This window comes from Sulfurovum lithotrophicum (assembly GCF_000987835.1).
GTDB classification, from domain to species: Bacteria; Campylobacterota; Campylobacteria; order Campylobacterales; family Sulfurovaceae; genus Sulfurovum; species Sulfurovum lithotrophicum.
This window is the reverse complement of the sequence record NZ_CP011308.1, coordinates 2,017,522-2,075,192: the sequence shown is the minus strand read 5'-3', so window position 1 is coordinate 2,075,192 and position 57,671 is coordinate 2,017,522. Positions and strand designations below refer to the sequence as shown.

55 protein-coding genes (2 of these 55 only partly in view) are annotated in these 57,671 nt (G+C 43.6%); 44 read left to right on the top strand and 11 right to left on the bottom strand.

The genetic code is table 11. The annotated features are described in order from the left end of the window. Positions 1-1,868: the 3' portion of a PIG-L family deacetylase gene (locus tag YH65_RS10225; RefSeq protein WP_046551781.1), read on the top strand. It extends 79 nt beyond the left edge of the window; 1,868 of the gene's 1,947 nt are visible here — the last part of the coding sequence; the start codon falls outside the window, past its left edge; the stop codon is at positions 1,866-1,868. Positions 1,869-1,893: 25 nt separating this feature from the next. Here the strand turns inward: YH65_RS10225 and YH65_RS10220 are convergent, their stop codons facing one another. Genes YH65_RS10220 through YH65_RS10210 form a run of 3 tightly spaced genes read right to left on the bottom strand, consistent with a single transcriptional unit; the run spans position 1,894 to position 5,787 of the window. Further along, complete coding sequence (locus YH65_RS10220) at positions 1,894-3,402, bottom strand: hypothetical protein (RefSeq protein ID WP_046551780.1); 1,509 nt, start codon at positions 3,400-3,402, stop codon at positions 1,894-1,896. A gap of 8 nt (positions 3,403-3,410) precedes the next feature. Continuing rightward, positions 3,411-4,523, bottom strand: coding sequence for a hypothetical protein (locus YH65_RS10215; RefSeq protein WP_046551779.1), 1,113 nt, complete (start codon positions 4,521-4,523; stop codon positions 3,411-3,413). 13 nt (positions 4,524-4,536) lie between these two features. Continuing rightward, positions 4,537-5,787: a hypothetical protein gene (locus tag YH65_RS10210; protein WP_046551778.1), complete on the bottom strand. Its 1,251-nt coding sequence runs from the start codon at positions 5,785-5,787 to the stop codon at positions 4,537-4,539. A gap of 330 nt (positions 5,788-6,117) precedes the next feature. On the opposite strand from YH65_RS10210, the gene YH65_RS10205 reads away from it, so the two are divergent. Then, positions 6,118-8,421, top strand: coding sequence for a sulfotransferase domain-containing protein (locus YH65_RS10205; RefSeq protein ID WP_046551777.1), 2,304 nt, complete (start codon positions 6,118-6,120; stop codon positions 8,419-8,421). Positions 8,422-8,515: 94 nt separating this feature from the next. Here the strand turns inward: YH65_RS10205 and YH65_RS10200 are convergent, their stop codons facing one another. Continuing rightward, positions 8,516-8,740: a hypothetical protein gene (locus tag YH65_RS10200; protein WP_046551776.1), complete on the bottom strand. Its 225-nt coding sequence runs from the start codon at positions 8,738-8,740 to the stop codon at positions 8,516-8,518. A 308-nt stretch (positions 8,741-9,048) separates the two neighbouring features. Between YH65_RS10200 and YH65_RS10195 the strand changes: the two genes are divergently transcribed. The 18 genes from YH65_RS10195 (at position 9,049) to YH65_RS10110 (ending at position 26,798) form a co-directional block, all read left to right on the top strand. Further along, positions 9,049-10,176, top strand: coding sequence for a pyridoxal-phosphate-dependent aminotransferase family protein (locus YH65_RS10195; RefSeq protein ID WP_046551775.1), 1,128 nt, complete (start codon positions 9,049-9,051; stop codon positions 10,174-10,176). Beyond that, on the top strand, positions 10,176-11,021 hold the full coding sequence (locus YH65_RS10190) for an ATP phosphoribosyltransferase regulatory subunit (protein ID WP_046551774.1): 846 nt from the start codon (positions 10,176-10,178) through the stop codon (positions 11,019-11,021). The genes YH65_RS10195 and YH65_RS10190 overlap by 1 nt, the downstream gene beginning before the upstream one ends. 7 nt (positions 11,022-11,028) lie before the next feature. Then, positions 11,029-12,279: an adenylosuccinate synthase gene (locus YH65_RS10185; protein WP_046551773.1), complete on the top strand. Its 1,251-nt coding sequence runs from the start codon at positions 11,029-11,031 to the stop codon at positions 12,277-12,279. A 12-nt stretch (positions 12,280-12,291) separates the two neighbouring features. Continuing rightward, positions 12,292-12,843 carry a DUF507 family protein gene (locus YH65_RS10180; protein WP_046551772.1) on the top strand — a complete coding sequence of 184 codons (552 nt, stop codon included), beginning with the start codon at positions 12,292-12,294 and terminating at the stop codon, positions 12,841-12,843. A 78-nt stretch (positions 12,844-12,921) separates the two neighbouring features. Next, positions 12,922-14,040 (top strand): glutamine-hydrolyzing carbamoyl-phosphate synthase small subunit, encoded by a 1,119-nt coding sequence (gene carA, locus YH65_RS10175; RefSeq protein WP_046551771.1) that lies wholly within the window; start codon positions 12,922-12,924, stop codon positions 14,038-14,040. A gap of 124 nt (positions 14,041-14,164) precedes the next feature. Continuing rightward, positions 14,165-15,205 carry a D-alanine--D-alanine ligase gene (locus YH65_RS10170; protein ID WP_046551770.1) on the top strand — a complete coding sequence of 347 codons (1,041 nt, stop codon included), beginning with the start codon at positions 14,165-14,167 and terminating at the stop codon, positions 15,203-15,205. A 224-nt stretch (positions 15,206-15,429) separates the two neighbouring features. Then, positions 15,430-16,893, top strand: coding sequence for a cytochrome-c oxidase, cbb3-type subunit I (gene ccoN, locus YH65_RS10165; RefSeq protein WP_046551769.1), 1,464 nt, complete (start codon positions 15,430-15,432; stop codon positions 16,891-16,893). An 11-nt stretch (positions 16,894-16,904) separates the two neighbouring features. Next, positions 16,905-17,594 carry a cytochrome-c oxidase, cbb3-type subunit II gene (ccoO, locus tag YH65_RS10160; RefSeq protein WP_046551768.1) on the top strand — a complete coding sequence of 230 codons (690 nt, stop codon included), beginning with the start codon at positions 16,905-16,907 and terminating at the stop codon, positions 17,592-17,594. Between the two features lie 5 nt (positions 17,595-17,599). Further along, on the top strand, positions 17,600-17,815 hold the full coding sequence (locus YH65_RS10155; RefSeq protein WP_046551767.1) for a cytochrome c oxidase, cbb3-type, CcoQ subunit: 216 nt from the start codon (positions 17,600-17,602) through the stop codon (positions 17,813-17,815). Then, positions 17,816-18,706, top strand: a complete 891-nt coding sequence (locus YH65_RS10150) for a c-type cytochrome (protein ID WP_052746181.1) — start codon at positions 17,816-17,818, stop codon at positions 18,704-18,706. 1 nt (position 18,707) lies between these two features. Continuing rightward, on the top strand, positions 18,708-18,938 hold the full coding sequence (locus tag YH65_RS10145) for a DUF4006 family protein (protein ID WP_046551766.1): 231 nt from the start codon (positions 18,708-18,710) through the stop codon (positions 18,936-18,938). Positions 18,939-19,061: 123 nt separating this feature from the next. Beyond that, positions 19,062-19,694, top strand: coding sequence for a hypothetical protein (locus YH65_RS10140; RefSeq protein ID WP_046551765.1), 633 nt, complete (start codon positions 19,062-19,064; stop codon positions 19,692-19,694). Further along, positions 19,678-20,226 carry a FixH family protein gene (locus tag YH65_RS10135; protein WP_046551764.1) on the top strand — a complete coding sequence of 183 codons (549 nt, stop codon included), beginning with the start codon at positions 19,678-19,680 and terminating at the stop codon, positions 20,224-20,226. The genes YH65_RS10140 and YH65_RS10135 overlap by 17 nt, the downstream gene beginning before the upstream one ends. 106 nt (positions 20,227-20,332) lie before the next feature. After that, positions 20,333-22,663, top strand: a complete 2,331-nt coding sequence (locus YH65_RS10130; RefSeq protein WP_046551763.1) for a PD-(D/E)XK nuclease family protein — start codon at positions 20,333-20,335, stop codon at positions 22,661-22,663. Next, a complete protein-coding gene (locus YH65_RS10125; protein WP_046551762.1) occupies positions 22,660-25,395 on the top strand; it encodes a RecB-like helicase in 2,736 nt (911 codons plus the stop codon). Before YH65_RS10130 ends, YH65_RS10125 begins: the two co-directional genes overlap by 4 nt. A 100-nt stretch (positions 25,396-25,495) precedes the next feature. Further along, a complete protein-coding gene (gene rplM / locus YH65_RS10120) occupies positions 25,496-25,915 on the top strand; it encodes a 50S ribosomal protein L13 (RefSeq protein ID WP_154806510.1) in 420 nt (139 codons plus the stop codon). A gap of 2 nt (positions 25,916-25,917) precedes the next feature. Next, the gene (rpsI, locus tag YH65_RS10115) at positions 25,918-26,307 is read left to right on the top strand and encodes a 30S ribosomal protein S9 (protein ID WP_046551760.1); all 390 of its coding nucleotides are present in this window, start codon (positions 25,918-25,920) and stop codon (positions 26,305-26,307) included. Between the two features lie 275 nt (positions 26,308-26,582). Next, positions 26,583-26,798, top strand: a complete 216-nt coding sequence (locus YH65_RS10110; protein ID WP_046551759.1) for a hypothetical protein — start codon at positions 26,583-26,585, stop codon at positions 26,796-26,798. Here the strand turns inward: YH65_RS10110 and YH65_RS10105 are convergent. The 3 genes from YH65_RS10105 to YH65_RS10100 form a co-directional block, all read right to left on the bottom strand. Then, positions 26,795-27,616 (bottom strand): peptide deformylase, encoded by an 822-nt coding sequence (locus YH65_RS10105; protein ID WP_046551758.1) that lies wholly within the window; start codon positions 27,614-27,616, stop codon positions 26,795-26,797. The genes YH65_RS10110 and YH65_RS10105 overlap by 4 nt on opposite strands. A 111-nt stretch (positions 27,617-27,727) precedes the next feature. Further along, on the bottom strand, positions 27,728-27,892 hold the full coding sequence (locus YH65_RS11560; protein WP_169745674.1) for a hypothetical protein: 165 nt from the start codon (positions 27,890-27,892) through the stop codon (positions 27,728-27,730). A gap of 83 nt (positions 27,893-27,975) precedes the next feature. Next, positions 27,976-29,427, bottom strand: a complete 1,452-nt coding sequence (locus YH65_RS10100; protein ID WP_046551757.1) for an NAD(P)/FAD-dependent oxidoreductase — start codon at positions 29,425-29,427, stop codon at positions 27,976-27,978. A gap of 378 nt (positions 29,428-29,805) precedes the next feature. On the opposite strand from YH65_RS10100, the gene YH65_RS10095 reads away from it, so the two are divergent. From YH65_RS10095 to YH65_RS10040, 12 genes are all read left to right on the top strand, one after another. Then, positions 29,806-31,893: an ABC transporter substrate-binding protein gene (locus YH65_RS10095; RefSeq protein ID WP_245609197.1), complete on the top strand. Its 2,088-nt coding sequence runs from the start codon at positions 29,806-29,808 to the stop codon at positions 31,891-31,893. Further along, positions 31,894-32,871, top strand: a complete 978-nt coding sequence (locus YH65_RS10090; protein ID WP_046551755.1) for an ABC transporter permease — start codon at positions 31,894-31,896, stop codon at positions 32,869-32,871. It abuts the gene before it with no gap. After that, positions 32,868-34,265 carry an ABC transporter permease gene (locus YH65_RS10085; protein ID WP_046551754.1) on the top strand — a complete coding sequence of 466 codons (1,398 nt, stop codon included), beginning with the start codon at positions 32,868-32,870 and terminating at the stop codon, positions 34,263-34,265. The genes YH65_RS10090 and YH65_RS10085 overlap by 4 nt, the downstream gene beginning before the upstream one ends. Then, entirely contained in the window at positions 34,262-35,875 is a 1,614-nt protein-coding gene (locus YH65_RS10080; protein WP_046551753.1) for an ABC transporter ATP-binding protein, read from the top strand. Before YH65_RS10085 ends, YH65_RS10080 begins: the two co-directional genes overlap by 4 nt. Further along, a complete protein-coding gene (locus tag YH65_RS10075) occupies positions 35,872-36,519 on the top strand; it encodes an HAD family hydrolase (RefSeq protein ID WP_046551752.1) in 648 nt (215 codons plus the stop codon). Before YH65_RS10080 ends, YH65_RS10075 begins: the two co-directional genes overlap by 4 nt. Before the next feature lie 92 nt (positions 36,520-36,611). Next, positions 36,612-37,175, top strand: coding sequence for a pyruvate flavodoxin oxidoreductase subunit gamma (locus YH65_RS10070; RefSeq protein WP_046551751.1), 564 nt, complete (start codon positions 36,612-36,614; stop codon positions 37,173-37,175). Positions 37,176-37,186: 11 nt separating this feature from the next. After that, positions 37,187-37,639 (top strand): 4Fe-4S dicluster domain-containing protein, encoded by a 453-nt coding sequence (locus YH65_RS10065; protein WP_084722069.1) that lies wholly within the window; start codon positions 37,187-37,189, stop codon positions 37,637-37,639. Between the two features lie 9 nt (positions 37,640-37,648). Next, a complete protein-coding gene (locus YH65_RS10060) occupies positions 37,649-38,881 on the top strand; it encodes a 2-oxoacid:ferredoxin oxidoreductase subunit alpha (protein WP_046551750.1) in 1,233 nt (410 codons plus the stop codon). 2 nt (positions 38,882-38,883) lie between these two features. Then, positions 38,884-39,837, top strand: coding sequence for a thiamine pyrophosphate-dependent enzyme (locus tag YH65_RS10055; protein ID WP_046551749.1), 954 nt, complete (start codon positions 38,884-38,886; stop codon positions 39,835-39,837). A 246-nt stretch (positions 39,838-40,083) separates the two neighbouring features. Next, a complete protein-coding gene (gene luxS, locus YH65_RS10050) occupies positions 40,084-40,593 on the top strand; it encodes an S-ribosylhomocysteine lyase (protein WP_046551748.1) in 510 nt (169 codons plus the stop codon). Position 40,594: 1 nt separating this feature from the next. Then, a complete protein-coding gene (locus tag YH65_RS10045; protein WP_046551747.1) occupies positions 40,595-40,900 on the top strand; it encodes a hypothetical protein in 306 nt (101 codons plus the stop codon). Continuing rightward, a complete protein-coding gene (locus YH65_RS10040; RefSeq protein WP_046551746.1) occupies positions 40,884-41,669 on the top strand; it encodes a tRNA (5-methylaminomethyl-2-thiouridine)(34)-methyltransferase MnmD in 786 nt (261 codons plus the stop codon). The genes YH65_RS10045 and YH65_RS10040 overlap by 17 nt, the downstream gene beginning before the upstream one ends. On the opposite strand, the gene YH65_RS10035 is transcribed toward YH65_RS10040, so the two are convergent. Both YH65_RS10035 and ribE read right to left on the bottom strand, forming a co-directional pair. Beyond that, complete coding sequence (locus YH65_RS10035; RefSeq protein WP_046551745.1) at positions 41,663-41,956, bottom strand: cupin domain-containing protein; 294 nt, start codon at positions 41,954-41,956, stop codon at positions 41,663-41,665. The genes YH65_RS10040 and YH65_RS10035 overlap by 7 nt on opposite strands. A gap of 15 nt (positions 41,957-41,971) precedes the next feature. After that, the gene (gene ribE / locus YH65_RS10030; protein ID WP_046551744.1) at positions 41,972-42,589 is read right to left on the bottom strand and encodes a riboflavin synthase; all 618 of its coding nucleotides are present in this window, start codon (positions 42,587-42,589) and stop codon (positions 41,972-41,974) included. A 113-nt stretch (positions 42,590-42,702) separates the two neighbouring features. Between ribE and mnmG the strand changes: the two genes are divergently transcribed. From mnmG to YH65_RS09995, 7 genes are all read left to right on the top strand, one after another. After that, positions 42,703-44,574, top strand: coding sequence for a tRNA uridine-5-carboxymethylaminomethyl(34) synthesis enzyme MnmG (mnmG, locus tag YH65_RS10025; RefSeq protein WP_046551743.1), 1,872 nt, complete (start codon positions 42,703-42,705; stop codon positions 44,572-44,574). Continuing rightward, a complete protein-coding gene (locus tag YH65_RS10020) occupies positions 44,574-45,431 on the top strand; it encodes a hypothetical protein (RefSeq protein ID WP_046551742.1) in 858 nt (285 codons plus the stop codon). Before mnmG ends, YH65_RS10020 begins: the two co-directional genes overlap by 1 nt. A 150-nt stretch (positions 45,432-45,581) precedes the next feature. Then, entirely contained in the window at positions 45,582-46,127 is a 546-nt protein-coding gene (gene petA / locus YH65_RS10015; protein ID WP_046551741.1) for a ubiquinol-cytochrome c reductase iron-sulfur subunit, read from the top strand. A gap of 10 nt (positions 46,128-46,137) precedes the next feature. Further along, complete coding sequence (locus tag YH65_RS10010) at positions 46,138-47,358, top strand: cytochrome b (RefSeq protein WP_046551740.1); 1,221 nt, start codon at positions 46,138-46,140, stop codon at positions 47,356-47,358. A gap of 10 nt (positions 47,359-47,368) precedes the next feature. After that, on the top strand, positions 47,369-48,274 hold the full coding sequence (locus tag YH65_RS10005; RefSeq protein WP_046551739.1) for a c-type cytochrome: 906 nt from the start codon (positions 47,369-47,371) through the stop codon (positions 48,272-48,274). A gap of 207 nt (positions 48,275-48,481) precedes the next feature. Beyond that, positions 48,482-49,462, top strand: a complete 981-nt coding sequence (moaA, locus tag YH65_RS10000) for a GTP 3',8-cyclase MoaA (protein WP_011979904.1) — start codon at positions 48,482-48,484, stop codon at positions 49,460-49,462. Further along, positions 49,462-50,220, top strand: coding sequence for a 7-carboxy-7-deazaguanine synthase QueE (locus YH65_RS09995; protein WP_046551738.1), 759 nt, complete (start codon positions 49,462-49,464; stop codon positions 50,218-50,220). Before moaA ends, YH65_RS09995 begins: the two co-directional genes overlap by 1 nt. Here YH65_RS09995 and YH65_RS09990 read toward each other — a convergent pair. Then, a complete protein-coding gene (locus YH65_RS09990) occupies positions 50,217-50,954 on the bottom strand; it encodes a sulfite exporter TauE/SafE family protein (RefSeq protein ID WP_046551737.1) in 738 nt (245 codons plus the stop codon). The genes YH65_RS09995 and YH65_RS09990 overlap by 4 nt on opposite strands. A 117-nt stretch (positions 50,955-51,071) precedes the next feature. Between YH65_RS09990 and YH65_RS09985 the strand changes: the two genes are divergently transcribed. From YH65_RS09985 to YH65_RS09965, 5 genes are all read left to right on the top strand, one after another. After that, complete coding sequence (locus YH65_RS09985; RefSeq protein WP_342666054.1) at positions 51,072-52,415, top strand: MFS transporter; 1,344 nt, start codon at positions 51,072-51,074, stop codon at positions 52,413-52,415. Between the two features lie 18 nt (positions 52,416-52,433). Further along, positions 52,434-53,768, top strand: coding sequence for an FAD-dependent oxidoreductase (locus tag YH65_RS09980; RefSeq protein ID WP_046551736.1), 1,335 nt, complete (start codon positions 52,434-52,436; stop codon positions 53,766-53,768). A gap of 94 nt (positions 53,769-53,862) precedes the next feature. Beyond that, positions 53,863-55,071, top strand: coding sequence for an MFS transporter (locus YH65_RS09975; protein WP_052746180.1), 1,209 nt, complete (start codon positions 53,863-53,865; stop codon positions 55,069-55,071). 172 nt (positions 55,072-55,243) lie between these two features. Beyond that, positions 55,244-55,951 (top strand): peroxiredoxin, encoded by a 708-nt coding sequence (locus YH65_RS09970; protein WP_046551735.1) that lies wholly within the window; start codon positions 55,244-55,246, stop codon positions 55,949-55,951. A gap of 162 nt (positions 55,952-56,113) precedes the next feature. Continuing rightward, the gene (locus YH65_RS09965; protein ID WP_046551734.1) at positions 56,114-56,695 is read left to right on the top strand and encodes a 6-pyruvoyl trahydropterin synthase family protein; all 582 of its coding nucleotides are present in this window, start codon (positions 56,114-56,116) and stop codon (positions 56,693-56,695) included. Positions 56,696-56,970: 275 nt separating this feature from the next. Here the strand turns inward: YH65_RS09965 and YH65_RS09960 are convergent, their stop codons facing one another. After that, a protein-coding gene (locus YH65_RS09960; protein WP_046551733.1) for a molybdopterin molybdotransferase MoeA crosses the window boundary here: on the bottom strand, positions 56,971-57,671 show its 3' portion. It continues 517 nt past the right edge of the window; only the last 701 of its 1,218 coding nucleotides appear in the window; the start codon falls outside the window, past its right edge; its stop codon occupies positions 56,971-56,973.

Sequence of the window (57,671 nt, the reverse complement as noted above, 5' to 3'; positions counted from 1 at the left end):
CTAATGTAGAAACTTATTTAGAACAGTTTGGACTGGAGAGAATAAAAAGTGGACGCAGCCTTTTCCACTATGCGTATAAAGCATTTGATGAAGGGGAATATTTAGAGAAATTCCCCGAAGTACAGGAAGCTGTGCTAAAAGGAATATTCACTTCCGGTTTCGATCACTTTTGTCAGTTTGGATATGCGGAAATCCTGAATGGCAACCGCTATTGGAACAGTGCAACGGAAAAAACAGAGGCAGCGAAGAAGGAACCGGGGAGGTATGTCAGGGAAGGTACCGAGATTGTGCTCTGGGAGAAAGAGATAAAGTCACCCGAGGATATTGAAGATATCGATGATCACAATATCATGAGGCAAGGGAGTGAAAAGGGTGCAATAGCAGCAGGGAAGCCATATGTTGCACAGGATGATACATATGCATTTATACCATTTGAAATCTCACCCCTTCCTAGTGGTGCTACCTTGATATTCGCGCCGCATCCGGATGATGAGACCTTCAGTATGGGGGGATCCATTTTAAAGATTAAAGAAAGCGGTACCGTGGTCAATCTTGTGATGATGACAGATGGTGCGATAGGAGGAGATGAAAAGATACGCAAGGAAGAACTGCGGCAAGCTGCAGAGATGCTTGGGATAGATGATATCCACTTCTTCGGTGCACCCGATCAGGGGTTGGTCCTGAACAGTGTCAATATCTACAGAATCATTCAGCTGATTCAGCAATACAAACCTATCAATGTTTTTTTTCCATCTCCTTTGGAGTATCACCCCGATCACAGGACAACTGCATGGTTGGTATGGAGTGCTCTGCAGGCTATGGCCTATCGGGGAAATGTCTTTTCTTATGAGATCGCAAACCAGTCTCCAGCCAATACATTGATAGATATAACTGCATATATGGACCTGAAAACAGAAGTAATGAGACAATATACATCTCAACAGGGACAGCTTGATTATATAGGTACGATCACCTCTATGAATAAGCTGCGTGCCTTTACGTTGCCTGGACATATTCAGTATGCCGAAGCATTTTATCATTTTGAAGATATTGATTCTCATCTCATGAGTTATTACTATGCGCATTTTCACAAATACCACAATAGGTTATATGCACAAAAGCTCCCACTTGTCTCTGTATTGATTCGTACCAAAAACAGACCTGAGCTTCTTGAAAAAGCTTTGGTATCGGTTCAGATGCAAGATTATCAGAATATTGAAGTTAATATTGTCAATGATGGTGGAGAAAAGATCGATTACATTGTCGAGAGATTCGATTTTGAACGGTGTTTTATAAAGAACAATACTGAATCGAAGGGAAGGGCTGGTGCGGCAAATGAGCTTCTGAAAATGGTCAATGGACAATATGCAATCTTTCTTGATGATGATGATACGTTCGATCATAGTCATATTGATAATCTTTTAAAAGTGATACTTAGGAATGAAGGACTTCTTGCTGTTTACAGTGCTGTACGTATTGGTGACGGATTGGATGTCAACCGATACTACAACCACCCCTATAGTGCGGCTCTTCTGAGACGGGGGAACTACATACCGTTCCATGCCGTACTGTTTTCCACGAAGTTGATCAAAATGGGGTGCCGTTTTGATGAATCTTTGGAAATCTATGAGGATTGGGATTTTTGGTTACAGGTCTCTCAGCATACTGACTTCTATTATCTGAACAAGATCAGTGCAACCTATCATATTTTCGGTACATCAGGTACAGGAGGCGCGGGTGCGAATGCCTTAAGCAATGTGGTACTGAATCAATTCAAATGGAAGATCTATGAAAAATGGTCGAAGGTGTGGACCCCCCAAGAGCTTGAAGAGACCTTCAATGCTCTTGCGCGCCTGGGATCTTCATAGGGTATTATTTGATGATCCTATTCTACTATGGGTATATCTGCGGACTGTTAATAAGATCTTTTCCCGTGAATTTCGATTTTACCTGTATGCTGTTATGCTGTTTTTTCAGAAGTGATTTCGGTAGTTTGACGGTGAAGCCATATTCACCATTGCCAACTGCATGTTCTTTCAGGATATCCTGAAAGGTTTCAGCAACTACTGTCTGATAGAGTGTCCCATTAACAAAAATATCTACAGTCGCTTTTTCCTCAGACCCTGTAATTGCCCACCCTTCAATACAGGTCTCTCCGTTAAGGTCGTAAATAGAACTGACATACCCCATTTCATTCTCTTTTCTCTCTCTTAAGGCATCCAGTCTTTCTTCTGTTAGATACGCATCGATCTCATCGAGTGTAGAGGCCCTTTCATAGAGAGAGATATCGACAAGAGGGTTCGGCAGACGTTTCTCTTTCCATCCGTGAAGCAGGTAATGCAGAAAAGGATCGATTCCGGCTTTTTTCAATCCTGGATTGTTGTTAAGGTAAAAGGCAGGAGCAAACCATCTGTTGGGTATGCGGTGCTCCTCTTTGCCGCCACTATTCAAATAGTGATGAAGGGGATCCATACCTTTTTCCTTCACATCCTTGTTGACCTCAAGATAATATTCAGGATCAAAATATTTCTGTATGATACCGGCCTCTTTCTCTTTCTGTTTAAGACGTTTAGCCTCTTTTTCCGTTTTGCGTTTTTCGTGCTCAGCTCTTTTTTGTTGTTCTTTTTTGAGTGAAGCCATTTTTTCTTCGGTAAAATATGCTTTTATGCCGTCGAGGTCTGTCACTTCATCATAGAGTGAAGGGGTGGCAAAGGGATTCGGCAGACGTTTCTCTTTCCATCCGTGAAGCAGGTAATGCAGAAAAGGATCGACTCCGGCTTTTTTCAATCCTGGATTGTTGTTAAGGTAAAAGGCAGGAGCAAACCATCTGTTGGGTATGCGGTACTCCTCTTTGCCGCCACTATTCAAATAGTGATGAAGGGGATCCATACCTTTTTCCTTCACATCCTTGTTGACCTCAAGATAATATTCAGGATCAAAATATTTCTGTATGATACCGGCCTCTTTCTCTTTCTGTTTAAGACGTTTAGCCTCTTTTTCCGTTTTGCGTTTTTCGTGCTCAGCTCTTTTTTGTTGTTCTTTTTTGAGTGAAGCCATTTTTTCTTCGGTAAAATATGCTTTTATGCCGTCGAGGTCTGTCACTTCATCATAGAGTGAAGGGGTGGCAAAGGGATTCGGCAGACGTTTCTCTTTCCATCCGTGAAGCAGGTAATGCAGAAAAAGGTCATCTTCCTTCTCCAGGTCGGGGTTTGAACTTCTGTAAAACTCTGGAAAGAACCATCTGTTCGGTGCCCGGTCCTCTTTTTGGCCTGCAACGAAATAATGTTCAAGCGGATTGGCGCCATGCTCCCTTACATCTTTGTTCGACTGTAGGTAATATTCCGGGTCAAAGTATTCCGAGATCTTTTTACGGTTAAGTCTTTTTGTACTTTTAAAAAACATTTCACATCCTACTTATTGTTTGATTTCAGTGTATTCTTCTGTAATCTCAATTTTCTATTTTCCTCTTCAGTTTCCTGGATTGATGTAGAGATTTGATCCCAGACTTCGGTAAAGACTTGGACGGCTTCATCTGTAGTCAGACCGGGATGATATTTTTCTCCGGATGACTCTTTATATTCAAAAATAGGTTCCCCTTTGAAATACTTTTCCTGAATATAGGCATTGTCCTCTTTAAAATATTCTCTGATCTTAAGAACCTGTTCCTCTGTAAATTTCATTTTTGATTTTGTAGGAACTGCATCAAAAAAATGTACCATATTCTTTCGAAGAGGATTGATTCTGCCATCTATTACTGAAGGTACACGGCGGTTGAGAAGTATGAGAAATTCCATTGCTTTGGCATCCAAAGAGGTGTTTTTTTCTGTGGTCTTGTTCAACTCTTCTGTCTTGATGGAAGGATCTATCAAGGAGAAAAAATCCTTTACGACATCGCCGCCAAGCATCTTGTTACGGGCGAACTCTCTGCATATCAGTCCAGGGAAGGCATTTGACCACATATCCAGTATGCCCTTATAATCATAAAAATGCTTGAGTTTTCCCTGTCGTGGTGCCAGGAACTCCGCAAATTGTTCTACAAGTGTTTCATGCCAGTTGGAGCCGGTCTTTACCATTGTGGAAAAACTGCTTACCATCAGATCTTCCTGTTTTCTCAGATAACAAATAACCGTTACTTCATCAAATCGCTCGTCTGCCCACTTTTTGATATCGAGGATAACGTCTGCATTGGAAATACGGCTGTGTAACAGCTCTGAAGAGATGATCATGGTGTTGCAGCCGGATTCCTTGAATTTTTCATCAAGGATATCCAGTATGAAATGAGAGTTTTTCTTTGCTTTGCCTAAGAGATGATCGTACCCCGCACGGCGTAAAAGCATAGACATGGCCTGTTGTCCCAAAAAAGAGAAGGTGAAACCTGTATGATTACTGGTCAATAATGGCATACGGGGATAAAAAATATCATACTCTTTTAATTTCTGGGTATTTTGTCTGAGTGCTGCCTGTATACTGGTAGTCCCCGTTTTCTCTGTTCCTATATGAAGAAAAAGATGTTTTTTTGACATGTATCGCTCCCTCTCAATTAGCTACAGGCTTTTTATTCATATGCGCCTGTTTTTGTTTGTTGATAGCAAAGATCTCTTTGCGTTTTGCAATTGCTTCGGGAAGCCTGATACCGTTTGCCATGGACTGATTGAGCAGTGTCAGGGCCTTTTTGTAATCCTGCTGGGAAAAAGCGATCTCAGCTTTGAGGAACTTGTTCTCTGCATTGAGCCGATTAAGATGTATTTTTACTTTTTGCCATAATGCAACAAATATATCTGCAATCTCTTCAGGGGTCAAACCGCTTTTATATCCTTCACCGAACTTCATTGGCCCCTTAAATATGGCCTGGTTGTTAAAATATTTTTCCGAAAGGTACTGATTGTCTTCTTTGAAAAAGTTTTGAAAGCTTGTTGCCATTTCAAGACTGGGAAGCATTTTTGTTTCAGCCGGTATTTGCTCAAAGAAATCTACCAGCAGGCTCTGCTTGGCATTGACAGTATTATTGATGAATTTTGGAATATATTGATTTGTCTTTGCCAATAGTTCAAGGACCTTTCCATCCAGTGTCTGATTCTTTTCCTGAGGTATTTCAATCTGCTCCATCTGCAATTGAGGTGCTACCAACGAGAGAAAATCTTTGACGACATCTCCATCCAGCATTGTATCACGCGAAAATTCACGGCATACCATATCAGGAAAATAGCGTGACCATTGATCAAGCATTTTCCTGTAGTCAATATAGTGTGGAAGTTCTTCTTCCTTTGTCAAATGATCGATGAAATTTTCAAAGAGTTCGGGGATCATGGCATTTACATCCCCGCCTTCTTTTAGCCGTGTTGAAAAAGCACTGATCATCATATCTACCTGTCTTCGCAGGTAACAGACAACCGTGATCTCGTCAAATTCCTTTTCTGCCCATGCTTTAATTTTTTTAATTTCTTCATCGGTGGTAATGCGACTATGAAGCAGTTCAGAAGAAATAATAACAGTCTGGCATTCTGATGATCTGATCTGTTTGCTTAAAGTGTCTAAAATGAAATGGGGGTTGTCCCTGAAAACCCCTTCATATTCTCCGGCACCTGCCTGTTTCAGCACTGTGATCATCTCTTCCGGTTCTAAAAAAGAGTATACAAAGCCGCTATAGTTGCCACCTAACAGAGGTGAACTTGGGAAAAGAATACTGTGGGCTTTCAGTATAATTTCATTATGACGCAATGTTGATTGGATACTGGTAGTACCTGTTTTTTCTGTTCCTATATGTAAAAAAAGATGTTTTTTGGACAAAACCGTTCTCCTGAATCTCTCTATAAATGAATTAGTGTTATGTTGTTTTAGAAAAGATATTCTAAAGTAATTATATTTATAAGAGTATATCCTAAAAAAACTAAAGGTACTGCAACAGGCTCTGTGAGTCATATTAGGTTGAATATTACCCGAATTTAAAGTGTGCTTTCTCCCTGCGCAATGATCCCATACATGTAAGTAAAAAAAAATGATATCTATGATAGCATGCATTTCAAAGAGATTTATATATTTTTACTGCCTAAAGACTGGGTAGTGAATCTGCTAAAGAGGTGAAGATTGAAAAGGGTATTTTTACATATAGGTATTCCTATGACGGGGACAGGGGATATACAGCATTTTTTGCTTGCCAACAGAACAGTATTGAAAGCACGGGGATATAAATATCCTGCACATGGGACAGATGCAACACAAATCCTGGCATCGGGCAATGAAAATGGACTGATGGCACTCTATGTTCAGAAGGGAAAAAAGGCGGCAGTAGAGGCTGTTGAAGAACTTTATAGTGGAAACAGTGAAGATACTTTGCTTCTTTCCAGTGATGACTTTTTTCGTTTTCCGGACGAAACACATCAGCTTTTTCCAGAAGCTACAATCATTGTTTGCTTGGGACCCCAATTCGAACGTCTGATGTTGAATTATATCCACAAGATCAGATTCTCAGATTATAAAGAGACTTTTTCCATAGAAGTGGAGAAGTTCTATAAAAATAAAAGTACACATTTTTATTTATACAGATTATTGGAAAAATGGTTTTCACTTTATTCTGGAGACAAAATGATTCTTCAGCCGGTATGGCAAGATCTATTTTTGGAAAATAAAGTCTATTCTGACTTTCTTTCTCAGATAGGCATCGTAAATTCCTCAGAGTTTGATATGCCGGAGACTTTCTCTTATATCCCTTATTGCAGAGATGCGGTAGAATATAAACTCTTGGTAAATCAACTTTGTGACGGAGATGTGGAGCCCGAAACAAACCTGGCAATCGATCAGGGATTGATCCAGTATTCAAAAGAATATTATGCCCAGGGTGGACCGGTCTATCCACTTGCTTCTAAAGAGTTGATACACAAAATAAATGCACTTTACTGGGAAAAGAATCATGCTATTGCACAAGAGATATTGCATCGTCCGGATGGTTTTATGTTTCCCCGTGAAACATCTGAAGACAAGCAAGCTGTTTATGAACCTCTGACACCGGAAAGAATTTTGAAATTGACAGAATATGTATTGAGAAACTCTCCGGAAAAGGGGTTGGAGTCATTTTATATAGAAAAACTTGACAAAGCAAAAAAGAGCAGCAATCCTGTCGTAAAGCAGGCACTTCGGGCATTTAATGTTCTGCTTCTGGTAATCGAGCAGCGTATGGGAGGTGATACTTCAGAAACAATTGATGAAGTGGATGCTGAAACGGCAGAGATGATCGGGAAAGTTGAGACTTTATATCTTAATGAACGATATTTGGAATGCATTGATCTTATTCAGAATAAACTGGATATCTACGGAAGTAATTTTCTTATCAGGCACTACTATCTTCAGTCTCTGTTCGCAACTGTCCCCAAAGGGGAAGAGCTTGCCCTGCTAAACCAAATAGAACGGAACAGTAAACAATTGGGAGATATTTCAAGATTTTTTATTTACGCAGAACTGTTGGAAAACATATCGTTATTTAAACGGGTGATGGATGCACTGGTCGTAAAAATGTATGCGAGTTCATTCCTTGACCTGGAACGTCTGATGGTCTATACATCCTGGATAGATTATGACAGAAAAGAGATTGAAAAATTGATGCGTTCAAAATATGTACAGTTGAAGGAATCAAATCCTGATAAATTAAACAGTATAGATGTTGCAGGCGTATATTTCCTGGGCGATCAAAAGGAAATATCACAGAAAACCCTGATCGTAAGCGGAAATCCCCGCTCCGGAACTACGGCACTGGGAGATCTTCTTAACCTTTCAGATGATATAGGATTATTCCTGGAACGATACAATTATGCTTTGGGATATCATCCCAATATGTTTCAGGAGGAGTATCTCTTTTCACCGGTATTTACGAGTAAGGAATTGAATCAGCAAAATAAAGCACTCAGAAAGAAAGTAGGCCGTTCAAAGTATATTGGAGATAAACGACCCCGTTTTTTTGTAAGTTGGCCGATCACTGTACAGAATTATGAGCCGGATGATATCAGGGTTGTACATATATCACGTAATATCTACGATGTGGCATATTCCTATGAGCAGAGAGCAAAATGGGCACGGGACGGGCTGGATAAAGGCTGGCTTGGGAATCGTGGGACATTGGCTGCATGCCAGGAGGCAAATGTAGCAAATATGCGTACACTGGAGGCACTGAAAGACCCAAGATTCAAAGACTCCATCTATGTCGTGGAATATGAGACAATATATAAGTCCATAGATAACTTTAAAAAACTGTTCGCATACTTGGATGTCGACTGGACTGCAGCGCTGGAGAGTAAAGTCGAGACTTTTTTGGAAAAGAGCAAAAGCCTGGAAAAGAAACAAAGAATTCTGTCTGATGAGAACCGGAAGATTATAGAAGAGCATTATGACTTTGACATGCATAATGAAATAGTCAAAAGCGCAAAAATATAAAAACTTTTTATAGGTGATTGAAAATTGATGAAATAAAGGAGGAGAAAGTCGTCTGATTAAAGAAAATCTTTAATCAGATTTACATTAATGAAAATTATGCACGGCTTTCTTGCAGTTTGGTACGGATCTCACGTCTCATTTCTTTTCTCTCTTCTATAAGTGCTTCGACCGTATCTGCATCAAGGTTGCTAAGACCGCTCTCCGCATCATTGATTTTTTTTGTCAATTCTCGCTCTTTTTTTACTGTCTGGGCAAATGCTCTATCCGCTTGCGCAAGCGCTCTAATATCTTGAATATCTTGTTGGGAAATGTTAGCCATTTTCTATATCCTTTTGTTTTGATTTTGAATAAATTCAAAATTATTATAATAATTATTTCCTTAGACAAGGATAATAGTTGAATAGAATCCTTGTTTTTCTTGATAAAACAGGGCTTTCAATTTCAGAGATTTTTGTTATTAATATTCCCAGAAAGAATTACATTTTAGTATGCATACTTACTCAAAATATGTAGACAAAAAACTATCATGAGAAAGAAAAAATTCCAACCTTCACGAAAACCTAACAAACTTTTCGATATAATCCTACCAATTACGCCGTCGTCATGATGGCGATTGCGAGGATACTTATGCTACTTTTTACCCCAGGACCTACACCCGTACCGGAATCCGTACGTTTGGCAATGGCCGAACCGACACTACACCACAGAACACCGGAATTCGAAGCGATTTTCAAAGAGACACGCGAACTGCTTTTCGACCTTTTTGCTACCGATGAGGTCGTCATGCTTGCCAGTACCGGGACCGGTGCAATGGAGGCTGCCGTGACCAATCTCTGTCACGATACGCTGCTCAATATCAACTCAGGTAAATTCGGTGAGCGTTTTGGAAAGATCGCACAGGCGCACGGACTGAAGAATGTCGAGATCAAGCATGAGTGGGATACTCCTGCTTCAGTCGATGAGGTACTTGAAGCGGTCACGGCCAATGCCTCTATCGATACCATCGCTATCCAGGTCTCCGAATCGGCAGGCGGGCTTCGTCATCCGGTCGAAGAGATCGCAGCAGCGGTCAAAGAGGTCAATCCGAATATTATGGTGATCGCAGACGGTATTACGGCGGTGGGCGTCGAGCGTATCGACGTAAGCAACATCGACTGTCTGATCGCAGGAAGCCAGAAAGCATTGATGCTGCCTCCTGGACTTGCCATTCTCGGTTTGAGCAAAGCAGCCATTGAGAAGATCGGAGCGGGGAAAGGGTATTACTTCAACCTGGCTTCGGAGATCAAAAAACAGCAGCAGAATACCACGGCCTATACGGCAGCGACGACTTTGATCATCGGTCTTGGTGCAATACTGAAGCAGATTGAAGCCGATGGCGGTATCGGGAAACTTTACTGCGATACGGCACGACGTGCCAAAGCGACACGTTTCGCGCTCGAAGCGCTGGGGCTGCACTCCTACCCCAAAACACCGGCACGTTCGATGACGACCATCTACGATGAGAACGCTTCTGAGATCAGAAATCTGTTGAAAACGGATTTTGGCGTGAACGTGGCGGGCGGACAGGACCATCTCAAGGGGAAGATCTTCCGCATCAACCAGATGGGACTCATCGAGCCGTATGAGATGGTATGGGTGGTCAATGCCGTTGAACTGGCGCTGGCAAAACTCGGACGCAGGGACTTTGACGGCACGGCAAGCCGTGTTTTCAACGAAGAGTTTTTCAAATCCACGCTGAAAAAAGAAGAGAAATAATGATATTTGAACACGAGATTCCAAGCGGAAGCCGCCTTTATTTCGGTGAGAGTGCCAGAGTGAAGCGCGAGATCGAATTCGTCTCGGCAGAGATGCTGGACAACCTTGGCTTTGAAGAAATCGTCACACCGATCTTCTCCTACCATCAGCATGAGTGTTTCAATGACAAAAAGCCGTTGGTTAGACTCAATGACGAGTCCAACCATGAAGTGACGTTACGTGCGGACTCTACCGCGGATGTGGTGCGTATCGTGACCAAAAGGCTGGGAAGAAGTACAGAGTCCAAAAAGTGGTTCTACATCCAGCCTACGGTCACTTTCCCGACCAGAGAACAGTACCAGATCGGCGCGGAGATCATTGACGGAAGTTTTGAAGAAGTGGTAAGGTCCGCCACGATACTTCTCAAAGAGATCGATATCGAGCCTGTCATGCAGATCGCCAATATCCGTATACCGCACCTGCTCAATGAAAAGTACGGTGTCTCCCTTGACGTGCTCAAGTCAATGCATGTCGAGCAGATCATGAAAACAGAATTGCCGTGGATAGAGCATCTTGTGCGCATCAATACCGTTTCGGACCTCGAAGAGCTTGAAATGTTCCCTGCCGATATCAGGGAAGAACTTGAAAAGATCAAGGAGGCTACACAGCATGTGGCGTATGAAAAGATGGTGATCTCACCACTCTTTTATGCGAAGATGCGCTATTACGACTCTTTGACATTCAGAATGTTCGAAGGCAACAGTCTTCTGGCAATGGGCGGTATCTACAGCATAGACGGCGTGGAAGCGGCAGGATTTGCACTCTATACAGATGAGTGTATTGTAAATAAAATGAATAGAGGGTAGGCAGTTTATGAGTAAAGCAGATTTGATCGTAGGACTCCAGTGGGGAGATGAAGGCAAAGGAAAGATCGTTGACCATATGGCACAGACACATGACTATGTCTGCCGTTTTGCCGGAGGGCACAATGCGGGGCATACCATTGTCATTGGTGACAAAACATATGCGCTGCACCTGATCCCTTCGGGTGTATTGAACCCCAAAGCAAAGAATGTCGTAGGGAACGGTGTGGTCCTCTCTCCCAGGGACTTCATCAAGGAGATGGAGCAGTTTGACAACCTCGAAGGCAGACTGTTCCTCTCGGACAAAGCACATATTTTGCTTCCCTACCATGCCGAGATCGATCAGGCAAGAGAGCGTATGAAGGGTGACAAAGCCATCGGTACTACCGGGAAAGGTATCGGGCCGGCCTATGGTGACAAAGTAGCGCGTGTAGGCCACAGATTGGGGGAGTTGCTTCACCCTGAAAAACTCGCTTCCAAGATCGTAGCATTTTTTGAGATGAATAAGCCTGTCTTTGACGCTATGGGAGTTCAAATACCGGAAAGAGTGGCACTTCTTGAAGAGCTTGAGGGCTACAGAAAAGTCTTGGCACCGTATATCTGCGATACGACACAGCTGATGTGGAAGATCATCGACGAGGACAAAAAAATCCTGCTTGAAGGTGCGCAGGGAACGATGCTTGATATCGATCATGGTACTTACCCTTATGTGACTTCCTCAACTACGGTCTCTGCGGGAGCTTGTTCCGGCCTGGGGCTGAACCCCAAGGATATCGGTAAGGTCACAGGGATCGCCAAAGCCTACTGTACGAGAGTGGGGAATGGTCCTTTCCCAAGTGAAGATATGGGTAAAGAGGGTGACAGACTTAGAGAGAACGGACATGAATTCGGTACGACCACAGGCCGTCCGAGACGCTGCGGCTGGTTTGATGCCGTAGCGATGCGCCATGCCGTACGTGTGAATGGTGTAGACCAGATTGCCTTGATGAAACTGGATGTACTGGATGGTTTCGATGAGATCAAAGTTTGTGTCGCCTATGAATTTGAAGGCAGAGAGATAGACTATGTGCCGTACGATCTTGAAGATGTCAAACCAATCTATAAAAGTTTCCCGGGATGGAAGAAAACAGAAGGTGCGAGAGAATTCGATGCATTGCCTGAAACGGCAAAGTCATATATTTTGGCACTGGAAGAGATGGTCGGTACGAAGATGGGAATTATCTCGACCAGTCCGGAACGTGAAGATACAATAACTAGATAAAAAGGGGTAGTAATGAGACTAAAACCACAACAGACAGGATATGTAGCGACCAAGATCGGGATCGATCTGGCCAATGCTCCTTTTATTACTTTACCCAAGGGTAGGGAGGCGGTAGTAGAAGCTGCCAAAAAGATCATTGATGAGAACCTTGCCAAAGAGCGTGCGCTTGATGAGAAGGTCAAACATATCCTCGATGAGAATTATGATGAGATCGAATTCCAGCATGCTGACGAGAGACAGCTTTTCTTCATGATTAAGAAGAAGATGGCGCCCGAATATGGGGTCATTATGAATTATGATGACCGTTTTAACGATCTTGCCCACCTTATTCTTGACGAGCTCTATGAGAACTATCTGGCAGAATATACGGTCAATGAAAACCAGGTGAAGAATGTCATCTTCAAATCTTTCAAAGCTTTTGCCGATGCCTTTGACGAAATTGACGATATTGTGTACAACAAGATCAGGAATATGGAAAAAGAGGTGATCCCCGGATCGCAGGACTATGAACTGCTCTATGAAAGACTCTATCAGGAAGAGTTGGCGAAGAGAGGAATGCTCTAAGATGCAGGGTGCGTAATCACGCACTAAACACAATGAAAAAGAACGAAATGTGCGTAATTGTGCACCAAGGAGAGTAAAATGCAAAAAGTAAGTCTATATTTTGAAAATGGTCTGTTTTTGGAAGCGAAAAGTTTCGGAGCAGAGGGAACGTCAGTCGGAGAGATCGTCTTCAACACCTCTCTGACAGGCTATCAGGAGATCGTAACTGATCCTTCCTATGCCGGACAGTTTGTAACCTTCACCATGCCGGAGATTGGCAATGTGGGATGCAATGCGCAGGATATGGAGAGCAAGGGCGCATACTGCAAAGGGATCATCGTGCGTACCTACCAGTCCCGTCCGTCCAATTTTCGCTCTGAAGAAAGTCTTGATACATTACTTAAAAGAGAGAATGTGCTGGGTATCACGGAGATCGACACACGTTTTTTGACAAAGATGCTTCGGGATGAAGGTGCGATGATGATGGTTGCCTCTACAGTGATCCACGAAGAAGCAGAGTTGAAGAAAATGCTTGAGTCCTCTCCGCGTATCGAAGAGGTGAACTACATAGAGCAGGTGAGTACGAAAGAGCCATATGTGCATCATGAAGCACGTTACAATGCCCAGACATTTGAGTATGAAGCACCACAGACAAGCAAGAAGATCATTGCTTTGGACTTCGGGATCAAACGCAATATCCTCAATGAGCTCACCCATGCAGGCATGGAAGTGACAGTAGTTCCCAACTCCATGTCGGCAGAAGAGATTATCGGTAAATATGAGAGCAAAGAGATCGACGGTGTCTTTCTCTCCAATGGGCCGGGAGATCCGCTTATCCTCAAAGAGGAGCAGGAGAAGATCAAAAAACTGATCGCCAGAAAAATACCGTTATTTGGTATCTGTCTGGGACATCAGCTTCTCTCTATCTCACACGGTTACGATACTTACAAGCTGAAGTTTGGGCATCACGGCGGAAATCATCCTGTCAAAAACGAGAGGACAGGTGCAGTCGAGATCACGGCACAGAACCACAACTACAATGTGCCTGACAACATTACGGAAGTGGCAGAGATCACCCACGTAAACCTTTTTGACAATACGATCGAAGGGCTCAGATACAATGATTCACCGACCATGTCCGTACAGCATCACCCCGAAGCAAGCCCCGGACCGCACGAATCAGCGTATATTTTTGGTGAGTTCACCAAAATGTTGTAAAAAATATTAAATAATGTCGTGGTGAACACCCTTGAAAGCGAAGCAATTGTCTTCGTTCCTGCAGGGGTACATCGAGAGCCACGATGTGAATAACAGGGCATTTAGAATATCAAAAGGATACCCAATGAACATAGCAATTCTATTCGGCGGATCAAGCTTTGAACACGAGATCAGCATTGTTTCAGCCATTACCATGAAAAAAGTACTTAAAAAGAGTACCCTGACCTACATTTTTGTCTCTGCAGACAGAGAATTTTATCTTGTCGATACGGACAAGATCAATTCCAAACTCTTCTCTTCTGGTGAATATAAAAAAGGCAAGCAGCTCACCCTGAAAAACGGTGGATTTTTTACTGAAGGGATGTTTGGAAGCAAACAGGTAGCTTTTGATGTACTGTTGAACCTGATTCATGGAAGGGATGGGGAGGACGGAAAGGTCGCATCGATGATGGAATTTTTCAATATCCCGTACATCTCACCACGCTTTGAAGCTTCCGCAATGAGCTACAACAAACTCTATACCAAATTCCTGGCAGAAAGCCTTGGGGTCAAAACCGTTCCTTATGAGTATTTGTCCAAGAATGGGGATCGTAAAATATCAATGGAATATCCGGTCATCATCAAGCCAGTACGACTTGGCAGCAGTATCGGTGTGAGTATTGTCAAAAGTGAAACGGAACTTGACTATGCGCTGGATGTGGCATTCGAATTCGACAATGATGTGATCGTTGAACCCTTCATTGACGGTGTCAAAGAGTTCAATCAGGCCGGATGTCATACCGGTGATTGGGAACTTTCCATCGTGGAAGAACCGCAAAAGGAGGAATTCCTTGATTTCGAGAAGAAATATATGGATTTTTCCCGCGATTCGCAGGTACTTTCTGCCGATATCTCAGAAGAATTGAAGAACAATATCCAGGTGACATTCAAAAAGATCTACGATCCCCTGTTCAGGGGAAGCATCATCAGATGTGACTTTTTTGTCGTAAATGATGAGATACTTTTGAACGAGATAAACCCTATTCCAGGCTCGATGGCGAACTATCTTTTCCCGGATTTTGAAGGGATGGTCTGGCGCCTTTCAAAAGCTTTGCCGAAAGAGAAAAATATAAGTATAGATTATACTTATATCCATTCGATTCAGAGTGCAAAAGGAAAGGCTTAAATCGTTAAAAAATAGTATTAAATAGGACTTAAAAACTCCTATTTGAAACCCTTTTTCTCCCCTAAAATGTGGCAGTTGCTACGATTTTCTACATTTTGTTAAACATAAGTTAACAATTCTTCCTTTACAACCCAAAAATTAAGCATTTTATGTGAAAAAAAAACCTATAATTAATGCGAATGTTGGCATTTTACTGCAACATAAATTTTTACAAGGGGGTATGCATGCAATCAAACGCAGCATTGGAATACGATTATTCCGTAGCGAAATTGTTTACTTATACAGCAATTTTGTTTGGATTTTTAGGTATGTTAATTGGTACGCTTATCGCGGCCCAACTCGCATTCCCGGAACTTAACTACTTATTGGGTGAATATGGTACATTCTCAAGATTGAGACCAGTACACACAACAGTGGTTATCTATGGCTTTACGGTAAGTGGTGTTTTCGCTACATTCTACTATTCGGCACAGAGAGTATTGAAAGTTTCTATGGCTGAATCCAAATTCATCATGTTTATAGCAAAACTTCAATTTTGGATTTATCTGGTAGGTGCTTTAGTCGCGACCATCTCATTGCTTTTGGGAATTACGCAAAACAAAGAGTATGCACAGTATGAGTGGCCAATTGACTTGGTGATCGTTGTTATCTGGGTATTATGGGGTATCGCAATGTTCGGTCTGATCGGAATCAGAAGAGAAAAAGCACTCTATATTTCTATGTGGTATTTCATCGCATGTTTCCTCGGTGTGGCAATGCTTTATCTTTTCAACAACATGGCTGTACCGACTTATTTTGTAGCCGGTGTAGGTAGTGCAATGCATTCAGTTTCTATGTATGCAGGAACGAATGATGCATTGGTTCAATGGTGGTGGGGACACAATGCGGTTGCATTTGTATTTACTGTGCCTATCGTTGCGATGATCTACTACTTCCTTCCAAAAGAGTCTGGTCAGGCAGTTTATTCCTATAAACTTTCTCTTCTTTCTTTCTGGGGTCTTATGTTCGTTTACCTTTGGGCCGGTTCACACCACCTTCTATGGTCAACAGTTCCAGACTGGATGCAGACAATGGGATCAGTATTCTCAGTAGTACTTATTCTCCCATCTTGGGGTTCAGCGATCAACATGCTCCTCACCATGAAAGGTGAGTGGAATCAGTTGACTGAAAACCCACTGATCAAGTTCATGGTATTGGCATCTACATTCTATATGTTGTCAACACTCGAAGGACCTATCCAGGCGGTCAAATCAGTTAACGCGATTGCGCACTTCACTGACTGGATCCCTGGACACGTTCACGATGGTGTCCTTGGTTGGGTTGCATTCATGATCATGGCTGCACTCTTCCACATGGCTCCAAGAATGTTCAAAAGAGAGATATATTCTAAAAAACTTATTGAAGCACAATTCTGGATCCAGACGACAGCCGTTGTTCTTTACTTTACATCCATGTGGATCGCAGGTATCACACAGGGTATGATGTGGAGAGCGGTTGATGAATATGGTAACCTGATGTATTCATTCATCGATACGGTAACTGTACTTCACCCTTACTATGCGATTAGAGCGTTGGCCGGTGTACTTTATGTAACTGGTTTCGTAATGTTCGCTTACAATATGATTAAAACTATGACTTCTTCAAGAGAGCTTTCTGAAGAACCACAGTTCAGATCACCTATGGCATAAGGAGGTAGGTTATGTTTCATTGGTTAGAGAAAAATCCGTTCTTCTTCGCAGTAGGAGTATTTTTGGTTATCGCATTTGCAGGACTCATCGAGATCCTGCCAAACTTTGCAGAGGCTGCAAGACCGGTAGATGGACTCCGTCCCTATACGGTACTTGAGCTTGCAGGTAAAGAGGTCTATAAAAAAGACAACTGTATTGCTTGTCATTCACAGTTGATTCGTCCGTTCAAAGCGGAAACAGACAGATATGGTCAGTATTCACTCTCTGGTGAGTATGCCTATGATAGACCGTTCCTTTGGGGCTCGAAGAGAACTGGTCCGGACCTTCACCGTGTAGGTAACTATAGAACGACAGATTGGCATGAAAACCATATGTGGGAACCGACATCGGTAGTACCTGGTTCGATTATGCCGGCATATAAACATCAGTTTACAAATGCAGCTGATATTGCAACAGCCTATGCTGAAGCTGTTACGGTAAAAAATGTATTTAATACACCATATGGTGATGATATACAGCCTGGTAAAGCAGCATTTGAAGCCTATAAACCAAAAATATTGGCTGAAGCGCAGAAGATCGCTGACAATATGAAGAACAAAGATGTTAAAGATGCAGTTGCTGCAGGAAAAGTACCTGAAGTCGTTGCGCTGATAGCATATCTTAACAGTTTGGGAACAAGCCGTTATGAGGCGAAAAAGTAAACTGAATGGACATTAGAGAACTTCAGGGCTATGCCAGTTTCTTTATGACCATTTTCCTGGTCGTGGCATTGTACGGGTATATTGTTTACCTCTATAGAAGTGAAAAGAAAGGTGAGAAGGATTATGAAAAATTAGGGAATATCGCTCTCGATGACGAGATCGATAGTACCCCGGTCAATTCAAGTAATCCTTCTCCTGACGAAAAAAAAGGAGCGAAATAAATGAATGGGTTAGTGATAAAAGCATTGGCTTTTGCAGCGATACTGATTGTAGCTACATTGGTCGTTGTAAAGCAGATGAATATCGATTTGAGTGATCCGATCAATGCGATCACCATGATAGGAGCAATTTTGATTGCAACACTATCTTTCGGGGTAGCTGCAAAATATATTGCACAGATGAAAACAGATACAGCAAGTGGTGAACTTGCTGAAGAGAACTGGGACGGTATCGGTGAGTATAAAAACGAACTTCCTTCCGGTTGGGCATATTCATTTCTGGGTACATTGATCTGGGCAATGTGGTACTGGACAATGGGTTATCCAGTCAATGCCTTCAGTCAGATCGGTATGTGGAATGCAGAGGTAAAGGCTTATAACAAGAAATTTGAAGAAGTGCATAAAAATGCAGATGCGGCAACGCTTCAGCAAATGGGTGAATCCATCTTCCTCGTACAGTGTGCGCCGTGCCACGGAACAACCGGTGACGGACTTTCAGGTAAAGCACAGGATTTCGGAAGCAGAATGAGCAAAGAGCAGATTCTCTATACGATCAAGAATGGTTCAAACCAGCTTGGCTACCAGATGGGTGCGATGCCACCTATGATGGCACAGGGGAAAGATGCTGAAGAGATCGCAGTATGGATATCCGGCGGCATGAAGGGGAAACAGCCTGCAGCATTTGCAGCATGTGCATCCTGTCATGGACCGGATGGTAAAGGTATGAACGGTATGGCACCGAACCTTGCAGAATATGACAACACGATCGTAGAACATGTCGTCAAGAATGGTAAAAAAGGTGCACTTGGTAAAATGCCTGCATTCCATGACAGAATGACGCCGGTACAGGTGAAAGCACTTGCTACATACATCCGATCGATCAAAGGAGAATAAGATGACAGAAAATACAAATAGATCCGTATTCGGCCTTAGTGGTGTGACAGGGATGTTGATCGCAACGGTACTCCTTTTGGGTATCCTTGCTTTTCTTACAACCTGGGGTATAGGGGTACAGCAGCACTCCGCGACTAATCCTTATGATCCTACACCGATCACAAGTAATTTAGACAATATCAAAGAGATCAGTAAAGACAATGCGCAATTTGCATTCAAAGATGCTAAGTAATTCATAAAAGGATAAAAAATGATTACAATTATGGATAAAGTTCTCGGTTGGGGTATGGTTATTACAGCTATTTATACTGCTTGGGCAGTACTTACACCAAACCACCTGTATGTAGGTTAATATATGTTCAAAGTTCAAGTAAGGTTCTCCTTGCTTGCTTTGTTACTTCCTCTTCTTCTTAATGCAACACATATTCTAAAAGATGACATTCTAAATCCTAAAGCTTCAAAACTGGTTGAAGATATGGCAGGTGAACTGCTGCAAAAAACAGGGATAAATGGTTATGTGGTCGCAACGAACGAACACTTTCCCGAAAGATTCAATCTTGTTGCATACAGTAAGAAGTATGAAGCTAATATGAGCAAGCCCTATGTAATGTTAATATTCGCTCCCAAGGCGAAGATCACACAAAAGTCAGAAGAGACAGGGCGTGTAGCATTGATACCGTCTGATAAAACGATAGCTGACCTCTATGACAAGAATGATGTCATAGATGCTACGATAGATATCGTTGCAACCAAAGATAAAAACAGCAATAAAGACAAATATAATATTGGAATAGTACAGGGATTTTCTGAGCTTGCTGACCAGATTGCGGATAGTAAGCATGTAGAAATGAAAAGTACTATGCCAAATGAAACACGATATATTATCAGGGTATTGCAGGTACTGGTCAGTATCGGCGCTATACTTGTTTTCTGGATGTTCCTGTTTAGACCGATATGGATGAGGATAAAAAATGGTAAAAGAGAATAAAGAGAAGACTTACTGGCCTCATATGATAGTAGGCTTTCTACTCATAGGGATCACCCTTGGATATTGGACAGTGAAGCATGCCACCTCGCTTCCTGTACAGGAAGAGAACGAGTATATGCTCAAATACCAGAAGGCCGATATGAATATCAATGAAATTCTTGAAAAACAGAAAGCCTTCGATAAAAAGTACAAGATCATTATCTCAGATGTTGAAATGCTTCCAGTGAAGAAAAACGAGGTGCTTCATAGAAAGCAGAAGTCACAGGTAAAACTTGCCAAAGGTGAAAACACTTTTTCCTATGAAGTAGTTAATGTAAAAAATGCAGATGTACCCGATGCCAATGTGAGCTTTCTTCTGACGCGTCCGCATACCAAAGTGGATGATATTATGATAGAGACAGTTCCTTTTTCAGACGGAAAGTACAGAGTAACGGTTTCTGTTGAAAAACCGGGACGCTACGTGCTCCGCATTAGAGCCAGGATCGGTGATGCTGTCGGCTATTCCGATACACCGGCTTATCTCAAGCCCTAATGTCAAAAAATGGCAGGCACTTGCCTGCCATACAAAGATACAGGTTTTCTCTGACAATTTGACATATTTTCAGCTTTTATAGTCACTCTGTGATATACTTTTCCCCATGAACCAATTACATATCTACCCTACTTCCAGAGCTTTGAGAACCGTAAGCCAGTCATTGAAAAACTGTGATGGATTCCTCCCGACACTGATGCGGATGGATGAGTTTGAAAAACGGGCAGTACTTGTGGAAGAAAGAACACAGGCCGATCCCCTTCAACGTATACTTTTTCTTAAAGAAGCTTCACGCTTCGACAGTTTTAAAACATTGAAGGTCAATCGTGACCTGGTACGTTTTTTCAGTAAAAGTGACGCACTTTTCAAGTTCTTTGAGGAACTTTCTGCCGAGCATGTGGATTATGATACTTTGGTCCAGGCAGATGCCTATGCGGAATTTGACAAACACCTTGAAACATTGGAACAGTTGCAAAGGCGCTACAAAGAGCTGCTTGAGGCAAAGGGCCTGACAGATCGGATGTTCATTCCACAGTGTTACACTCTAAATGAAGGCTTTGTCAAAGGATATGAGAGGATAGAGATATTTCTTGAAGGATATCTGAGCCGTTTTGAACTTGAACTGTTGGAGAAGATGGCGAAACATACACAGCTGATCATCCATTATACAACCAGCACTTTCAACCAGAAGATGTTGGAGCGTTTTGAAGCCTTTGATATTGAACTGCAGCCCAACAGGGAAGTGACTTTCGATCTTGGAAGCAGACGTATTTTGAGCGACCATCCCGATACGCTGTCCATAGAAGCTTCTGTCTACAGTGTTGAGGAGCGTGATGAACAGGTTGCTCTGGCCTTTATGAAGATCGAAGAGATGGTACAGTCGGGTATTTCCCCGGAAGAGATCGTCCTGATCCTGCCCGATGAAGAATTCAAAAAACACTTTATGCTCTTTGATACACATAACAATCTGAACTTTGCTATGGGGTACGATTATGCAAACGGACGTATCTACCGGTCGCTGGATGCACTGTATCGCTACTGGCAGCGGCATGACAGGGAAAGTGTCAGTCTGATAGAACGTTATGGTCTTCTGAAAGAGAAGATCGACAGTGTCAGTAAGACAGCACAGACAGGTGTGGAAAACTTTTTTGGATTCCTGGAGGAAATTGATCTGCTGGATGCAGAAAAACAGGAACGGGTAGAGGAGAAGTATCGGCATTTTCTTACGCTTTTCCGGGATGCAACACTCACCTATAAAGAATGGCTTTTTCTCTGGCTCAAAACACTCTCGAAGATCACTCTGGATGATGTACGCGGAGGGAAGGTGACAGTCCTGGGAGTGCTGGAGACAAGGGGTGTCTCATTCAAAGGTGTGGTGATCGTGGATTTCAATGAAGGTACGGTACCGGCATCATCAAGTAAAGACATGTTCCTCAATTCGACGGTACGGACCTTTGCCGGGCTGCCGACGCGACAGGACAGGGAAGCACTTCAGAAACAGTATTACAACCGTCTGCTGCAACAGGCAGAGAGTGCTGCCATCATTTACAGCAGTTCCGAGAGCAATCTGCCTTCAAAGTTTCTCTACGAGTTGGGTTTAGGCAAGGCCGAACGGCCCAAGGTACCACTTAGCCTCCTTTACGGCCATCCTTCGCAACTCAAAGCAGAGGAAGCCCCCGTCGTTGAAGCATTCGATGCGACTGCCCAGACCTGGTCGGCTTCGAGACTGAAGGCCTGGCTGGAATGCAAGCGTAAATACTACTACCGCTATATCAAAAACATCAAGGCCAAAGAAGAGGATGAGCTTAATGAAGGTGCTTTTCTTCATACCCTGTTGGAGCAGCTTTACAAAGAACAGGGCTGTTATGCAAGTGAAAAGGAGCTGACAAAGAGACTCCATGCGCTAATGGATGAGTTGCTGCCGGAGGAGGATGCAAAGAACCGTTACAGAAAACTGCTCTGGAGAGAAAAGCTCAAAGGTTTCGCACAAAAAGAAATAGATCATTTCAAGGCAGAATGGCGTGTAGTGGAGAGAGAGCTTGAAGTCCTTGGCGAGATCGGCGGCTTGAAGTTCAAAGGACGTATTGACCGTATTGACCAGAATGCAACCGATACACTGGTGCTCGACTATAAAAGTGGAAGGGTGGAAAAAGAGCCCAAAAAACTCAATCCTGAAAAGATCAGTGATTTTCAGATGAGTATCTACCGCCAACTGCTCCAAAACAGATATCAGAATATCTCTCTGGCTTTCGTCAAGATACTGGAAAAAGGAGAGAAACAACAGGTCACTCTGCTCGAAGAGAGAAACGCCCTTTTAGCAGAACATATCATCGACTTAAAGCAGACAAAAAGTTTTGTGGCAGAAAAATGTGATGACCTGCAGAAATGTACCTACTGTGAATTCGCCCTAATGTGTGAAAGGGGGGAGTATCTATGAGTTTTAAACCTTTTTTGGCCTATTCGGCATCCGCGGGAAGCGGTAAGACCTTTGCGCTCTCTGTACGCTACATCTCTCTGCTTTTTATGGGAGAGCCTGCAGGAAGCATACTGGCAGCGACCTTTACGAACAAGGCGGCAGCGGAGATGCGGCAGCGTGTGGTGGATTCACTGCGTCACCTTGGGGAGAACAAGGCGTTCCTCGATGCCATTGCGATAGAGACAGGGATGAGCAGGGACGTACTGTTCCAGAAACAGCCGGAAGTCTTGAAACGATTTCTTTCCTCTACATCCCATATTGTGACACTGGACAGTTTTTTCTCGAAGATCCTGCGTTCCGCCTCTCTGGAACTTGGACTTGAACCCGATTTTGTGACCAAGGAACAGCCCAAGGAAGAGCTGGAGAAACATTTTCTGGATGAAGTAGATGCAAATGGTATGCTTTCCGATCTGGTGAAACTGGCCATGGACATTGAAGATAAACGCTTCAAGAAGATATTTGACCTGATGCAGAACTTCTACAAGGTCGATCCGCTGCTTCCTGCCCAGTCGGAAGTGACACTCTCCATAAGCAAAGAGGAAGAGGCCTGTGAAATACTGCGTCTGGAAATGCTCAAGGCACTCGAAAATGCCGGTGCGCCTGATCGTTGTCTGAAGCAGTTCGATACCAAAAACACTAAAGAGCTGTTCAGCAAAAAGCTGTTTGAGAAGGAGACGCTGGGTGAGCATTCCTGGTACAAAAAAATAGCTAATGGGGAGATCGAAGCTGTTTATGCCGCACTCAAACAGAGGCTGCTGCACTGGGCAAAAGCCAAAGAAATGGTTGTACTGCATCATCTCTTCAGGATCTATGATTATTACAAAAATGCAACGATCACGAATGCAAGGAATTCGGGGGTGCTTACCTTTGATGACCTGAGCTATTTTACCTACCGGCTTTTGCAGGAAATGCCTTCGAGTGAGTTCCTGTACTTCAAGATCGATGCAAAGTTCAGACATATTCTTCTCGATGAATTTCAGGATACCTCTACACTGCAGTTCCTGCTGCTCAAACCGCTTATCGACGAGATTTTTTCCGGACAGGGGCAGAGTGATTTCAAGTCCTTCTTCTATGTGGGAGATACCAAGCAGTCATTGTACCGTTTTCGTGGTGGGGAGGAAGAGCTCTTTGACAAGATCGCCCAGAGATATGGTGTGCAGATCGAACAGATGGACACCAACTACCGAAGCAGCAGGTATGTAGTGGAACAGGTAAACCTCTGGTTCAAAGATACGATGGAGGGCTACGTGCCCCAAAAAAGCAAAACGGATGCAAGTGAGGGGTATGTAGAAGTCTTTGAGTCCGAAGAGATCATTGACGATGCAGTTGCGCAGGCACAGCGTCTTCTGGAACTTGGGATCGACGTAGATGACATAGCATTCCTGGTCAGTACCAACAAGGATGGGCAGAATCTGCAGGAAGCCTGTGAAAAAGAGGGTATTCATACACTGCTGAAAACTTCCTCCTCTTTGAAGAATGTACCGAAGGTCGCTGCGCTGGTCGCTATGGTCTCCTACCTCTTCGGCGGGGAGAAGATCGATGCGGAAGCGATGCTCCTGAAGGTAGGCAAAAGCTTCGATGAGGTCGATCTTTCCTGGTTCTCTGTTTTTATGAGCCCGTTGCAGATCGTGGACAGGCTGATACGGGAATTCGGCTACTTCGACAATGACCGCAATATGCTCAAACTATTGGAGTTCGCCTCATCGTTTTCGGATATCCCTACATTTTTGGATGAGTTCAGAACCTCGAGTATCTCTGTGGCGGCCCACTCCATTCATGGTGCGAATATCATGACGATCCATGGTTCAAAAGGGCTGGAGTTTGAATATGTGATCGTGCTGGACAAGCTGACGCGTCCCAACAGTGATAAAGCCCCGCTTATCTTCCATTACAATGATGATCTCCATATTGACCAGATACTCTACAGAACACAGAACAGGGAACACTTCGATGACAACTATGCAAGGATTATGGAGGAGAGAAGGGCTTCTTCTCTCAAGGATAGAAAAAATGTGCTCTATGTGGCATTGACCCGTGCGGTGGAGGGATTGATCGTTATCAAGAAGCCGGAAGGGTCCATTTTCGATGAGATCAATATCTCTCCGATAAAGATCGGAGAGATAATCGTTAAGTGTTCAACATTGGGTGTCCAGGAAGAGAAGAGCAGGGAGAACGAAGTAGTATCGGTGACTATTTCTGATTACGGTACACAGGAAATTGGTACGAAAGAGGATGAGGAAGAGAAAGATTACGAAGCGATCCTTTTTGGTACGGCACTGCACTACACGCTGGAGATCATGGGAGAGTTTGATGAGCAAAGCCTGAAATTCGCCCTAGTCTCTGTAAGGAACCGTTACGGACAGCTTTTGGGCCATGAAGGTTTGGCCCAGATCGAAAAACGGGTCAAAGCACTGATAGAAAATGAAGCATTTCAGGACTTTTTGAAGGATGCCCGGATCATGAAAGAGCAGTCGCTCTCTTTTGAAGGGGAACTGAAACAGATCGACCTGCTTCTGGAATATGACGACCATATGCTGGTGATCGATTACAAGAGTTCGAAGAAGTATACCATAAAGCATCAGACTCAGGTCAATTACTATAAAAGAGCGATCGAAAAAATTGCAGAAAAACCGACTGAGGGAATGATCATTTATCTTTTGGAAGATAAAATCGAGATAGTAAACTTAAAATAATCTTAATTTAAATAAATTTTAAGATTAAGTGGGTACAATCCGTCCACAAAAAGATTTGCTTTGCAGATTTTTATCTAAAACAAGGACAACCATCATGAAAATGACAAAGGTACTAAAACCTGCTGAAGTAACACGTGACTGGGTTTTGATCGATGCTGAAGGTAAAACTTTCGGTCGTATCCTGACTGAAGTAGCAACTCTTCTCAGAGGTAAACACAAGCCATCATTTACACCGAATGTAGACTGTGGTGATTACGTAGTGATCATCAATGCGGAAAAAGCGAAATTTACAGGTGTCAAACTTGAGGATAAAGAGTATTTCACTCACTCAGGCTACTTTGGTTCAACCAAAAGTAAAAAACTGGGCGATATGCTTGAGAACCACACAGAGAAACTTTACAAGCTTGCTGTAAGAGGTATGCTGCCAAAGACGACTCTTGGTAGACAAATGCTTAAAAAACTGAAAGTATATGCCGGTGCCGAGCACCCACATACTGCACAAATCAACAAGGAAGCGTAATCATGGCGACTATTTATGCAACAGGAAAAAGAAAAGCGGCTATCGCTAAAGTTTGGTTGACACCAGGTAACGGTGAAATGCTAATTAACGGTAAGACACTTGACCAATGGTTGGGTGGACACGAAACACTTAAAATGAAAGTAAGACTTCCTCTTGAAGCGACTAAGCAGCTTGAGTCTATGAATGTAAAAGCAACTACACTCGGTGGTGGTTACTCTGCACAGGCAGATGCATTGAAGCACGGTATCACCAAAGCATTGGTTGAATTCGAGCCGTCTTTCAGAACGATCTTGAAGCCTATGGGTCTTCTTACTCGTGACTCAAGAGTCGTTGAGCGTAAGAAACCAGGTAAGAAAAAAGCGAGAAGATCTCCACAGTTCTCAAAAAGATAATCGGTACTTTCCGTTATCTCTTCTGTTCAGGCCCTTCGGGTTTGGCAGAAACTCCTTCTATCTATTCCCTACCCATTTAAATTTCATCTTAAATTATGTTAGTATACGAACTTCTGTTTACTTTTTTTAGAAAAAAATAAACAAAAAAGCGTCACTTCGCAAGTGCACTTCGATGCTTTCAGCGTGTTGCTACGCAATATGCACACTTTTGTATCGGCATGCCCAGTGCTCAGTGACAAAGTTGTTATGCAGTATGTATTTTATGAGGAGAGAATATGACCATATGGAAATATGAAGAGAGTAAAGAGACGCATCGTTTGGTGAAGATATACAAAGAGGATCACGGTGAGGGTGAATATATGGGTGATCTGGATGAAGAAAGTATCAAGAAGATGATACTTGAGATCAAGCCTGATATAGATATCGTTCAGGCTTATGGTACACTGGCATATTTCGGTATGCTGCCGATATTGGTAATGAAGAAATCCTAGTAAGGATTAACCAGGAAGTAAGCGCCTATGGCAAAAGCGAGGGCTGCAACACTGCGTTTGATTATCACGCCTATGTTATTCCCTATCTGACAGGAGCTGCATTGTTTGTATTTTTTGGCTTCGTACTGCGCATAGAAGAAAAAGCCTATCATCAACACAATGATGAGTGGGAATACGATCTTGTCAAAGGTATAGATGTTCTCTACGGTCTCTTTTGAAAATTTGAAAAGTGGCGTGAGGAGAGAGAGTCCCATAAAGAAGAGCAGCTTGTCTGTAAAGCTGACAAAATAGTCTTTTCTTGAGAAAGTAGGACAGACATCGTCAGTCTGAGGCATGAGCCCTTTCCCTGCCAGAGCATCGAGTATCTTCTCTCTGGTGTTTTTGTCTACCTTGTCGAGTATGTTTCCACCAAAGGTAATATCTATCTTTCTCTGCAGTATCGCAGCAAGTTCTCTGTCTTCGATGTCTTCGTAATGTACCTTTCCGTTTCGGTCTTCATACACCAGTTTTATCTTCCCGTAACGAGGGATGGTGACCGTTACATCCGGGTAATGGATGCTGCTCTCTTCAGAGTCGAAAAGGTCTTCATTCTTGATGATACGCGGATTGATATATTCGTGATACTCCTCACCCTCTTTGATAAGAATAATGTTGTAGGGATAGGCAATCTGCATAGCAGCCATAGCTTTGATGTCATGTGCCAGCATTGTATCGCGCATATCTTCCAATACGTCCCAGAGCGTTTGGTTGAAAGAACGTACATCCGTTGAGGTGCAGTTCATCCTGTCGTCGGGGTAGATAACCAGTTTTTGTACCATAGTGTCTTCTTTTTCTTTATTGTGAAACAGAATGGAAATTGAAATTCTATTTTAAAATAAGGAAAGTCTAGATATCCGCACTCCCTAAAAAAGAGGAGTGCGAATAGAAGATTAGCCGTGGCTTTTTCTAACAACGATGATCATTTTGATATTGATCGCGATAAATCTGAGAAATTGCCAGATAAGGCATGTTCTCATAAATTTTACAAAACCTGTTGGTACCATAGTTGTAAAGTTCTGGTCATAAGGTTTAACTGTTTCTTCAATTCTTTGCATGTCTTTCCTTTTTATTAATTTATCTTTTGGTATCCAAACATTGTCAGGACACCATTTTTCTCGTATAAAGCTTTAAGCCTTTTTTACTCTGGGATGAGAGTCCAGCCTGGCTTGAGTTTTGCTTTATAGATGAACAGGTGATGCAGGATATGCTTGATCCAGTGCCCTGCAAGTCCGATCTCACCAAAGGTATAGTCAAGGTCACGTCCAAGTCCCGGATATTTCTCGAAGTCAGGAACGACAGGATAAACGGTCAATGCTGCAGCCGTACCGTCTGTAAGACCTTTACCTGCAGATGCAACACACGCTGCACCCATTTCCGCCATGGAGGCTTCATGAAGGTGTGCGTCAGGACCTTTTTTGATCAGGTCACATACGGAGTGTGCTACATTTTTACCGATGATACCTGAAGGCATACCTGTTCTTGGCGGTGTCGGGTTGATCGGTGTACCGTTCACTGATGACATCGGCTTGGAGATCAGGTGCGGAGGTGCGAATGCAATACCGCATGCGAACATATTTGAATATGTCGGATTCTGATACGTTCTTGGCCAGTCAGACGCTTTCCAGTTCTCGTAGGCACCGGCATCATACTTTGCATCAACTTTCATGAAGCCGTTCGGTGCGAAGATCGTGTCAGTGATGTCTGAACCGTCTTTATCGTATGCTTTGAGCCCCACACCTGCAAATGGCGGAATGAGCATTGCAAAATCGAACTCTTCTTCTCCGGTCGAACCATCAAGAAGTTCGTAGTGTGCCTTTCCTGCTTCAACTTTAGAGACATGTGCTCCAATGATCCAAGGGATCCCTCTCTCAGAGTAGAGTGATTCGGCGAAAAGTCTTGAAGAGGCAGCATAACCCCCACGTTTCATGTGTAGACCACCGATACCGAAGTCACCGAGGAATGATTCGTTGGAGATCCACTTGATCTCAAGGTTGTCTCTGACGCCTGCTTTGTTCGCTTCGTGCTCGATGTTGAAGATATATTCGAACGCGGCACCCTGACAGGTACACATACCGTGACCGGTACCGACAAGAATTTTCTGCTTCTCTGTTTTTGCCTTTTCGAAGACCTTCTTGAGCTCAAGGTTCGCATGTACCGCATGGTCGGCAGTACAGACAGAAACAGTGTGACCTTCATCCAAACCAGGTGTTGCACCGAAGTTCAGTTTTGGACCTGTAGCATTGATGAGGTAATCATAAGTAATTTCTTCGGTCTGTCCCTCTTTGCCCTGTCCTGTATATTCGATCGTGATATACTCTTTGTCACTCTTCTCTCCACCGTTTGGATGAATGGAAACTGCTTTTGCCTGTCTGAAATCGATACCTGCTTTTTCATACACGGGTGCCAAAGGGAAGACAACTTCCTCCTTGGTCATTTGACCTACACCTACCCATATATTTGATGGAATCCAGTTCCATTGTGAATTTGGAGTTACAACCACTACTTCGTGCTCGTCACCCAGCCAATCTTTTGCAAATGTTGCAGCAGTGTGTCCTGAGACGCCACCACCCATAACTACTAATCGTGCCATATCCTTCCTTCTTAATTAATTTTTAGACAATTATATTTTAGGCCAAGCTCATTTAAAACTAAATTAAACTTTACAATTCAATTATGATTATAATCAGTTATTATGGTTTAAATTATGTTCAGTGAAAAAAAATGATTTTTTCACTGAACTACTGATCTTATTCATCAAATAAACTGATGAAATAAGGAGTTATTGTACCCTATTTAATTTTGTATATCATTCTATAGAAAAATATGCTAAAATCCTTCACTATTTACTATATTATTGAAGGAATGATTTTTACGAATGTATAGGTACTTTTTTTCTCTTCTGTTACTGTTGGGTTTTTCTATATCATTGCAGAGTGCCGTCTGGAATAGCCCCCACGAAGTGAATAAAGTGAAAAGTAATATACTCTTTTCCGCTTTTTCCCTGCCGCCCAAACGTCTTGACCCCGTTATCTCCTATAATGCCAACGAATGGGCCTTCATCGGACAGATCTATGAACCGCCTTTGCAGTACAATTATCTGAAACGTCCCTATGAACTTGAACCGTTGACATTGACCAAAATGCCTCTGGTGCATTACCTGGATGCGAACGGTACAGAGGTGGATGAGAACAGCAGCAGTGTCGCATTTACAGAATATACATTGACTTTGAGAAAAAATATCCGTTATCAGGACCATCCCGCTTTTGTCAAAAATGAAAAAGGGGAACTGCTCTATGGCCATCTGGATGAAAAAGCATTGGCATCCATCGACTCTCTAAAAGATTTCAAAAAGCAGTCAACACGCAGGCTCAAAGCAGAAGATTATGCCTATGCCATCAAACGGATGGCTGTCAGGCAGAACCACTCCCCCATACTTGATACGATGACAGAATATATCACCGGACTGGATACCTTTTCCGAAAAGATCAGCAAAATCGCTCAAGAGAAAAAGGAGAAAGAGGAACGGCTGGACCTTAGACCTTACCATATAGAAGGTGTCCGTGTCGCCGATGACAACACGCTGGTCATCACGATTAAGGGACGCTATCCGCAATTTCTCTATTGGCTTTCTATGAACTTTTTCGCCCCTATCCCCTGGGAGGCTGATCTTTTCTATCAGCAAAAGGGGCTCATTGCCAAAAACATGACTCTTAACTGGTATCCTGTGGGTACGGGAGCCTATTATCTGGCCGAGAACAATCCCAACAGAGTGATGCGGCTCAAAGCCAATCCCAATTTTCATGAGGAGCGCTACCCGGCATTGGATAAAGAATCGGCCAAAGCTGAAGGTATCGATGTATCGCTGCTCAAAGATGCAGGGAAAAAACTCCCTTTCATCGATGAAATTATCTATTCGCTTGAAAAAGAGAATATCCCTCTGTGGAACAAGTTTCTACAGGGATATTATGATGCTTCAGGCATTTCCTCGGAAGCCTTTGACCAGGCAGTACAGATTTCCGCTTCGGGTACTATGGGCCTGAGCGAGGAGATGAGAAAAAAAGGGATAGAACTGAAGGGCTCCGTACAGCCTTCCATCTTCTATATGGCATTCAATATGGTTGATCCTGTGGTAGGAGGTTACTCCGAATCTGCCAGAAAACTGCGTCAGGCGATCAGTATCGCGCAGAATCAGGAAGAGTATATCTCCATTTTCATGAATGAACGCGGTATCCCGGCACAGGGACCCATTCCTCCCGGTATTTTCGGATATGAAGAAGGTGAAGCGGGGACCAACAAGGTGGTCTATGACTGGAAAGAGGGCAAAAGGGTCAGAAAGCCGCTTTCTGTAGCCAAAAGATTGTTGGCCGAGGCGGGCTATCCCGGAGGCATTTCCTCAAAGACAGGCAAACAGCTGAAACTCTTTTATGATTCGACGGCTACAGGTCCGGATGACCGGGCACTGATGGACTGGAGGCGCAAGCAGTTTGCCAAACTGGGGATCCAGCTGGTGATCCGTGCTACGGACTATAACCGTTTTCAGGACAAGATCAGAAAAGGAAAAACGCAGATATTCTCCTGGGGATGGAATGCGGACTACCCCGACCCGGAAAACTTTCTTTTTTTATTGTATGGAGGCAATGCTTCGGTCGATACTAACGGGGCGGGGATCAACAGTTCCAACTACAAGAATCCTGAATTTGACAGCCTTTTCAATGAGATTAAAACAATGAAGAATACGCCTGAGAGAAAAGTGAAGATAGAGAAGATGGTTCAGATCGCCAGAGAGGATGCCCCCTGGGTCTGGGGTTTTCACCCCAAGTCGCTTGCACTCTCACATCAGTGGTTCCGGAATGTGCTGCCCAATGCCATGGCGAACAATACGTTAAAATACAAAAAGATCGATGCAGCGCTCAGAGCCAAAAAACAGCAGGAGTGGAACCAGCCGGTGATCCTGCCTCTGGTACTGCTCATTGTCTTTGTGCTGCTGATGGCCTGGCTGCTCTATCGTGCCTATAACAACCGACAGAAAACTGTGATAAGAAAGAGGAGGAAGTAGATGCTGGCCTATATTTTGCGTAGAATATTGTACGCCATACCGATCCTGATCGGGGTGAACCTCATTACCTTCGTACTCTTTTTCATGATCAACAGCCCTGATGATATGGCGCGGGCACAGCTCGGTGCCAAACAGGTTACACCACAGATGATAGAGGCATGGAAAGTGGAAAAGGGATATGACAAACCGCTTTTTCTCAATCCGAAAGCTGCAGGTGTCGAAAAGATCAGTGACACGCTTTTTATGCAGGAGTCTCTGAAACTCTTCGCCTTTGATTTTGGTTTTTCAGATGCCAACCGGGATATCGGTTCGGATATCAAAGAGCGTATGGGGCCGAGTCTTGCCATCGCCTTGCCTACTTTTTTCATTGCCCTGGTCACCAATATATCGCTGGCGCTTCTACTGGTGCTCTTCAGAGGATCTGTACTTGATACCAGTATGATGGTCATTGCCGTGATGATCATGTCGATCTCCGGACTCTTTTACATCATCGCCGGACAGGTACTTTTCTCCAAGGTCTGGCACTGGGTGCCTATATCTGGCTATGAACCGGGATGGAGTGCCGTCAAATTTGTGATCCTCCCTGTGCTTATAGGTGTGTTTGCAGGGATGGGAGCGGGTGTACGCTGGTACAGAAGTATCTTTCTGGAGCAGATGAATCAGGACTATGTCCGTACTGCAAGGGCCAAAGGGCTCTCAGAGATCTCCGTGCTTTTCAAACATGTGCTCAAGAACGGAATGCTGCCAATTCTGACTGGCGTTGTCGTGGTGATCCCCTCACTCTTCATGGGAAGTCTTGTCATGGAGTCCTTTTTCGGTATTCCCGGTCTTGGTTCCTACACCATCGATGCCATCAACTCACAGGATTTTGCCATCGTCAAAGCGATGGTCTTTCTGGGATCGGTACTCTACATTGTCGGACTGATCCTGACGGATATCTCCTATACGCTGTTCGATCCGAGGGTGAAGCTCTCATGAATCTGACACTGCTCTGGACCGATATTATGGTATGGATACTGATCTTTGCACTCATGGGGTGGGGATGGGTAGTCTCACGGTCGCCGCAGGTTAAAAAACAGTGGCGTACTATTTTCAGGTCACGTATTGCGATGGCATCTGCGATCGTCCTGCTTTTCTATCTCTCTTTCGCGCTGCTGGATTCGGTGCATATGCGCCATACAGTACAGGATAAGTCAGGACAGGGCGCTTCTGCGGAAGTGCACTACAAAGGTGAAATGGTCAGTCTGCTGGACCTTCTTTTTGCCCACACCATTGAACATACGGAACGTACCTACTCGGCACCGTTCGCCACGCACGAGTATGCCAAGTCCATCGTGGTGGATGAAAAGGACAATGTTACACGTCAGGCGTATCTGCCTTTAAAATATGTCAATATCCCTGCCGGAGAGTCTGAAACGGAGGATATCGTCCGGCGATCGCTGGGGGCGTTTGGGCTTGGTCTGTTTGCAAGTCTGATACTGGTCTTCCTGCATTTGTTATTGAAAGGAAAAGAACGCTTCAGTGAAAAAGTGCGTCATGTCTGGCGGGGAGAGACAGAACTTCCCTGGAGAACGGCATATCTTACTTTCCTGCTGCTGACCGTTACCTTCGTATGGCTCTATATACTGAGCTACCATTACCATGTTCTGGGTACGGATAAAGTGGGGGGAGATGTCTTTTATCAAAGTCTCAAAAGTATCCGTACCGGGGTGCTCATAGGCATACTGACCACACTGGTGATGCTGCCCGTCTCGATCGTTCTGGGAATTTCTGCGGGATTCTTCGGAGGCTGGATAGACGATGTTATACAGTATATCTATACCACGCTCAACTCCATTCCGGGTGTCCTGCTCATTGCTGCTGCCGTACTGGTGATGCAGGTGATGATGGACAATCATCCCCAGTGGTTCGAGACTACGCTGGAGCGTTCGGACCTCAGGTTGCTCTTTTTGATCATGATCCTGGGGGTAACAAGCTGGACAGGCCTGTGCCGTCTGCTGCGTGCCGAGACACTGAAGATTTCACAGGTAGAGTTTGTGACTGCTGCCAAAGCCTTTGGTGTGAGTAAATGGAAGATCATCTTCAGGCACATCATGCCCAACCTGATGCACATCATTCTCATCTCTGTGGTACTGGACTTCTCGGGACTGGTTCTGGCCGAAGCAGTACTCTCTTATGTAGGCGTCGGGGTGGATCCGACCATGTACAGCTGGGGAAATATGATCAACCAGGCCCGACTGGAGATGGCAAGAGAACCGATGGTGTGGTGGTTGCTCTTCTCGGCTTTCATTTTCATGTTCATTCTGGTTCTGGCGGCCAATCTGCTCTCCGACCGCGTACAGACCGTACTTGACCCGAGGAACAAGTCATGAGTACTATACTGAGTGTAGAAAACCTGAGTCTTGCTATAGCTAGAGAGCAGCTTTTGCGCTCTGTCAGCTTCGAGATCAAAGAGGGGGAGATCTTTGCATTGGTCGGAGAATCCGGTAGCGGGAAATCGCTGACCTCATTGGCCATTATGCGGCTGCTTCCTGACAGCATCAATGTAGGTACGGGAGATATCAGACTCAAAGAACATTCTCTTTTTGACATTACGGAGTCGCAGATGCAGAAGATCAGGGGCAAGTCCATAGCGATGATCTTTCAGGAGCCTATGTCTGCGCTCAACCCGGTGATGACAGTAGGAGAGCAGGTGGCTGAAGTGATCCGACTGCATCTGGGACTCACAAAAGAAGCGGTAAAAAAGAAAGTGATCTCCCTCTTTGATGAGGTGGGCATCAAAGACCCTTCAGAGCGTTATTACTGGTATCCGCATCAGCTATCCGGTGGGCAGAAACAGCGTGTAATGATCGCAATGGCACTGGCATGTGAACCTGATCTGCTGATCGCCGATGAACCTACAACAGCGCTGGATGTAACAATACAGGCACAGGTGCTCTCTTTGCTAAAGCAGATCAGGGAGAAGAGAAAACTTTCCATACTCTTCATTACCCATGACATGGGGGTAGTCGCACAGATGGCGGACAGGATCGCCGTAATGAAAGAGGGAGAGTTGCTTGAAACAGCACCCTGTGATACATTTTTTGAGCAGCCCAAACATCCCTATACGCAGCGGCTTCTGAAAGATGCCATTGCGATGCAGGCGAAAGAGACCGGAGAAGAAGGAGAAAAGACACTGCTTGAAGTCAAAGATCTCAAAGTCTATTTTCCGATCAAAAAAGGTCTCTTGCAGCGTACGGTCGGGTATGTCAAAGCCGTGGATGGTGTCAGCTTTGCCATACCCAAAGGCAAAACGCTTGCACTGGTAGGAGAATCGGGCAGCGGCAAGAGTACGATCGGCAAAGCCATTTTGCGTCTGCTGGATATCACAAAAGGGACCATAGCCTTCAGAGATGTGAATATTGCAGCATTGAATGAAGCGTCCCTGAAAGCCTACCGAAGTAAAATTCAGGTGGTTTTTCAGGATCCCTACTCGGCACTCAATCCCCGTATGACCATCGGTGAGATCATCCGTGAAGGGATGGTAAGCCTGAAGGTCGGCCCGAAAGAGAAAGAGGCTCAGGATATTCGTATAGGGGAACTGCTTGAAAAGGTAGGGTTGAAAAAAGAGTATACCGAGCGTTATCCGCATGAGTTCTCCGGGGGTCAACGACAGCGTATCGGTATTGCCAGAGCACTGGCGGTAGAACCTGAACTGATCATTTGTGATGAACCTACTTCTGCGCTGGATGTGACGGTAAGGTCACAGGTTCTTTCCCTGCTTAAAGAACTGCAGGATGACTTTGCTGTCTCCTACCTTTTCATCACCCATGATCTCTCCATCATTCCCTCCATTGCAGACGAAGTAGCTGTCATGCAGGAGGGCAAACTGGTAGAGCAGGGACCTGTGGATGAGGTGATGCATAACCCTCAGCACGAATACACACGTACACTGCTCAAAGCCGTACCCAAGCCACCACCTATACAAAAAGAGGAATCATGACAAAAGAGACCATTATATTATTTGACCTTGACGGAACCCTGATCGATTCGACTGAAGCGATCCTGGAAAGCTTTGCTGTTGCGTTCAAGCAGTTTGAGGAAGAAGTTCCTGAGGATGAACTGATCAAGGCGCAGATCGGGCACCCTCTGGACTGGATGTTCCTGAAGCTTGGGGTAGAAGAAGAGAAGATCTGGGACCATGTGGCAGCCTATAAGCAGCATTACCGAAAGATCAGCAAAGCCAAGACCGTACTGCTCCCCTCGGCCAAAGAGGCTGTAGAGAGGGCTTCGGAGTTTGCAATGCTCGGCGTGGTGACCACCAAGACGGCAGAGTACTCTATTGAGCTGCTCGAACATATGGGGTTGATGGACTATTTTGATGTACTCATAGGCCGAGAGAATGTGGAACATCCCAAGCCGCATCCTGAGCCTATCTATAAAGCGTTGGAGAGACTGCCGCATCCTCCAGAGGGGGAGATCTGGATGATCGGAGATACCTGTATGGACATGCACGCTGCAACATCAGCAAAGATTAAGGGCGTTGCTGTAAGCTGTGGATATGGTACTGTCGAACAGTTGTCGAAATGCAGTGACTTACTGTGTAAAAATTCGCTTGAAGCCGTTACTTTCATAGCAAAAAAATAGCATGAGATTAAAAATATTATAATTTCAACATGCTTTAAGAGTGTGAACATTACAATGATGGACATGTTACTATAGATTTAATAGGAGAGATTATGACTGAAATTAGATGGCACAGCCGTGCCGGTCAGGGTGCCGTGAGTGGTGCCAAGGGTCTGGGAGATGTTGTCGCGACAACAGGAAAAGAAGTACAGGCATTTGCACTTTACGGTTCAGCCAAAAGGGGAGCTGCCTTGAGGGCATACAACCGAATTGCCGATGAGCAGATCCTGAACCATGCAAAATTCATGCATCCTGACTATGTATTGGTCATCGACCCGGCATTGGCCTATACGGATACGATTACTGAACATGAGAAAGATGAAACAAAATATATCATTACAACACACCTCAGCAAAGAGGAACTGATCGCGGGTATTCCCGACCTTCAGGGGAAAGAAGACAGAGTATTTGTCGTCGACTGTATTCAGATCTCTCTTGATACCATTGGCAGATCCATGCCGAATTCACCGATGCTGGGTGCTTTTGTAAAAGTGTCAGGCATGTTTGAACTGGATTATTTTCTTGAAAATATGAAAAGAGTGCTTAAAAAATTCCCGCAAAAGATCATTGATGCGAATATGGAAGCAATAACCAGAGCATATAACGAAGTTAAATAAAGGGGAAGACAATGCAAGATTTACATTTATGTGCAACAGAAAAAAGAGGAAGCAAACAGCTTGGTGGTGAACATGTCGGTTGGGATGAAGTGACACAGGGTATTATTCTGACCTCTTTTGACGGAGATGCAACGGACATCGTTCATCAGAAAGCAGAGCAGAGACACTACTCAGACTTTAATTCATATGTAGCATCCGTTGCTTCATGGAGAGTGGAGAAGCCGGTATTTAACATCGATGTTTGTATCGATTGTCAGAATTGCTGGGTATGGTGTCCGGATACATCTATTATCTCCAGAGACAAGCAGATGCTGGGGATCGATTATGACCACTGTAAAGGATGTGGGGTATGTGTTGAAGTATGTCCGACAAACCCGAAATCACTTTTAATGTTCAGTGAGCAGTCAGGACTGGATGAAGCACTTGCTGCATGGCCGGAAAAAAAGAAAAAAGAAGAGAAGTAAGGAACTGTAATGGCAGAAAAATTTGATTTAAATGACAGAGAAGTCTGGGACGGGAATTATGCTGCTTCCCAGGCACTGAGACAGGCACAGGTCGATGTTGTCGCGGCGTATCCTATTACGCCTTCTACCCCAATCGTGGAAAATTACGGAGCTTATGTTGCGAACGGCTATATTGACGGTGAATATGTGATGGTCGAGTCTGAACATGCCGCAATGTCAGGGTGTGTAGGTGCATCTGCAGCAGGCGGACGTGTCGCTACGGCTACCTCTTCCCAGGGATTTGCCCTCATGGTCGAGGTATTGTATCAGGCATCCGGTATGAGACTTCCTATTGTACTCAATGTAGTCAACAGGGCTCTGGCTTCTCCGCTGAACGTACGTGGTGACCATGCCGATATGTATCTCGGCAGAGATTCCGGTTGGATCCAGATCGATGCATTCAATGCACAGGAAGCTTATGACCTGGCATTATGTGCATTTAAGATCGGTGAGGACCACTCAGTAAGACTTCCGGTCATGGTTCATCAGGACGGGTTCATCACTTCACATACGGCTCAGAATGTCTATCCGTTGACAGATGAGGCGGCATATAACTTCATCGGTGATTTTCAGCCGGTTGACGATCTGCTTGATTTCTCCAGACCTGTGACGTACGGTGCGCAGACGGAAGAAGACTGGCACTTTGAACATAAGGCAAAACAGCATAAAGCACTGATGGATTCACGCCCGGTTATCGATGAAGTATTTGCTGAATTTGAAAAACTGACAGGTAGAAAATACAACAGAGTCGAAAGCTATATGATGGAAGATGCAGATGTTGTGATCGTAGGTCTTGGTACAACGGTTGAAACTGCTGTCGTTGCAGCGGAAGAGTTGAGAGAAGAGGGTATCAAAGCTGGTGTAGTGGGTATCAGAGTATTCAGACCGTTCCCGTTCGATCAGGTAAGAGAAGCACTTAAAGGTGCCAAATCGATCGCTGTTATGGACAGGTCAAGCCCAGGCGGTGCAATGGGTGCATTCTTTAACGAAGTATCGGCAGCACTCTATACGACAGATACAAGACCACTGGTAACGAACTATATCTACGGTCTTGGCGGACGTGACTTCTCCATCGATGAAGCAAAGAGAATATTTAAAGAGCAGCAGGCAAATGCAGATGCTGGACATATTACAACAGATATCCAACAGTTCTCAGGACTTAGAGGTCCACACCTTGGGTATTTCCAAACACAAAGAGGTTAATCATGGCTATTACATCAATTAAGAACTTAAAAGAATTTTCGACAAATAACGACAGATTTGAGGGTGCGCATACTCTGTGTCCCGGATGTGCCCACTCTATGATCGTCAGAGAGCTGATGAACTGTACAGATGACAATCTCGTTATCTCTTCCAATACAGGTTGCCTTGAAGTGTCTACAGCAGTTTATCCATTTACTTCATGGGATACATCATGGATCCATATCGGATTTGAAAATGCTGCAACTGCAGTGACCGGTGCAGAGGCAATGCATAAAGCAAGAAAGAAAAAAGGTACGCTCAAAGACAATGATGCTCCGGTAAAGTTTGTCGCTTTCGGTGGTGACGGTTCTACTTACGATATCGGTTTCCAGTGGCTTTCCGGTGCCGTAGAGAGAGGCCATGACTTTACATACATCTGTCTGGATAATGAGAACTATGCCAATACAGGTGGACAGAGATCATCGGCTACACCTATCGGTGCTACAACATCTACAGCGCAGGCAGGAACACATTCTTACGGTAAGAAAGAGAAGAAAAAAGATCTTGTCGCTATTATGGCTGCACATGGTGCTCCATATGTTGCACAATTGGCTCCGAACAAGTGGAAGTCTATGGCTAAAGGTTTCCAGAAAGCACTTGAAACGGAAGGGCCTTGTTTCATCAACACGGTCTCTCCATGTACAACAGAATGGAGATTCGATCCAAAAGATACGATCCTTCTGACTGACCTGGCAACAGATACATTGATGTTCCCGCTCTATGAAATTATTGACGGACATGAACTTAACATTCTTTACAGACCTAAAAATGTATTGAAAGTAGAAGATTACCTTGGGGCTCAGGGACGTTACAAACATCTCTTCAAGCCTGAGAACAGACACGTGATCGATCAGATCCAGAAAAATATCAATGAGTATTGGGAAATGCTACAGCGCCGCGAAGAAGCTCGTATATAATCTTTCGTGTTACTTCACTAAATCTTTGACCGAATGGCTTCGTTCCATTCGGTCACATACTTGATGTATGCTCTCTCATTCCACTCACGCCATTCAATCAAATCTATAGCAAATTAACACGAAATCTTTAGATTCTTTGTGTGTTACATTTCCAAATAAAACTCATTTTTTCCATAATTACTACTTGCTAACTGCTACTTACTAATTTTTTCCGTTATAATTTGAAAAATTATATAAGGAAAACCCATGCCACTATTAGACAGTTTTACCGTTGACCATACTAGAATGATCGCTCCCGCAGTGAGAGTTGCCAAGAGAATGAAAACACCATGCGGTGATGACATTACCGTTTTTGACCTGCGTTTCTGCAAACCCAATGAAGAGAGAATGCCTTCCAAAGGTATCCATACGCTTGAACACCTTTTCGCTGGTTTCATGAGAGAGCATCTCAACTCAAAAAAAGTGGAGATTATTGATATCTCACCTATGGGGTGCAGAACAGGATTCTATATGTCTCTTCTGGGTACGCCGAAATCTAAAAGAGTTGCCAAAGCCTGGGCAGCATCGATGAAAGATGTGTTGAATGTGAAATCGCAGAAGGATATCCCGGAACTCAATGTCTATCAGTGTGGTTCCTACAAGATGCATTCTCTCAAAGAGGCTAAGGAGATCGCACAAAACGTGTTGGACAGAGGTATCGGTATTATGAATAACAAGAAGTTGAAACTCAGCAAAAAACTTTTAAAAGGATTGTAAAATGCGCATCTGGATCCCGGTAGATAGTGACAATGGCAAAGTATCGAAGATCATACCACAGCTTGAAGCTTCAAAGTGGGCCTTGGTAGATTTCGATGAAGGGAAGGTCAAGAGTCTTGAGTTTTACGATACTATCGATGAGCTTGGAGGGGAGTGGGTTGATTTCATCATTCTTTCCAATAAATTCGAGAACTATATCGATTATATGAATGAAGGAATGATGGTATTGGTCGTGCGGGAAGAAGAGACCATTGAAGATATCATTGAAGCATTCAAATTCAAAGAACTGGATGAGATCGGACTGTAACTTGTATAATGAAACATTACGTCCTCAAAAAGAGATTGTTCCCTGTGAAGACGGCACAAATACCCTTTACTCCAAAGAGTTTGATGAACCCTACCATTCTACCAAAGACGGGGCTTTGCATGAATCCCTGGAGAAACATGTTAAGCCGGCTTTAAAGTTCAGCAGAGGGAAGAGGGAACTGACTATTCTGGATATCTGTTTCGGGCTTGGTTACAATACCTTTGCCACACTTTATTATATTAAAAAAAACTGTTTGGATACCAAAGTACATATCCTCTCACCGGAATTCGATGAAGCGCTAGTCCATTCTCTCCACTCTTTTGAATATCCCACGGAATTTGGTGATATCAAAAGCATCATCCAGGCGGTCAGTAAAGATCTCTACTATGAAGATGAACAGTTCAGAATAGAGATACTTCCCGGAGATGCAAGAGAGAGTATTCCCAAAATAAAAGAGAAGATAGACATTATTTATCAGGATGCATTTTCCCCTGCGCATAATCCACTGCTCTGGACCTACGAACATTTTCATGATATCCGAGCCGTCTCAAAAGATGATGTGATACTCACTACCTACTCAACCGCAGCGGCTGTCCGTCTGGGACTGTACGAAAATGGATTTTATATTTTTGTACATAGAGCTCAGATGATGCGTTTTTCGACTATTGCCTCTTTGAAAATGCTGGAAGATTTGGAGTATATTGATATGGAGTTGAAAAAAGTAAGAAATCCTATGGCTGAAAGCATGAAAGATAAAAGCTATCAGTAGATATGCACAGCCAGCCAAAGGGTACCCTGCTCTGTTTTTAAAACTTTATGAGGAGTCTGGGCAGGGATCAAAAGGGTATCGCCTTTGAAGAGTGTTTTTTCTTCACTTTCTAAAAGCAGAGTGGCCTTACCCTCCAAAACAACAACCCATTCATCTTCTTCCTGTATATATTCGATCTGTTCACTATCGTTCGAGCTTACAATGCGGTTGATCCTGATATTTTTATGCTCAAGCAGGATGGTAAACATTTCACCATGTTTGGGAGTGGTATAGTTAAAAACATTCATTCATATTCTTTTGTGTCAATAACTCATCTGTATTTTATCGATATCATCCCAACCCATGGAGTTTTTGGAAGACCTGTGTGCCAATATATGGTCAATGTATCGAGCGAAAACATCAGTCTCGATATTGACCTTTGTCCCCACTTTATAGTTTCTTATCAAAGTATTTTCCAGTGTATGCGGAATGATGGTGATACGAAAACAGTCATCATAAACATCATTGACAGTCAGGGAAATACCATCAATGGTGATCGAACCTTTGGGAATGATATATGTGATATATTTGGGATCCACTTTGATGATGAAATCTGTTCCGTTCTCCCGTTTGGTGATCTGTGTCACTTCACCTATGCAATCCACATGTCCCTGTACGATGTGACCCTCGAAACGGTCATTCATCTGCATGGCAGGCTCTATATGGACTTTGCCCTGAAACTTTTCAGCCGGCACGATCGAACGAGTCTCATCTGCAACTTCCAGGTCAAAACCGTCACTGTTGACCTTGATGACGGTCAGGCAGACACCGTTGACGGCAATGGAGTCACCCACTTTGGCTTTATGCTTTGACTGAATGGTAAGAACATTGTTCTTGTAGCTTTTGACAGTGGCGATCTCGCGGATAAGTCCTGTAAACATTTGACCTCAATTAATTTGGATATAATTCGCTAATTATAGCGAAAATAGTTTGTAGCGTGGGCATTCCTGCCCACGCTATGGGTGTGGATTGTAGAAAAACAGTAGGATATTTTATGAATTACGATGTTATAGTTATCGGCGGCGGTCATGCAGGCATAGAGGCATCATTGGCTTCTGCGCGTATGGGTGTAAAAACACTGCTTGTTACAATTTTAGCGGAACAGATAGGTGCCTCCTCATGTAACCCGGCCATCGGCGGGCTTGCCAAAGGACACCTGGTCAGAGAGGTCGATGCGCTCGGCGGTGAGATGGGGCTTTGTACGGATGCTACCGGGATACAGTTCCGTACCCTCAATGCTTCAAAAGGGCCTGCGGTCAGAGGGTCACGTGCCCAGATCGATATGGATGAATACCGTATCTATATGCGCAATGTGGTACTCAATACGGAGAACCTTGATGTCAAGCAGGAGATCGCTGACGGGCTGATTGTGGAAGAGGGTGAAGTCAAGGGGGTGACGACACAGCTTGGCAACCGATATACGGCTTCCAAAGTGATCATCACGGCCGGAACATTCCTTAACGGGCTTATCCATATCGGAGATAAAAAGCAGACGGCAGGAAGACAGGGGGAGTTTGCTTCTGTGGAGCTGGCAGAGTATCTTAAAGGGCTTGGACTGAATATCGGCCGCCTCAAGACAGGTACCTGTGCAAGGATCGATGCCAAATCGGTCGATATCTCGGTGATGGAAATACAGCCAGGTGATACACCGCCGCCGCCATTTTCATTCAGGACGGATAAAAGTACCTTCAACCCCAAACAGCTTCCCTGTTATGTCGCCTATACCAATGAAAGAACGCATGAGATCATCGAGAGCAACTTTTACAGGGCACCGATGTTCTCAGGACAGATCGAAGGAGTAGGACCGCGTTACTGTCCGAGTATCGAAGACAAGATCAACCGTTTCAGGGACCGACCGAGACATCAGATTTTCGTCGAGCCGCAGACGATTGATGAGACGGAGTACTATATCAACGGTATGAGTACTTCCCTGCCCATCGATGTGCAACTGGAGATGGTCCGTTCTGTCGAAGGGATGGAAAATGCCAAGATCGTGCGTTACGGTTATGCCATAGAGTATGACTATGTGGACCCTACAGAATTGAAACATACCCTTGAAACCAAGAAGATCAAAGGGCTTTATACGGCAGGACAGATCAATGGAACGACCGGCTATGAAGAGGCTGCGGCACAGGGGCTGATGGCCGGGATCAATGCCGCGTTGAGCATACAGGGAAAGGAACCGCTGATCCTCAGACGGGATGAAGCCTATATCGGTGTACTCATCGATGACCTGGTCACCAAAGGGACCAAAGAGCCTTACCGTATGTTCACCAGTCGTGCGGAGTACAGACTGCTGCTACGTGAGGACAATGCGGACATGAGGCTCTCCAGATACGGCAAAATGCTGGGCTTGCTTGATGATGTGTATATCGCCAAATTTGAAGAGAAGCAGAAAAATATTGAAGAAGCCTTGAATTATTTGCGGGAGAATTACGTAACACCGACCAAAGAGTTCCTTGCCAAACTTGAACAGATCGGCGCGGTGAAGATCAATGACCGGACCTGCTGGATCGATGTGATCGGGCGTGGTGATTTTAACAGAGACAAACTGGTTTCCCTTTTACCGGAATTCGATAAATATGATGATGAGGTGATGGAGCAGATACTGGTAGAAGCCAAATACAGCCGTTATATCGAGAAACAGCAGATACAGATCGATCAGATGAAAGATATGCTGAAGATCAAGATACCTGAGGATTTTACCTATAAAAATGTTTCGGGACTGAGCAACGAAATTGTGGAAAAACTTGAAAAAGCCAATCCGACGACACTCTTCGCTGCCTCCGAGATATCGGGTGTGACACCGGCAGCACTGGAAATTATCCATGTTTACATCAAGATGAGTCAGCGAGGAAAAATATAATGTTGTATTACTATGCACACACAGGACACAAGATAGGCCTGGACAGGCTAAGAAGAGCTGCCGCTGTCATCAAGAAGCTTGCAGAAGAGGGGGTTGAGTGCAGACTGCTGCTGAATGATTTCCGGGCTGGACTGGCCGCCAGAGACCTGGGGATCGGTGAATATGTTACGATAGAGACGATCCAGGACATCGATGCAGTTGCCGTCACGGGGGATTCAGTGATCATTGATTCGAATGAGGATGACCATGGCAGACTGGTGAAATACTGTTCGGATTTCAAACATGTCTGGCGTTTCGCACATGATGCGGAGGACAGGTCTATTCATGGAGAAACCCTTTTCAGAGTTGACTGTAAAGATGATGAGTGTCTAAGTGCGGTCATTGTGAATGATACCTATTTTGAAAAAGAAGACAAAGAAGACCGTATACTCTTCTTCCTGCAGGACATGGATCACGATAAGACTATTTTGAACAATGCATCTTTTTTCCAGTCTTTTGAGATGGAGCTGCTGCTGGGTAACTACTTTTTTGTCAAGTATGAAGACGATCTGGCAAAAATTTTTAACAGTCTTTATGAACCTGAAGAGTATACAGACCTGATCAAAAGCAGCAGCAGCGTAGTAACAGCTTCTGCCCAGACGGCACTTGAAGCAAAAGCGGCAGGTGCAGATGTTATCTATATCGATCTGGGAAAAGAAGCACTTTACCCAGATCATCTCCTGGAGAAATATGGTGTAGGGGTCGTTTCAGGGTTTGATACCGTAAAGACAAAAGAGATGTTGGAACGTATGCCGCTTCCAGGTGAGAGTAAAATACCTAAAATAAACATCAGTAAAATTACCCAAGTATATCAATAATATTTATATACTTGGTATGGGACCATACTTTAATAGCTATAGATTATAAACATAAGAAGCTTTAATAATGCAATTGATACAAATCAATCATATTTAAGCACAAATTTCCTATAATCAATCGCTAAAAATATATAGAAGGAAGGAATTAGTATGGCTAACAATACAAAAGGTCGTAGAGACTTTATGGGTATGGCTTTGGGTGGTTTTACTGCCTTGGGCGGTATTGGCGCACTGTATGCGATGAAACGTACTTGGGATCCGTTGCCAAGTGTTAAAGCGGCTGGGTTCACTACTCTTAATATGGATGATTATAAAGAGGGTGAACTGGTTGTTGAGAAATGGAGAGGGAAACCGATCTTTGTTTTAAAGCAGTCTGCAGACACTATTAAGAAGTTGAAGGCAGAAAAGCCGGATGATCTGAAAAGACTGATCAAGATCGGAGATGGACACTATACCGTATGTGTAGGATTGTGTACACACTTGGGATGTATCCCTGGTTTCCGTCCCGAAAAGCAGGATTTTCTCTGTGCATGTCATGGAGGCCTTTATGATATTACGGCAGAAGTGACAAAAGCACCGCCTCCAAGAGGATTGGATATTCCGCCATATAAAATTGACGGTACTAAGCTTGTTCTGGGTGAAACTGGACCGGAATATGAAAAGATGCTGGCTGACGGCATCACAATGCCGGTATAAGGAGGGGTAAATGGCACATTTTGATGAAAATGCAAAACCGTTCAGTCATAAATGGATGAACGAAAGACTTGCTGTAGATACACTTAAGCGTGTACTCTCAACTGAATATTGGATTCCGAAGAACATCAACTTCCTGTGGGCAATGGGTATGGTACTCGCTGCTACATTTGGAGTATTGTTGATCTCCGGTATCTTCCTTTTGATGTATTATCAGCCAAATGTCAATTTGGCTTTTGACTCGGTAAACTATACGATCATGTCCGAAGTAGGGTATGGATGGTTATGGAGACACATTCACGGTGTGGGTGCGTCGATCGTATTCCTGATCATCTATATTCATATGTTCACGGGTATCTACTATGGTTCATACAAGAGAGGTAGAGAGCTTATCTGGCTGTCAGGTATGCTGCTTTTCGTACTCTTCTCGGCAGAGGCTTTCTCCGGATATATGCTTCCATGGGGACAGATGTCTTACTGGGCGGGTATGGTTATTACCAACCTCTTCTCAGGTGGTGGACTGCATGCAGACTTCCTTGTTGAGTGGATCAGAGGAGACTATGTTCCTGGTCAGGCATTCCTGAACAGATTTTTCATGCTTCATGTACTGCTTGTACCATTGGCAATTATCGGTGTGATCGTACTTCACTTTGGTACACTCAGGATCCCACACGTTAACAACCAGGATGGTGAGGAATTTGACTTTGAAGAAGCTGCTGAACAGTATAAAGCAGGTAATGTCAAAGAATCCAAAGTGATTCCTTTCAACCCTGTATTCCTGAGTAAAGATGTCTTTGTGATGGGTATTTACTTCATTCTCTTCTTCTATCTGGTATTCTACCATTTCGAATTTGCGATGGACCCGGTCAACTTTGACCCGGCAGATCCGTTGAAGACACCGGCACACATTTACCCTGAGTGGTATTTCCTCTGGTCATATGAGATCCTGAGACCATTCTCTACCAATGTAGGTCTGATCGCATTTGCGATTGCACAGGTGATATTCTTCACGCTTCCGTTCCTTGACAGAAGCCCGAATGTTGCTCCTGCAAGCAGAAGAGGATTGTTTAAGTACTGGTTCTGGGCATTGTTGATCGACATGATCGTTCTGACATTCATGGGTAAACTTCCGCCGGAAGGTGCTTGGAGTACGATCGGATTGATTGCAGCATTGACATTTATGGCATTGTGGATCGCATTACCGATCATTACAGCCAAAGAAAAAAAACTATAAGGAGTAGAGAATGAAAGAATTAAAAATATTTGGGATTGTAGCAGTCTTTACTCTGGTACTCTATTGGGGTGTTGAGCCGTTTGCGCACTCTCAAATGCATAAACATGTTGAGGGTGACAACTTCCAATATAGTGACCTGAAGCCGGTAGCGGCAAAAGGTGATGCGGCAAAAGGTGAAGCTTTGGCCGCTGCCTGTGTGGGATGTCACTCTATCAATGCAAAAAATATGCCGGCACCTATGGATGCTGTTGCATCGGCACAGGCTTACGGTGTTAACCCGCCTGATCTAAGCCTTGCAGGTAAAATGCTGGATGACAAATTCTTTGTACACTTCCTGCTTAATCCGGCAGAAGTGACAAAGTCCAAGCACTTTGCAATGCCTCCAAGTGCAGGAAGCGAGCAGGATGCAGCGGATATCGTAGCTTACTTCAAGTCTATCGCTCCGAAAGAAGCGACACCGAAAGAGGCGTATGAGTTTGCCTGTGGACGTTGTCACGCGAACAGATATGACAAATGGACACAGATCGGTGATGTACCTAAGACAAAGTCTAACATCAAAACGGGTGTAGATCTTGCAGCACTTGACTTCAAGAAGAATCTTGGTGTTTATCAGAACAAACTGGCAGACTATATGGGTAAATTGCCGCCGGATCTTTCTATTATTATTAGAGCAAGAAACGAGCATTTCCTGCATACACTCATAGAAAATCCACAGTCTCAGCTTCCTGGTACAGCGATGCCTAGAGTAGGATTGACCAAAGAAGGTACGGAAGAAGTTATGGCTTACCTTGAAAAGACAGGTGATCCGAGTAAAGAAGCAAGAGGCCAGGTTGGACCATGGGTACTTGCGTTCTTCTTTATCTTTACGTTCCTTGCGTATGGTTGGAAGAAAGCAATGTGGAAAGGCCACCACTAATTCTTTTGCGATATATTATCGCATCTTTGAAGGAGTTTGCTCAGTCATGTACTGGGTGTACACTCCTTCGCAACAACCTTCAAATTTACGACAATCTACCGTAAAACAAATTTTTTCTCGAGTATTTTAATAAACTCCATTGATATAAATCATCCCCTTTTTATCTACATTTGGATACCCTAACGAAAATCAATATATTGGATAATTATGCTAATAGACGGACATGGCCGGACAGTTGACTATCTGCGTGTTTCTGTAACGGAACGCTGTAACTTCAGATGCCAGTACTGTATGCCGGAGAAACCTTTTTCATGGGTACCAAAAGAGAATCTCCTCTCTTTTGAAGAACTCTTTTTGTTTATGAAAGTAGCTATGGATGAAGGTGTGAACAAGATACGCATTACTGGAGGCGAACCGCTGCTTAGAGAAGATCTGGACAGTTTTATTAAAATGATCCATGACTACAAACCCGATATCGATCTGGCATTGACGACGAATGCCTATCTGCTTCCGCAGACGGCGCAAAAGCTCAAAGATGCCGGATTGAAGCGTTTGAACATTTCGCTTGATTCCCTCAAGCCTGAAGTGGCACATCAGATCGCGCAGAAAGATGTTCTGGGCCAGGTGCTTAAAGGGATAGACAAAGCCCTGGAAGTAGGACTGGGTGTCAAGATCAATATGGTACCGCTCAAGGGTATCAACGATAATGAGATCCTGGATGTGATGGAATACTGTATGGATCGCAATATCAAGATCCGTTTCATCGAGTATATGGAGAACCGCCATGCTCTGGAAGCCCTCAAAGGTATGCATGGTAAAGAGATCCTTTCCAAGGTTAAAGAGAAATACACGATCCATGCATTGGGGCGTGAAGGTGCCAGTCCTTCATTCAACTATACCATCGAAGAGAACGGTTATGAGTTCGGCCTTATCGATCCGCACAAGCATGACTTCTGTGAGAGTTGCAACCGTATCAGGCTGACAGCGGAGGGCTTTTTGATCCCCTGCCTTTACTTTGATGAGGCTTTGAGTATTGCTGAAGCGGTCAAAAAGGGTGATATCGAGGAAGCATCACAGGTTTTAGCGACTGTGCTGAAAGACAAACCCAAAGAGAACCGCTGGATCGAGGGTGAACTCGAAGAAGGGCAGGAAGTCTCCAGCCGTGCCTTTTATGAGACCGGCGGCTGATGTTCTATCTGACCGAGCAATTCTTCTCCATTCAGGGTGAAGGGAAATATGCAGGGGTACCTTCCTACTTTTTAAGAACGGGGGGATGCAACCTCTCCTGTCCGGGCTTTGGCGCAACATATGAAGTTGATGGAGAAGTCCGTTACGGATGCGATACCTATTTCGCTGTGGACAGTGCTTATGCCAGACAGTGGAGCAGGGTGGATGACAGTACTGTTCTGATGGAAAAGCTGCAGCAGGAGTTTGAAATCATAGGTTACAAGCCCGACGTGGTCATCACCGGCGGTGAACCTTTGATGTATTACAATGATAAAACATTTTACACAATTGTCAATTGGCTGATAGAAGAAGGGATTCGGATCACCTTTGAGACGAACGGCACGATCGAGATCGATTTTGATAAATTTCCTGCCTATAAAAATTGTGTATTTGCACTTTCAATTAAACTTGCAAACAGCGGAGAACCTGCATCTAAACGAATTGTTCCTCAGGCGCTTAAAAATTTGCAAAACTATTCAAAAGAGACATTCTTAAAATTTACAATAGATAAAAATCTTGTTGAAACAACGGCAATTGATGAAATCAATGAAATAAGAAAGATATTGCCTAGGTTGGAAGTCTTCTGTATGCCTGTAGGGGAGAGCAGAGATACAATCTGGAAAAATGACAGAGCAGTTTTTGAATTCTGTATGAAACATAATTTTCGCTACAGTGACAGACTGCATATCAGGGTATTTGATACGACGCAGGGTGTCTAAAACAGCATTTTATACAGCATTTTAATTGCCAATATATAAAGTATAGCCCCCATAAGTTTTTTGGTTTTCGCCTGATCAAGCTTAAAATGCATGAGGTAGTTTCCAATGTACCCTCCGGCAATGGAAGCAAGCATCACACAGATAAGCAGTATCCAGTCAAGCTTGACATAGCTGGCATAGGTAAGGAAGGAGCTGAGTGCTGCAAAGGGTACTACGGAGCTGACCGTTACCGCTACCTTCTTAGAATCAAATCCCAGCAGTATCAGCAACGGCATTAAAATATTACCCCCTCCTACGCCAAGCAGTCCTGCCAAAAATCCTACAAACGCTCCTACTATAAACAGTATCGCTTTCCCTTTAGTATGTGTGAGAGATTTTTTCTTTCCGAATATCATCATGGTTGCACTGTAAAAAAGAAGCAGAATAAAGAGAGATTTTACAAGGCTCTCGTTGATAAATTGACTACTGTAGGCTCCAATCGGTGCAAAAATCAGCATCATAAGTGCAATAGGCCAGATAAAAGAGAAGTCAAGTACTTTACGTTTTATGTTCATTATACTTGAAGTTATGGTGGTAGAGGCTCCGGCAAAGAGACCGGTTGCCTTCGCGACTATGAATTCTATACCAAAAAAGTTGAGTACAGGGATCAATGCGATTCCCGAACCGGTTCCTCCCATGGAGAAAACAGTGGAGAGTACAAAGGCAATACTGCTGTAGAGTAGATAGTCATTCACAAACGGTTTCCTTAAATAAGATAGAATAATGAAAAATATAATTTTAACATATAGAATAAGGCAAATTATATTTAGATAGGAGTAATATCCTCCTTATTAAAACTCAAGGAGTCAAAATTGAAAGAGATCGTTAAAAAAGTCTTACCGCTGAGCCTCATAGTCGCTCTTCGTTTTTTTGGACTGTTCATTGTACTTTCCGTATTGTCGCAGTATGCGAAAGACCTGCCGGGAGGTAATGCTTTCCTTGCCGGGGTTGCTTTGGGTGGGTATGCATTGACCCAGGCGGTGCTTCAGGTACCTTTCGGTGTAATGAGTGATAAAATAGGGCGTAAAAAGACTATTTTATTCGGTTTGCTGCTTTTTGCAGCTGGTTCAGTGGTCGCTGCGTTGGCTGACAATATTTACATTCTGCTCCTTGGACGTTTCCTGCAGGGTGCAGGAGCGATCGGTTCGGTGGTAACTGCTATGATCGCTGACCATGTAAGAGAAGACCAGCGAGCCCATGCTATGGCAGTGATGGGTATGACGATCGCAATGAGTTTCGCTGCTGCAATGATCATCGGTCCGGTGATGGCAGGGGTGTTCTCTGTCTCTTCTCTCTTCTGGCTTACAGCGGCATTGTCTCTTTCTGCTTTGGTTATTTTATTTACGGCAGTACCGGAACCTCCGAAGATCGTACATCACTACAGTGAGGAGGAAGCAAAGATCAAACATGTTTTTAAAGACAAAGACCTGGTACGTATGTATATCACTTTCCTTTTTCACAGTGGAACGATGGCGATCGCTTTTTTCATTATCCCGATCGTGATGAAAGAGAAGTTTGATATGACAACGATGGATTACTGGAAAGTCTATCTGCCTGCGGTATTCTTCGGTATTTTGGCGATGGCGCCTGCTGCGATTTTCGGAGAAAAATACAGTAAAGGAAAAGAAGTTTTCCTTGCTTCCATCGGATTTATCGTTGCCTCTTTCCTTCTGATGGGCTTTTCAAACAGTTTTGTATGGTTCGCTGTGGGGGCAACCTTCTTTTTCATCGGCTTCAATATGTTTGAGCCGCTGTTGCAGAGTTTTGTGGCCAAATTTGCCAAGGTACACCAAAAAGGTGCTGCTTTGGGGGTAGCCAATACCTTTGCCTATGTGGGTGTTTTCCTCGGCGGTGCGATCGGCGGTTGGATCTACGGACATTACAATGCGGAAGGCGTGACAGTCTTTGTGGTGATACTTTCGGTATTCTGGGCACTCTGGATCATCGGTATGAGAAATCCCGGCTTGAGAGCCAATCTCTTTTTAGATTTTGACAGCTACGATAAAAGTAAACTCCAGGGGCTCAAAACACTCGACGGTGTGACAGACTTTTATGTCAATGAGACAGAAGGGCTGATCGTGATCAAATATGATGCAGAAGAGGTCAGCGAAGCGCATATTGAATCCTTCCTGAAAGAAGAGGGTGCAAAAAAATAAAGGTGAAAGAGAGACAGAATGAAAAGAAGAGACGTACTCAAAGCAGCCTCACTGGCATTCGTTTCTACACTGACAGCGGGATATGGAAGTAACGATGTAAACGAAAAAGAAACTCACAAGAAAGCAAAAATAAAATCTTCTGCTGTGCCGAAAAAAAGGAAAAATTCCAAAGTCGTTGTTGTGGGAGGCGGTTGGGCTGGCTTGTCACTTGCCAAACATGTAAAAATTTTTGCTCCCCAGGCTGAGGTAGTGATGGTGGAGAAAAGAGACCATTTTGTTTCATGCCCGATGAGTAACGAATGGCTTGTAGATCTGGTAGATCTGGAATTCTTGACACACAGTTACATTGATGCCTCACAAAACAATAACTATACATTCCTCAATGCTACAGCTATAGATGCAGACAAGAAAAAGCATATTTTAAAAACAAGCAGAGGGGAGATAGCGTATGATTATCTTGTGTTTGCTGTAGGGATAGAGTACGACTACGATGCCTGGGCCAAAGGTGACAGTGTTTTAGAGGAAAGATTGAAAAATGAATATCCCGCTGCCTTCATTCCCGGTTCTGAACATATTACGCTTAAACATAAGATCAAAAACTTCAAAGGCGGAAATTTCATACTGACCGTACCCGAAGGCAACTACCGTTGTCTGGCTGCGCCTTATGAAAGGGCCTGCCTGATCGCCGATTATTTTATGCACCATAACATAGATGGGAAAGTGGTCATCATGGATGAGAGCAATAAAATACGCATTAAAGACAAAGGGTTTTCCTCTGTATTCAATGAACTGTATAAAGACCACATAGAATATATGCCCTCAGCAAAGATACTGAAATTCGATCTTGACAAGAAGGTAGTAGAGACAGATTTTGATGAAATACATTTTGAAGATGCCAGTTTTTACCCCAATGTTAAAGCACCTTATATTTTGGAAAAGCTTCATATGACCAGATCTACACCTTTTAACAGAGTAGAAGCAGATATCAATAGAAATACTTATAAAGTAAAAGGTACAAACAATATTTATGTTTGTGGAGATGCAAGACCTATGGGTTTTTCCAAATCAGGAAATACGGCATTTTCAGAAGGTATGAATGTAGCACAGATGATAGCGGATGAGATAAACCATAAAACCCCCAAATGGCAAACACCGGTTACGATTTGTTTTTCATTGCTGTCCACGAAACCAGAAAGAGAAATATCTCTTTATACAGAATATAAATACACAAAAAATGATGGAATGGATTTTCAAAACAATATAACAGATGAAGCATGGAAAACAAATGGTCTAGGTAAGGAAAAGGTTGCGTACAATTGGGCAGAGAGTATGTTTAAGAATATGTTCTACTAAAACAAATGTATGTGACTAATAAAAATGAAGAGAGAAAATGAAATTTGAGTTAAAACAGGTCGAGACGATCCGTTCAGCTTTTCAAAGCTGATCTATGTTCAAAATCGATGATCCTAAAAATAACTACAAAAATGTAACGCATGCTTTCTTTTTGGCTCTGGCGATCACGATCGCCGAGCCGTCTACTATTTTACCTTTAATGGTACACCACTTCAGTGACAGTATGGTCATCGTAGGGGTTTTTGCCTCTTTGCTTCGTGGCGGGGCAATCATGATACAGCTTTATGCTGCATTTCATGCCCAGGCATATAAACGCGTATTGCCCTATTTGGGAAAAGTCTTTTTCTTTCGCTGGATCTCATGGTTTGCGATCGGACTGAGTATTTTCTTTATCGGGGACAGCAATAAATCCCTGACACTCTTTTTCATCGGGCTGGGACTTTTTTTCTTCTCCTTTACGGCCGGATTCGGTGCGATCTATTTTAAAGAACTGCAAGCCAAACTTTTCTCCAAACAATATCGTGGCAAGACGATGGCGAACAGACAGGTGGCAGGCTCCATTGCGTCTATTATCAGCGGGGGTGTTGCAGGGTATGTGCTCAATCATTATGAAGCCCCTTTGAATTATGCCTATCTGTTCATGGTAAGCAGCCTCTTTATGGTCATAGGCTTTGTGACATTTGTTACCATAGAAGAACCCGTTAAGGAAAACATTTCACATAAAGAGAAAAACTTTGGTTTGTTCATTAAAAATGCTGTAGCGACACTCAAAGAGGACAAGCGCCTGCAACAGCAGATCTTTGCTATTTTTCTGAGTTACAGCTATTTTCTCTCTATGCCCTTTGTTATTTTGAATGCCAACAGTTCTTTCACTTTGACCGGGTGGATGCTGGGCGGTTTTATTACCGTACAGATGCTGGGAAGCATTGTAGGAAGCACATTTTTATGGAGAAGGATCCACGATTATGAAAAAATGCTTTCACTCAGTTTTCTATTTATGATCGCTGCTTTTATTTTGGCACTGTTTGCTGCAAATGTATATGCCTATGCGTTGATCTTTTTGCTTTTTGGTGTGGCATTGGACGGTTTCAATATCTCCGGGATGAATCTGGTCATAGAGATAGCACCGGAAGATAAAAGGCCGATCTATACTGCCTTGCAGACCAATATTGTTTCTTTGGGCCTTTTTTTTCCGGTATTGGGAGGGGTAATTCTTAAGTTCATAGGCAGTTATGCTGTTATCTATCTTTTAAGTATACTGTTGCTGATATGGGGTTTTTATATCAGCAAAAAATTAAAATAACTTAAATTTTGGAGAATACTATGTTCTCTCTTTGGGTGAAGAGATGGAAGCTCTCAAAATACCATAAAGTTAAATTGGACAATAGTTATTAAACGATATTTATTATCTTTTAAGTTTTAAAATACTATAATCTTATTGGATAAAAAATATCCTTATTAGAAAAGGAAAACAAATGGCTTGTGATACAGGTACAGAACCTATAAAAGAAACAGAGCGTGCTTCGGAAGAAGTTAATGTAAACAGTGAAAATAACAAGGAACAAAAGATGAGTTCATCATTAGTATTGAGAAAAGCACCAGAATTTAAAATGGAAGCGTATGACGCTAAAACAGGACACTATACAACAGTTAATAGTGAAGACTATCAAGGAAAATGGTATGTAGTTTGTTTTTATCCTGCTGATTTTACCTTTGTATGTCCAACAGAAATTGCAGCAATGAATGCAAAATATGATGAATTTCAAGCTATGGGTGTAGATATTTTAGCCGTATCGACCGATACCAAATTCTCACATAAAAGATTTGTTGAGACAGAGCCTCTTTTAAAAGGTTTGCAACTTACTATAGGTGCAGACTCAACGGGTACAGTAAGTAGAGCATTTGGTGTGATGATAGAAGAAGAGGGTATTGCACTCAGGGGAAGATTTCTTATCAATCCTGATGGTGTAGTTGTTGCGCAAGAAGTACAAGCTCCTTCAGTGGGTAGAAATGTAAATGAATTTTTAAGACAGGTAGAAGCATGGCAACATGCAACAAAAACAGGTGAAGTCTGTCCTGCAGGCTGGAGACCGGGTAAAAAAACACTTCCTGTAAATACGGATGCAGAGCAGATGACAGGCAGAGTTGGTGACTATATTACCATAGAAGAGATTATGTCGTAACTATAGACAGATAATACTTTCTTGTTCCCACGATGCTCGTGGGAATATCAGAACGTAGTTGTTGAGCCCCCCCAGAACAGATAGGTTGCCTGGGTAAAAGTATAGGTGCCCTTAAGTTATATTGGTTAAAATCAGACTTATATACTCCTGTTAAGGATCAAGATGCTGATCAGAAAACTTTTTAAATTTGAAAATGCCCATATTGTACGTGACTGTTCTACCCGACGTTGCAGTGAGAACATACACGGGCACTCCTATAAAGTGGAGGTGCTGCTTGAATCGAACTATCTTGATAACGGGCAGATGGTGTATGATTTCGGGCTGACCAAACTCTATATCAAAGAGCTGATCGACTCTTTTGACCATGCGATCACTCTTTGGTCGAAAGATGATCCTGCCTATATCGAAGCGATGAAACGTTACAGCAGCCGCTGGGTAGAACTTCCCGTTTCTCCCTCTGCAGAACAGTTCAGCCGTGTGATCTACCTGATGGTGGAACGTGTCCTTGCGTGTACGGAAATGCGTAATGGCGAGAGAGAGGTGAAACTGCACAGTATCATCATACATGAGACGGAAACGGGTTATGCACAGGGGTTCATGGAAGATGCGTACAGTGAACTGATGGGAAAGATCGCACTTGAAGATATTGTTTTCTCAGAGCAGGTCAGTCTGGAGTGGAGTGATCCTGCGCTTTGGAAGAAACTTCTAAAAGGGGAGAAGCTGCTCAATCCCCAAAAGGTATAGGGCACCTCTAATAACCCCATATGCTCATAACATCTCTAGCTTTTGTCTAGGCTAGGCACTCTTTTGCAGGCCTAGCCGTAGCTAAGTCAAAAAAGAGTAACGACGTATAGGCGAAAGCTAGTGATGCCCACAGGGTGGGCTTTGCAAACGCAATCTTTTACAAGATGCTTACTTCGTCTTAGCTTTGGCTAGGACTTGAAAGCCTCTTACAAAATCTCACATTTGCAAAACCCATTATGAGTATCTGGGGTTTTTAGAGATGCCCTATGGTTGGTCTAACGTGTAAAAAGGTCTTCTTTTTTTTCACTTACCAACTCCCATGCAATGGGGAGCATATGGACAAGACTCCCTTTTTCGAGCTGTTCTGCTTCAGGCTCTGTGATGATCATTCCGTCGGCAGCCTGCATCGGTGAGACCATACCGGGCATCTGAAGAGGAATGGCTTCAAAGCTTTTTCCGTCAAATCGGCCGAGTTTAACGGTAAACTTCCCTTTTTTCAGTTTCAATGTCTCTCTGATCGGTGTTGTGAGCGTGTTATGGTAAAAGGCTTTGAGGCCACCCATTTTCCGAATAGCCGCACGGACGAAGACTTCATAGTTGACCATAGAGGCCAGTGGATTTCCGGGCAGGTTTATGATGACCGTATTGCCGATTTTTCCGAATGCAGTAGGTTTACCCGGTTTAATCTCCACACCTTCAAAATGGAGTTCCATACCCAGTTGGGTAAATGCTTCTTTGGTAAAGTCTTTGTCTCCCACACTGATCCCACCGCTGGTGATGATGATATCGGCATGAAGTGCCTGCCCGATAGATTCCTGCAGTGCTGCTATGGTATCTTTGGAACTACGTATATACTGTGTTTCACAGCCAAGTTCTTTGGCGCGTGCAAGGAACATAGGTGTGTTGGAATTGTAAAGTTGATGGGGTTCGATCTTCTCGAAGTGTGGCTTGAGTTCATCACCGGTCCCAAAGACGG

Bases quoted from the DNA above. Each gene is read 5' to 3' on its own strand.
- YH65_RS10190 (WP_046551774.1), top strand. From the start codon at position 10,176: ATGATATTTGAACACGAGATTCCAAGCGGAAGCCGCCTTTATTTCGGT.
- YH65_RS10220 (WP_046551780.1), bottom strand. From the start codon at position 3,402: ATGTTTTTTAAAAGTACAAAAAGACTTAACCGTAAAAAGATCTCGGAA.
- ccoN (WP_046551769.1), top strand. From the start codon at position 15,430: ATGCAATCAAACGCAGCATTGGAATACGATTATTCCGTAGCGAAATTG.
- luxS (WP_046551748.1), top strand. From the start codon at position 40,084: ATGCCACTATTAGACAGTTTTACCGTTGACCATACTAGAATGATCGCT.
- YH65_RS10045 (WP_046551747.1), top strand. From the start codon at position 40,595: ATGCGCATCTGGATCCCGGTAGATAGTGACAATGGCAAAGTATCGAAG.
- YH65_RS10130 (WP_046551763.1), top strand. From the start codon at position 20,333: ATGAACCAATTACATATCTACCCTACTTCCAGAGCTTTGAGAACCGTA.
- YH65_RS10185 (WP_046551773.1), top strand. From the start codon at position 11,029: ATGAGTAAAGCAGATTTGATCGTAGGACTCCAGTGGGGAGATGAAGGC.
- YH65_RS10180 (WP_046551772.1), top strand. From the start codon at position 12,292: ATGAGACTAAAACCACAACAGACAGGATATGTAGCGACCAAGATCGGG.
- YH65_RS10070 (WP_046551751.1), top strand. From the start codon at position 36,612: ATGACTGAAATTAGATGGCACAGCCGTGCCGGTCAGGGTGCCGTGAGT.
- YH65_RS09975 (WP_052746180.1), top strand. From the start codon at position 53,863: ATGTTCAAAATCGATGATCCTAAAAATAACTACAAAAATGTAACGCAT.
- rplM (WP_154806510.1), top strand. From the start codon at position 25,496: ATGACAAAGGTACTAAAACCTGCTGAAGTAACACGTGACTGGGTTTTG.
- YH65_RS10170 (WP_046551770.1), top strand. From the start codon at position 14,165: ATGAACATAGCAATTCTATTCGGCGGATCAAGCTTTGAACACGAGATC.
- YH65_RS10010 (WP_046551740.1), top strand. From the start codon at position 46,138: ATGGCACATTTTGATGAAAATGCAAAACCGTTCAGTCATAAATGGATG.
- YH65_RS10195 (WP_046551775.1), top strand. From the start codon at position 9,049: ATGCTACTTTTTACCCCAGGACCTACACCCGTACCGGAATCCGTACGT.
- petA (WP_046551741.1), top strand. From the start codon at position 45,582: ATGGCTAACAATACAAAAGGTCGTAGAGACTTTATGGGTATGGCTTTG.
- YH65_RS10200 (WP_046551776.1), bottom strand. From the start codon at position 8,740: ATGGCTAACATTTCCCAACAAGATATTCAAGATATTAGAGCGCTTGCG.
- YH65_RS10055 (WP_046551749.1), top strand. From the start codon at position 38,884: ATGGCTATTACATCAATTAAGAACTTAAAAGAATTTTCGACAAATAAC.
- YH65_RS10005 (WP_046551739.1), top strand. From the start codon at position 47,369: ATGAAAGAATTAAAAATATTTGGGATTGTAGCAGTCTTTACTCTGGTA.
- YH65_RS10105 (WP_046551758.1), bottom strand. From the start codon at position 27,616: ATGGTACAAAAACTGGTTATCTACCCCGACGACAGGATGAACTGCACC.
- YH65_RS09995 (WP_046551738.1), top strand. From the start codon at position 49,462: ATGTTCTATCTGACCGAGCAATTCTTCTCCATTCAGGGTGAAGGGAAA.
- YH65_RS10090 (WP_046551755.1), top strand. From the start codon at position 31,894: ATGCTGGCCTATATTTTGCGTAGAATATTGTACGCCATACCGATCCTG.
- YH65_RS10145 (WP_046551766.1), top strand. From the start codon at position 18,708: ATGACAGAAAATACAAATAGATCCGTATTCGGCCTTAGTGGTGTGACA.
- rpsI (WP_046551760.1), top strand. From the start codon at position 25,918: ATGGCGACTATTTATGCAACAGGAAAAAGAAAAGCGGCTATCGCTAAA.
- YH65_RS10125 (WP_046551762.1), top strand. From the start codon at position 22,660: ATGAGTTTTAAACCTTTTTTGGCCTATTCGGCATCCGCGGGAAGCGGT.
- YH65_RS11560 (WP_169745674.1), bottom strand. From the start codon at position 27,892: ATGCAAAGAATTGAAGAAACAGTTAAACCTTATGACCAGAACTTTACA.
- moaA (WP_011979904.1), top strand. From the start codon at position 48,482: ATGCTAATAGACGGACATGGCCGGACAGTTGACTATCTGCGTGTTTCT.
- YH65_RS10020 (WP_046551742.1), top strand. From the start codon at position 44,574: ATGTTGTATTACTATGCACACACAGGACACAAGATAGGCCTGGACAGG.
- YH65_RS10205 (WP_046551777.1), top strand. From the start codon at position 6,118: ATGACGGGGACAGGGGATATACAGCATTTTTTGCTTGCCAACAGAACA.
- YH65_RS10100 (WP_046551757.1), bottom strand. From the start codon at position 29,427: ATGGCACGATTAGTAGTTATGGGTGGTGGCGTCTCAGGACACACTGCT.
- YH65_RS10075 (WP_046551752.1), top strand. From the start codon at position 35,872: ATGACAAAAGAGACCATTATATTATTTGACCTTGACGGAACCCTGATC.
- mnmG (WP_046551743.1), top strand. From the start codon at position 42,703: ATGAATTACGATGTTATAGTTATCGGCGGCGGTCATGCAGGCATAGAG.
- YH65_RS10155 (WP_046551767.1), top strand. From the start codon at position 17,600: ATGGACATTAGAGAACTTCAGGGCTATGCCAGTTTCTTTATGACCATT.
- carA (WP_046551771.1), top strand. From the start codon at position 12,922: ATGCAAAAAGTAAGTCTATATTTTGAAAATGGTCTGTTTTTGGAAGCG.
- ribE (WP_046551744.1), bottom strand. From the start codon at position 42,589: ATGTTTACAGGACTTATCCGCGAGATCGCCACTGTCAAAAGCTACAAG.
- YH65_RS10060 (WP_046551750.1), top strand. From the start codon at position 37,649: ATGGCAGAAAAATTTGATTTAAATGACAGAGAAGTCTGGGACGGGAAT.
- YH65_RS10110 (WP_046551759.1), top strand. From the start codon at position 26,583: ATGACCATATGGAAATATGAAGAGAGTAAAGAGACGCATCGTTTGGTG.
- YH65_RS10085 (WP_046551754.1), top strand. From the start codon at position 32,868: ATGAATCTGACACTGCTCTGGACCGATATTATGGTATGGATACTGATC.
- ccoO (WP_046551768.1), top strand. From the start codon at position 16,905: ATGTTTCATTGGTTAGAGAAAAATCCGTTCTTCTTCGCAGTAGGAGTA.
- YH65_RS10150 (WP_052746181.1), top strand. From the start codon at position 17,816: ATGAATGGGTTAGTGATAAAAGCATTGGCTTTTGCAGCGATACTGATT.
- YH65_RS10140 (WP_046551765.1), top strand. From the start codon at position 19,062: ATGTTCAAAGTTCAAGTAAGGTTCTCCTTGCTTGCTTTGTTACTTCCT.
- YH65_RS10135 (WP_046551764.1), top strand. From the start codon at position 19,678: ATGGTAAAAGAGAATAAAGAGAAGACTTACTGGCCTCATATGATAGTA.
- YH65_RS10080 (WP_046551753.1), top strand. From the start codon at position 34,262: ATGAGTACTATACTGAGTGTAGAAAACCTGAGTCTTGCTATAGCTAGA.
- YH65_RS09965 (WP_046551734.1), top strand. From the start codon at position 56,114: ATGCTGATCAGAAAACTTTTTAAATTTGAAAATGCCCATATTGTACGT.
- YH65_RS10035 (WP_046551745.1), bottom strand. From the start codon at position 41,956: ATGAATGTTTTTAACTATACCACTCCCAAACATGGTGAAATGTTTACC.
- YH65_RS10215 (WP_046551779.1), bottom strand. From the start codon at position 4,523: ATGTCAAAAAAACATCTTTTTCTTCATATAGGAACAGAGAAAACGGGG.
- YH65_RS09980 (WP_046551736.1), top strand. From the start codon at position 52,434: ATGAAAAGAAGAGACGTACTCAAAGCAGCCTCACTGGCATTCGTTTCT.
- YH65_RS10040 (WP_046551746.1), top strand. From the start codon at position 40,884: ATGAGATCGGACTGTAACTTGTATAATGAAACATTACGTCCTCAAAAA.
- YH65_RS10065 (WP_084722069.1), top strand. From the start codon at position 37,187: ATGCAAGATTTACATTTATGTGCAACAGAAAAAAGAGGAAGCAAACAG.
- YH65_RS09970 (WP_046551735.1), top strand. From the start codon at position 55,244: ATGGCTTGTGATACAGGTACAGAACCTATAAAAGAAACAGAGCGTGCT.